At 43.3% G+C, this 57,671-nt stretch carries 52 protein-coding genes (1 of these 52 running past the window's edge); 28 read left to right on the plus strand and 24 right to left on the minus strand.

From position 1 onward, the window contains the following. Positions 1-464: the final stretch of a thiolase family protein gene (locus BK582_RS05920; RefSeq protein WP_078593421.1), read on the plus strand. Its footprint begins 694 nt before the window's first position; only the last 464 of its 1,158 coding nucleotides appear in the window; its start codon lies beyond the left edge, outside the window; its stop codon occupies positions 462-464. Between the two features lie 196 nt (positions 465-660). Here BK582_RS05920 and BK582_RS05925 read toward each other — a convergent pair whose 3' ends face one another. The 5 genes from BK582_RS05925 to BK582_RS05945 form a co-directional block, all read right to left on the minus strand. Continuing rightward, complete coding sequence (locus BK582_RS05925) at positions 661-1,548, minus strand: ABC transporter permease (RefSeq protein ID WP_139368314.1); 888 nt, start codon at positions 1,546-1,548, stop codon at positions 661-663. A gap of 54 nt (positions 1,549-1,602) precedes the next feature. Continuing rightward, on the minus strand, positions 1,603-2,604 hold the full coding sequence (locus BK582_RS05930; RefSeq protein WP_078593423.1) for an ABC transporter permease: 1,002 nt from the start codon (positions 2,602-2,604) through the stop codon (positions 1,603-1,605). Between the two features lie 185 nt (positions 2,605-2,789). Next, complete coding sequence (locus BK582_RS05935; RefSeq protein WP_088036717.1) at positions 2,790-4,520, minus strand: ABC transporter substrate-binding protein; 1,731 nt, start codon at positions 4,518-4,520, stop codon at positions 2,790-2,792. A 57-nt stretch (positions 4,521-4,577) separates the two neighbouring features. Continuing rightward, positions 4,578-5,561, minus strand: coding sequence for an ABC transporter ATP-binding protein (locus BK582_RS05940; protein WP_078593424.1), 984 nt, complete (start codon positions 5,559-5,561; stop codon positions 4,578-4,580). After that, a complete protein-coding gene (locus BK582_RS05945; protein ID WP_078593425.1) occupies positions 5,554-6,567 on the minus strand; it encodes an ABC transporter ATP-binding protein in 1,014 nt (337 codons plus the stop codon). Before BK582_RS05945 ends, BK582_RS05940 begins: the two co-directional genes overlap by 8 nt. A 520-nt stretch (positions 6,568-7,087) precedes the next feature. Here BK582_RS05945 and BK582_RS05950 point away from each other — a divergent pair. Then, complete coding sequence (locus BK582_RS05950) at positions 7,088-7,468, plus strand: RidA family protein (protein WP_078593426.1); 381 nt, start codon at positions 7,088-7,090, stop codon at positions 7,466-7,468. Positions 7,469-7,751: 283 nt separating this feature from the next. Here the strand turns inward: BK582_RS05950 and BK582_RS05955 are convergent, their stop codons facing one another. Further along, on the minus strand, positions 7,752-8,462 hold the full coding sequence (locus tag BK582_RS05955; RefSeq protein WP_078593427.1) for a 5-formyltetrahydrofolate cyclo-ligase: 711 nt from the start codon (positions 8,460-8,462) through the stop codon (positions 7,752-7,754). Positions 8,463-9,111: 649 nt separating this feature from the next. Between BK582_RS05955 and BK582_RS05960 the strand changes: the two genes are divergently transcribed. Then, positions 9,112-10,953 (plus strand): terpene cyclase/mutase family protein, encoded by a 1,842-nt coding sequence (locus tag BK582_RS05960; RefSeq protein WP_078593428.1) that lies wholly within the window; start codon positions 9,112-9,114, stop codon positions 10,951-10,953. A 76-nt stretch (positions 10,954-11,029) separates the two neighbouring features. Beyond that, on the plus strand, positions 11,030-11,311 hold the full coding sequence (locus BK582_RS05965; RefSeq protein WP_078593429.1) for a hypothetical protein: 282 nt from the start codon (positions 11,030-11,032) through the stop codon (positions 11,309-11,311). A 178-nt stretch (positions 11,312-11,489) separates the two neighbouring features. Here BK582_RS05965 and BK582_RS05970 read toward each other — a convergent pair whose 3' ends face one another. Together BK582_RS05970 and BK582_RS05975 are read right to left on the minus strand one after the other, a co-directional pair. Beyond that, entirely contained in the window at positions 11,490-12,851 is a 1,362-nt protein-coding gene (locus BK582_RS05970; RefSeq protein ID WP_078593430.1) for a YjiH family protein, read from the minus strand. Positions 12,852-13,128: 277 nt separating this feature from the next. Then, positions 13,129-14,508, minus strand: coding sequence for an alanine/glycine:cation symporter family protein (locus tag BK582_RS05975; protein ID WP_078593431.1), 1,380 nt, complete (start codon positions 14,506-14,508; stop codon positions 13,129-13,131). Positions 14,509-14,958: 450 nt separating this feature from the next. On the opposite strand from BK582_RS05975, the gene BK582_RS28020 reads away from it, so the two are divergent. Then, positions 14,959-15,093, plus strand: a complete 135-nt coding sequence (locus tag BK582_RS28020; RefSeq protein WP_276328195.1) for a hypothetical protein — start codon at positions 14,959-14,961, stop codon at positions 15,091-15,093. A 13-nt stretch (positions 15,094-15,106) separates the two neighbouring features. Here the strand turns inward: BK582_RS28020 and pdxK are convergent, their stop codons facing one another. Beyond that, on the minus strand, positions 15,107-15,916 hold the full coding sequence (pdxK, locus tag BK582_RS05980; RefSeq protein ID WP_078593432.1) for a pyridoxine/pyridoxal/pyridoxamine kinase: 810 nt from the start codon (positions 15,914-15,916) through the stop codon (positions 15,107-15,109). A gap of 194 nt (positions 15,917-16,110) precedes the next feature. Continuing rightward, positions 16,111-17,343: an aminopeptidase gene (locus tag BK582_RS05985; protein ID WP_078593433.1), complete on the minus strand. Its 1,233-nt coding sequence runs from the start codon at positions 17,341-17,343 to the stop codon at positions 16,111-16,113. A gap of 483 nt (positions 17,344-17,826) precedes the next feature. Between BK582_RS05985 and BK582_RS05990 the strand changes: the two genes are divergently transcribed. Both BK582_RS05990 and BK582_RS05995 read left to right on the plus strand, forming a co-directional pair. After that, positions 17,827-19,671, plus strand: a complete 1,845-nt coding sequence (locus BK582_RS05990) for an LTA synthase family protein (protein WP_078593434.1) — start codon at positions 17,827-17,829, stop codon at positions 19,669-19,671. A 249-nt stretch (positions 19,672-19,920) separates the two neighbouring features. Next, positions 19,921-20,448: a hypothetical protein gene (locus BK582_RS05995; RefSeq protein WP_078593435.1), complete on the plus strand. Its 528-nt coding sequence runs from the start codon at positions 19,921-19,923 to the stop codon at positions 20,446-20,448. A gap of 218 nt (positions 20,449-20,666) precedes the next feature. Here the strand turns inward: BK582_RS05995 and bshB2 are convergent, their stop codons facing one another. Together bshB2 and BK582_RS06010 are read right to left on the minus strand one after the other, a co-directional pair. Continuing rightward, the gene (gene bshB2 / locus BK582_RS06005; protein WP_078593437.1) at positions 20,667-21,347 is read right to left on the minus strand and encodes a bacillithiol biosynthesis deacetylase BshB2; all 681 of its coding nucleotides are present in this window, start codon (positions 21,345-21,347) and stop codon (positions 20,667-20,669) included. A 57-nt stretch (positions 21,348-21,404) separates the two neighbouring features. Next, on the minus strand, positions 21,405-21,755 hold the full coding sequence (locus BK582_RS06010; RefSeq protein WP_078593438.1) for a YojF family protein: 351 nt from the start codon (positions 21,753-21,755) through the stop codon (positions 21,405-21,407). Between the two features lie 240 nt (positions 21,756-21,995). Between BK582_RS06010 and BK582_RS06015 the strand changes: the two genes are divergently transcribed. The 7 genes from BK582_RS06015 to BK582_RS06045 all read left to right on the plus strand — a co-directional run bounded on the left by BK582_RS06015 (position 21,996) and on the right by BK582_RS06045 (position 29,995). Beyond that, entirely contained in the window at positions 21,996-23,993 is a 1,998-nt protein-coding gene (locus BK582_RS06015; RefSeq protein WP_078593439.1) for a methyl-accepting chemotaxis protein, read from the plus strand. A 375-nt stretch (positions 23,994-24,368) separates the two neighbouring features. After that, complete coding sequence (locus BK582_RS06020; protein WP_078593440.1) at positions 24,369-25,055, plus strand: uracil-DNA glycosylase; 687 nt, start codon at positions 24,369-24,371, stop codon at positions 25,053-25,055. A gap of 90 nt (positions 25,056-25,145) precedes the next feature. Then, a complete protein-coding gene (locus tag BK582_RS06025; RefSeq protein ID WP_078597818.1) occupies positions 25,146-25,925 on the plus strand; it encodes an aldo/keto reductase in 780 nt (259 codons plus the stop codon). A 221-nt stretch (positions 25,926-26,146) separates the two neighbouring features. Further along, the gene (locus BK582_RS06030) at positions 26,147-27,016 is read left to right on the plus strand and encodes an NAD(P)-dependent oxidoreductase (protein ID WP_078593441.1); all 870 of its coding nucleotides are present in this window, start codon (positions 26,147-26,149) and stop codon (positions 27,014-27,016) included. Positions 27,017-27,111: 95 nt separating this feature from the next. Further along, complete coding sequence (locus tag BK582_RS06035; RefSeq protein ID WP_078593442.1) at positions 27,112-27,789, plus strand: NAD(P)H-binding protein; 678 nt, start codon at positions 27,112-27,114, stop codon at positions 27,787-27,789. 32 nt (positions 27,790-27,821) lie between these two features. Then, positions 27,822-29,606: a M3 family oligoendopeptidase gene (locus BK582_RS06040; protein WP_078593443.1), complete on the plus strand. Its 1,785-nt coding sequence runs from the start codon at positions 27,822-27,824 to the stop codon at positions 29,604-29,606. A 44-nt stretch (positions 29,607-29,650) separates the two neighbouring features. Next, a complete protein-coding gene (locus tag BK582_RS06045) occupies positions 29,651-29,995 on the plus strand; it encodes a YwdI family protein (RefSeq protein ID WP_078593444.1) in 345 nt (114 codons plus the stop codon). A 31-nt stretch (positions 29,996-30,026) separates the two neighbouring features. Here the strand turns inward: BK582_RS06045 and BK582_RS06050 are convergent, their stop codons facing one another. Beyond that, complete coding sequence (locus BK582_RS06050) at positions 30,027-30,638, minus strand: GNAT family N-acetyltransferase (protein ID WP_338066845.1); 612 nt, start codon at positions 30,636-30,638, stop codon at positions 30,027-30,029. Positions 30,639-30,804: 166 nt separating this feature from the next. Here BK582_RS06050 and BK582_RS06055 point away from each other — a divergent pair, with 166 nt between their 5' ends. After that, positions 30,805-31,176 (plus strand): DUF423 domain-containing protein, encoded by a 372-nt coding sequence (locus BK582_RS06055; RefSeq protein ID WP_078593446.1) that lies wholly within the window; start codon positions 30,805-30,807, stop codon positions 31,174-31,176. Positions 31,177-31,217: 41 nt separating this feature from the next. Here BK582_RS06055 and gerQ read toward each other — a convergent pair whose 3' ends face one another. Both gerQ and BK582_RS06065 read right to left on the minus strand, forming a co-directional pair. Next, positions 31,218-31,682: a spore coat protein GerQ gene (gene gerQ, locus BK582_RS06060; protein ID WP_078593447.1), complete on the minus strand. Its 465-nt coding sequence runs from the start codon at positions 31,680-31,682 to the stop codon at positions 31,218-31,220. Positions 31,683-31,743: 61 nt separating this feature from the next. Continuing rightward, positions 31,744-32,175 carry a cell wall hydrolase gene (locus tag BK582_RS06065; protein ID WP_078593448.1) on the minus strand — a complete coding sequence of 144 codons (432 nt, stop codon included), beginning with the start codon at positions 32,173-32,175 and terminating at the stop codon, positions 31,744-31,746. A gap of 641 nt (positions 32,176-32,816) precedes the next feature. Here BK582_RS06065 and BK582_RS28025 point away from each other — a divergent pair. Next, a complete protein-coding gene (locus tag BK582_RS28025) occupies positions 32,817-33,353 on the plus strand; it encodes a CueP family metal-binding protein (protein ID WP_169910856.1) in 537 nt (178 codons plus the stop codon). Positions 33,354-33,845: 492 nt separating this feature from the next. Here BK582_RS28025 and hemQ read toward each other — a convergent pair whose 3' ends face one another. The 3 genes from hemQ to BK582_RS06085 all read right to left on the minus strand — a co-directional run bounded on the left by hemQ (position 33,846) and on the right by BK582_RS06085 (position 37,639). Continuing rightward, on the minus strand, positions 33,846-34,589 hold the full coding sequence (hemQ, locus tag BK582_RS06075; RefSeq protein WP_078593449.1) for a hydrogen peroxide-dependent heme synthase: 744 nt from the start codon (positions 34,587-34,589) through the stop codon (positions 33,846-33,848). Positions 34,590-34,941: 352 nt separating this feature from the next. Then, on the minus strand, positions 34,942-35,688 hold the full coding sequence (locus BK582_RS06080) for an enoyl-CoA hydratase/isomerase family protein (RefSeq protein ID WP_078593450.1): 747 nt from the start codon (positions 35,686-35,688) through the stop codon (positions 34,942-34,944). Positions 35,689-35,710: 22 nt separating this feature from the next. After that, entirely contained in the window at positions 35,711-37,639 is a 1,929-nt protein-coding gene (locus BK582_RS06085) for an oxidoreductase (RefSeq protein WP_078593451.1), read from the minus strand. A gap of 812 nt (positions 37,640-38,451) precedes the next feature. Here BK582_RS06085 and BK582_RS06090 point away from each other — a divergent pair. Both BK582_RS06090 and pta read left to right on the plus strand, forming a co-directional pair. After that, a complete protein-coding gene (locus BK582_RS06090; protein ID WP_078593452.1) occupies positions 38,452-39,015 on the plus strand; it encodes an MEDS domain-containing protein in 564 nt (187 codons plus the stop codon). Between the two features lie 237 nt (positions 39,016-39,252). Next, positions 39,253-40,221 (plus strand): phosphate acetyltransferase, encoded by a 969-nt coding sequence (gene pta, locus BK582_RS06095; protein WP_420841245.1) that lies wholly within the window; start codon positions 39,253-39,255, stop codon positions 40,219-40,221. 250 nt (positions 40,222-40,471) lie between these two features. Here pta and lipL read toward each other — a convergent pair whose 3' ends face one another. Next, positions 40,472-41,299 carry an octanoyl-[GcvH]:protein N-octanoyltransferase gene (gene lipL / locus BK582_RS06100; protein ID WP_078593454.1) on the minus strand — a complete coding sequence of 276 codons (828 nt, stop codon included), beginning with the start codon at positions 41,297-41,299 and terminating at the stop codon, positions 40,472-40,474. 239 nt (positions 41,300-41,538) lie between these two features. On the opposite strand from lipL, the gene BK582_RS06105 reads away from it, so the two are divergent. The 4 genes from BK582_RS06105 (at position 41,539) to BK582_RS06120 (ending at position 46,347) form a co-directional block, all read left to right on the plus strand. Beyond that, complete coding sequence (locus tag BK582_RS06105) at positions 41,539-41,760, plus strand: YuzB family protein (RefSeq protein WP_078593455.1); 222 nt, start codon at positions 41,539-41,541, stop codon at positions 41,758-41,760. Positions 41,761-42,040: 280 nt separating this feature from the next. Further along, entirely contained in the window at positions 42,041-44,146 is a 2,106-nt protein-coding gene (locus BK582_RS06110) for a catalase (RefSeq protein ID WP_078593456.1), read from the plus strand. Positions 44,147-44,527: 381 nt separating this feature from the next. Next, positions 44,528-45,832, plus strand: coding sequence for an HD domain-containing protein (locus tag BK582_RS06115; protein WP_078593457.1), 1,305 nt, complete (start codon positions 44,528-44,530; stop codon positions 45,830-45,832). A 2-nt stretch (positions 45,833-45,834) separates the two neighbouring features. Continuing rightward, a complete protein-coding gene (locus BK582_RS06120; RefSeq protein WP_078593458.1) occupies positions 45,835-46,347 on the plus strand; it encodes a YwgA family protein in 513 nt (170 codons plus the stop codon). Between the two features lie 44 nt (positions 46,348-46,391). On the opposite strand, the gene BK582_RS06125 is transcribed toward BK582_RS06120, so the two are convergent. Continuing rightward, positions 46,392-46,577, minus strand: coding sequence for a 2-hydroxymuconate tautomerase (locus BK582_RS06125; RefSeq protein WP_078593459.1), 186 nt, complete (start codon positions 46,575-46,577; stop codon positions 46,392-46,394). Between the two features lie 267 nt (positions 46,578-46,844). On the opposite strand from BK582_RS06125, the gene BK582_RS06130 reads away from it, so the two are divergent. Further along, positions 46,845-47,408: a YwhD family protein gene (locus tag BK582_RS06130; protein WP_078593460.1), complete on the plus strand. Its 564-nt coding sequence runs from the start codon at positions 46,845-46,847 to the stop codon at positions 47,406-47,408. A 464-nt stretch (positions 47,409-47,872) separates the two neighbouring features. On the opposite strand, the gene BK582_RS06135 is transcribed toward BK582_RS06130, so the two are convergent. Next, positions 47,873-49,957: a transglycosylase domain-containing protein gene (locus BK582_RS06135; RefSeq protein ID WP_078593461.1), complete on the minus strand. Its 2,085-nt coding sequence runs from the start codon at positions 49,955-49,957 to the stop codon at positions 47,873-47,875. 509 nt (positions 49,958-50,466) lie between these two features. On the opposite strand from BK582_RS06135, the gene speE reads away from it, so the two are divergent. The 3 genes from speE (at position 50,467) to BK582_RS06155 (ending at position 52,812) form a co-directional block, all read left to right on the plus strand. Beyond that, positions 50,467-51,294 carry a spermidine synthase gene (gene speE, locus BK582_RS06145; protein WP_078593463.1) on the plus strand — a complete coding sequence of 276 codons (828 nt, stop codon included), beginning with the start codon at positions 50,467-50,469 and terminating at the stop codon, positions 51,292-51,294. Positions 51,295-51,397: 103 nt separating this feature from the next. Next, positions 51,398-52,237 carry an agmatinase gene (gene speB, locus BK582_RS06150; protein WP_414458032.1) on the plus strand — a complete coding sequence of 280 codons (840 nt, stop codon included), beginning with the start codon at positions 51,398-51,400 and terminating at the stop codon, positions 52,235-52,237. A gap of 137 nt (positions 52,238-52,374) precedes the next feature. After that, positions 52,375-52,812 (plus strand): hypothetical protein, encoded by a 438-nt coding sequence (locus tag BK582_RS06155; protein ID WP_078593465.1) that lies wholly within the window; start codon positions 52,375-52,377, stop codon positions 52,810-52,812. 103 nt (positions 52,813-52,915) lie between these two features. Here the strand turns inward: BK582_RS06155 and BK582_RS06160 are convergent, their stop codons facing one another. Further along, positions 52,916-53,542 (minus strand): hypothetical protein, encoded by a 627-nt coding sequence (locus tag BK582_RS06160; protein WP_078593466.1) that lies wholly within the window; start codon positions 53,540-53,542, stop codon positions 52,916-52,918. A gap of 228 nt (positions 53,543-53,770) precedes the next feature. On the opposite strand from BK582_RS06160, the gene BK582_RS06165 reads away from it, so the two are divergent. Further along, positions 53,771-53,953, plus strand: coding sequence for a hypothetical protein (locus BK582_RS06165; protein WP_078593467.1), 183 nt, complete (start codon positions 53,771-53,773; stop codon positions 53,951-53,953). Between the two features lie 666 nt (positions 53,954-54,619). Next, positions 54,620-55,858: a group II intron reverse transcriptase/maturase gene (ltrA, locus tag BK582_RS06170; RefSeq protein WP_078597820.1), complete on the plus strand. Its 1,239-nt coding sequence runs from the start codon at positions 54,620-54,622 to the stop codon at positions 55,856-55,858. 136 nt (positions 55,859-55,994) lie between these two features. Here ltrA and BK582_RS06175 read toward each other — a convergent pair whose 3' ends face one another. Further along, positions 55,995-56,594 (minus strand): hypothetical protein, encoded by a 600-nt coding sequence (locus BK582_RS06175; RefSeq protein ID WP_078593468.1) that lies wholly within the window; start codon positions 56,592-56,594, stop codon positions 55,995-55,997. A gap of 86 nt (positions 56,595-56,680) precedes the next feature. Next, positions 56,681-57,409 carry a hypothetical protein gene (locus BK582_RS06180; protein WP_078593469.1) on the minus strand — a complete coding sequence of 243 codons (729 nt, stop codon included), beginning with the start codon at positions 57,407-57,409 and terminating at the stop codon, positions 56,681-56,683. Between the last annotated feature and the right edge of the window lie 262 nt (positions 57,410-57,671).

Genomic DNA, 57,671 nt, shown 5'->3' on the forward strand with positions numbered 1-57,671 from the left:
CTGCCGGTAACGCCTCGCAAATGAGCGATGGGGCTTCCGCTGTGTTAATAATGAGCAGGGAAAAAGCAGATGAACTGGGATTAAAACCAAGGTTCCGCATCGTGGCAAGAAGTGTCGTCGGTTCTGACCCTACTTTAATGTTAACAGGACCTGTTCCAGCGTCAGAGAAAGTGCTGAAAAAAGCAGGCCTTACAATTGATGATATGGATTTATATGAGGTGAATGAAGCTTTTGCTCCTGTACCTTTAGTCTGGCTGAAGGACATGAAAGCAGACCCGGAAAAGCTGAATATATACGGAGGAGCGATTGCTCTTGGGCATCCTCTTGGAGGAAGCGGAACAAGAGTGATGACAACGCTTATGAATGCTTTGGAACAAACCGGAGGCCGGTACGGACTGCAGGCAATCTGTGAAGGCTTTGGCATGGCTAATGCTACGATAATCGAGAGGATAAGTGAAGATTAAAAGCAGGAGGGCTGTGCAATATAATAGGGGAGTTGCCTGCACCCAACTGTCACTATGACACTTGTCATAGTGACAGTTTGTTTAGGTGAAAAAGTTTTCCCTTTACCAACTTCGTCCCATATCTTAAACTACAAAAAAACCGCATGTTCAGGGAGGAAATAATCCCCTTACATGCGGTATTTATAATGGCTAGAAATTAGCTTTTCATTTTTGGATCAAGAGCGTCCCGGAGACCGTCGCCAATCATATTAAAACCGAGAACTACAAGCATAATTGATAACCCAGGGAAGAGTACTGTCCATGGAGCACTCTGGATAAATTGTCTGGAATCGGAAAGCATTTTTCCCCATTCCGGTGTAGGTGCCTGGGCCCCAAGGCCAAGGAAACCGAGTGCTGCCGCTTCAAGAATTGCAGTACCGAAGCTTAAAGTCGCCTGAACAATTATAGGTGCTACACTGTTCGGAAGTACGTGGTGGACAAGTATCCTTCCGTTTTTCATACCCTGTGCCTTTGCAGCCATAATATATTCTTCCTGCCTGATGGAAATAACCTTCGATCGCACAAGCCTTCCGAATATAGGTATGTTTACAATGGCTATCGCAATAAGGGCGTTTTGCAGGGATGGGCCAAGGATAGCCACGATAGCGATCGCAAGAAGAATGCTGGGGAAAGCTAGCATAATATCAAAAATTCTTGAAATAATCATATCAACCCAGCGTCCGTAATAGCCTGCTATTATCCCGAGAATGGATCCGAAAATCAGAGCACCACTTACGGCGAAGAATCCAACCATAAGGGAAATTCTCGCTCCGTATACGATACGGGTAAATATATCCCGCCCCAGATCATCGGTACCGAGCCAGTGGGCTGCAGAAGGCCCCTGAAGGCGGTCGGCAGCAGAGATACTGTGATAAGTGTAGTTTGTTAATAACGGTGCAAAAATAGCAATTAAAATGAAGAAGGTAATAATGATAATACCTACGATTGCGAGTTTATTTTTCCTTAACTGCCAGTATGCCTCTTTCCAGGGGGAGATAGCTTCTCCATCTGCCTGATTCGGCTTCTGATTATCAGGGCCGGGCATATGCGGCTGTTTTTTTGGTTCTGTAGCTGTTTCCATAATCTGTTCCCCCCTTATCTAGTATTTAATTCGAGGATCGATGTAGCTGTATAAAAGGTCTACAATTAAGTTAATAAAAACGAACATAGTTGCGATAACTAAAATCCCCGATTGAATAACAGGATAATCACGGTTTCCGATTGCTTCGTAAATATATCTTCCTATACCAGGCCAGCTGAAGATGGTCTCTGTAAGAATAGCCCCCCCAAGCAATGTGCCTGTTTGCAGACCTACAACTGTAAGTACAGGAATAACCGCATTTTTGAAACCGTGGCGGTAGATTACAGAAAGAGTAGAAGATCCTTTTGCTTCAATAGTCCGGATATAATCAGAACGAAGCACCTCAAGCATGCTGGAGCGGGTCATCCTCGCTATAATAGCCATAGGGATGGTCCCCAGTGCTATCCCCGGAAGGACAAGATGCTTAAATGAAGTCCACCACTGATCCAGCTGTCCGTGAATGAGAGCATCCAATAAGTTGAAATGGGTTATAGATTCAATCGGATTCCGTGGATTTTCACGGCCGAACGCAGGAAGCCAGCCAAGCTCCTGGGCAAAAACCCATTGCTGCATAAGGCCAAGCCAGAAGATCGGCATAGAAACCCCGATAAGCGCAATAACCATAGCTGTATAATCAAACCATGAATTTTGCTTCCAGGCACTGATAATACCTGCGTTCACACCGACAATGACAGCAAAAACCATCGCGAAAATTGTGAGCTCAAAGGTAGCAGCAAGATACGGCCATATATCACCGGAAATGGCCGTATTTGTACGGATAGAAGTACCCAGGTCGCCTTGCAGGAGACCGAGCATATATTGGCCATACTGGATTAAGAAAGGCTCATTAAGGCCTAATTGCTCTTCAAGATTCGCTACGGCTGTTGCGGTTGCCTGATCGCCAAGAATAACTCGCGCAGGGTTTCCGGGAATCAGGTGGATGATTGAAAACGTTATAAGTGACATACCGATAAGAACCGGGATAAGCATTAGCAGTCTTCTAATTGTATAAGCTAACATGGAGTTCACCTCTAGCTTCCATTCGACATATGTAAAATGACAGCATTTTAATAGAAAAAGAGGGCAGGAGAGTGCAATGCGGTTAGTTCCAGCGCAAAATTGCTTCTCAAACTCTGCCCTCTATGCATATTAAGGCATGTTCAGCCTTTATATATTTTTGTTACTCCGGTTTCCCGGATGGTTAATTATTCAGAAAGTTCTACTTCAGTTAATGGCTCACTTGTTGACAGGTGAGGCACATAGTTTTGTACGCGGTCACTACCTGCAAGGACAGGGATAGAGTGAACAAGCGTGATCATAGGGGAGTCCTCATGTATTAATTCAAGAGCCTCCTGGTAGTACTGCTCACGGTCTGATTCCTCCACTGCATGTCTTGCCTGAGTAAGCAGGTCGTCTACTTCACTGTTAGAGTAGAAAGTCTGGTTACTCGTAGGTATGGAAGGAGTTGAAAGCAAGTTGCCAAGGAAGTAATCCGAGTCACCATTTGTACCGGACCAGCCAAGCATAAATACATCCTGTGCACCAGTTTCGATCTCATCAAGATAAGTAGCCCATTCCATCGTTACAATATTTGCAGTTAATCCCACAGCAGCGAAGTTTTCCTGAAGCACTTCAGCAGCACGGGAAGGGTCTGGCATATACGGTCGTGCTACCGGCATTGTCCAGAGGTCAAATTCAAATCCATCCTCAAAACCTGCCTCGGCAAGGAGCTCCTGGGCGCGCTCAGGGTTGTAATCATAAGGCTCAATGTCGTCATTATAGCCAAGGTAAGCAGGAGGGAGCGGGTTTTTCGCCGGCTCTGCCAGACCTGCATACAGAAGGCCGATTAAAGTTTCTTTATCTACTGCATGGTGCATTGCCTGACGTACTAGCGGATCATCAAATGGTTCCTGATCTGTGTTGAATCCAAGGTAACCAATGTTATTAGTTTCTCTTTCAAAGACCTGAAGTCCCGGCTCATTAGCAATAGCCTCGTAATCGTCAGGGTTTAAGCCATCCATAATGTCAATTTCACCTGAACGAAGGGCAGTAAGCCTTGCAGAGTTATCAGGAATTACCTGGAAGATAACTCTGTCTAACTTTGGATAGCCTTCATTCCAGTAATCTTCAAACTTATCAAGGATGATTCTGTCATCTCTGTCCCAGCTTACAAACTGGAACGGGCCTGTACCTACTGGGTTTTCCTGAATATCAGCTCCGTATTCTTCCAGAGCGGCAGGAGAAGTAATTGCAAAATAACTCATACCCATATTCTGGATGAATGCGCCAAATGGCTCTTTAAGAACAAACTCAATAGTATAGTCGTCGAGTACGTTGATTTCGTCAATTACGTGGTCTTCATCACCCTGGAAGCCACCGAACTGGTTGCCGTAAACAGCATAGTTGTATCCTTCATCAATAAAGGCAAATTCGTGGTCCGGATCTGACCAGCGGTTAAAGTTAGTCAGTACGGCATCTGCATTAAAGTCAGTGCCATCATGGAACTTTACGCCTTCACGAAGATAGAAAGTATAAGTAAGGCCGTCGTCACTGATATCCCAGTCGTGTGCAAGACCTGGTTCAACTTCAAAAGAATCCTGGTTGAATTTTAATAGTGACTCATAGATCTGTAATGTAACACGGGAAGTTTCTCCATCTGTTACACTTGCAAAGTCGAGGCTGGTTGAATCCCCGCCACGGGCAAAAATTAACGTCTGATCTTCTGCCGCTGCAGGTGCTTCATTACCGTCGTTGTTATTCCCTTCATCATTGCCATCGTTACCATCATTCACAGCAGCATCATTGTTGCCGTCATTTTCAGCGGCATTATTGTTATTATCCGCCTCTCCGCCCGTTTCATTATTGTCTCCGCATGCTGCTAGAAACAGGACAAGCGTTAAAGACATAATGATGAGCCACAGACTCTTCTTCCTCATTTTGTTTCCCCCTTTGGTTTTATAAAAAATTGGCCATACTATAAAACTTGTAATCTGTCACCGTGTCTCATCATCGTTGTACAGGTGGCAGGCTACAAAATGGTTATCCTTCACTTCGCGGAACTCCGGACGAACTTCTTTACAGATTGCCATACACTCCGGGCACCTCGTATGGAAGGCACAGCCAGACGGCGGGTTAGAAGGACTTGGTACGTCTCCTTCAAGTATTATTCTCTCATGTTTTACATCCGGGTCAGGGTTTGGGACAGATGAAAGGAGGGACCTGGTGTATGGATGCAGCGGATCCGCATATAAATCTTCATTATCCGCAAGTTCCACCATTCGCCCCAGATACATGACACCAACTCTGTCACTGATATGCTTTACGACACTAAGATCATGAGCGATGAACACATAGGTCAGCCCGAACTCTTCCTGAAGATCTTCCATTAAATTCAGGATTTGAGACTGTATAGACACATCCAGCGCGGAGACAGGCTCATCACAGACAATCAGCTTCGGATTAACAATCAGAGCCCTGGCAATACCGATTCTCTGCCGCTGACCTCCGCTGAACTGGTGCGGATAACGGGAAGCATGATCCCCGGGGAGTCCTACGATTTCAAGAATTTCTTTTACTTTTTTCTTTCTTTCTTCCTTTGTGCCAATTCCATGAATAAGAAGGGGCTCACTAAGTATCTTTTCTACTTTGTGCCGGGGATTTAAAGAAGCATAAGGATCCTGGAATATTATCTGCATATCCCGGCGTCTTTTCCTCATTCCCTCTTCATCAAGAGTGGTTATATCTTCTCCATCGAAAATTACCTGGCCTTCCGTAGGGTCAATAAGCCTGAGCAGTGTTTTGCCAGTAGTTGATTTTCCACAGCCAGATTCACCTACGATACCAAGCACTTCTCCTTCGTATACATCAAAGGAGACATCATCGACAGCCTTCACTTCACCAACTTTTCGTGAAAGAATTCCACCGTTTATGTCAAAATATTTTTTGAGTCCTTTTACTTGAAGCAGTGGTTTAGACATTTACGATCTTCCCTTCCTTTTCGTAGAGGAAGCAGCGGCAGCCGTGTCCTTCACCCAGGTTTAAGAGTTCCGGGTTTTCCTGTGTACAGCGGTCAAAGACTTCCGGGCAGCGCGCGGCAAAACGGCAGCCCTGTTTTATCGATCCAGGCTTTGGAACATTGCCTGGTATAGAATACAGCCTGCTGTCCCGGTTGCTCATTTTAGGCAGAGAACGAATCAGGCCTTGAGTATACGGGTGTTTTGGAGATTTAAGAATAGTCCTTACATCTCCTTCTTCCACGATTTTTCCCGCATACATAACGACTACCCGGTCGCATATTTCAGCTACGACACCAAGATCGTGGGTAATCATCATGATTGCTGTCCCTTTTTTCCGGTTAAGGTCTTTCATCAGCTCCAGAATCTGAGCTTGTATTGTCACGTCCAGAGCAGTAGTAGGTTCATCGGCAATGAGAACTTCAGGGTCGCATGACATAGCGATTGCAATCATAACCCGCTGCCTCATACCTCCTGACAGCTGGTGGGGATATTCATCAACGATTTCCTCAGCCCGCGGTATTCCAACGAGTTTCAGCATCTCTACCGCTTTCGCTCTTGCCTGTTTTTTCGTTACTTTTCTGTGGTTTCTTACAGCTTCTATAATCTGATGGCCTATTGTAAATAAAGGATCAAGTGAGGTCATAGGCTCCTGGAAAATCATTGCAATCTGATCCCCCCTGATAGCCCTTAATCTTTTTCTGCTTACTTTTACAAGATCCTCTGCCTTATCCCGGCCTTCCTGTCTCCTGAAAAGAATCTCTCCGCCGACAATCTTTCCAGGCGGATTGGGGACAAGGCCCATTACAGATAAAGAAGTAACACTTTTTCCACAGCCGGACTCTCCAACAATCCCGAGAACTTCTCCAGCGTTAATGGAAAAGCTAACGTCATCAACTGCAGGGATTTCTCCGCGGTCAGTAAAAAAGTGTGTCTGCAAATTGTTAATCTCCAGTACTGGCTTAGTCATGTGACCCTCCCGCTTCACTAGTTGGTGAAAACAAAATTAAATTTAGGTAATAATATGTATTGAATTTTTTTAAAATAGTAAATATTTAATATTTTCCTGTTATACAGAAAAATACTATACTTCCGTCAATAAAGCAATAGAATTTTTAAAATTTTGAGTCAATTCGAGAGTGGATAAGTTGAAAGACAATACTTTTTTGTCAGTTTTAAATTTTTGTTCCGGAGTGGAATCAGAGAGGAAGATTTCTGGAAAGGGGGCTTTTTATGAATAAAAATTAACAGAAGAGTATAATTAAATACTTTTTAAAAATAAATTTATAAATAAGATAAAATTTTCTTTTTATCCTTCTATTGCGACAACAATTAAGGGTATATTTTACAGTAATATACAGGTGAACAATCTTCCTGTGCTAAAGATAGAAAAATTCAACTCATATGTTAAAATTATAGAGAAGTTTGCAATTGTCAAAATTTGAATGGACATTTAGCTTGAAGCTGTAATTTAGGAAGGGGTAAAAAGCATGAAAAAAGAGGAAGTTAGTACAAACCAGGCGCCAGGGGCAATCGGGCCTTACTCACAGGCGGTAATTTCCGGAGATTTTGTATACTGTTCAGGACAGATTGGCTTAAACCCGGAGAGTGGTGAAATGGCTGAAGGGCTTGAAGCCCAGGCAGAACAGGTTTTTGCGAATGTGAGGGCAGTACTGCAGGCTGCGGGTTGCACAATGGATGATGTAATTAAAACTACTGTGTTTATGAAAGATATGAATGATTTTGCAAAAGTGAATGAACTCTATGGAAAACAATTCCAGGAGCCATACCCTGCCAGAAGTGCAGTAGAGGCTGCGCGTCTTCCAAAAGATGCTCTCGTAGAAGTTGAAGTAATTGCAAGAAAACAATAATGAATAATAAAACAGCGCCGGAATCCATTTTGGCGCTGTTTTTATATTCAGCTAATGCTTAGGAGCATTTCTCGTAAGGCAGTCGCACGATATGGAGGAGTGTATGCACGATATGATGGGGCGATTGCACAGCTTTGCCCCTGGTTCGCTCATTTCGCAAGTTCATTTCCACGATTTCCTCACTTATCTGCACATATTATAAAAATTATCACCTGCCTCTACACTACTGGTCAATATTAATTAAACTTCTATGCTGAATTGATTCTAAGCAGTTTAATGGAAATTACCTTCTCGTTAGTTCCCAGATTTCCTGTAAAACAGGCATATCTTCCTTCTCTTTATCGCTAACCTCTTCCCAGATGATTCCGGTTGGTTTTTTATAAGGCGAGCTTGTTTCAATCAGCTCTGCTTCTGTAGCAATCCAGTCGAGAGTTAAATCATAATCATCTTTTGGTATGTCGTCCTCCACAAGCTGTACCGAATGAACAGTCCCGATAACAGGAATATCACGGTTGCCAAGTTCACGAATAATGGCGTATTCTCTGTCAGCATACCCTTCACCTTTGCCGATTCGCCGCCCGTCCCGGTGAAGGGCTACCGAGCCGGCAAAAAATAAGTCGATTTCCGGCAGTTCTGACAGAGAGATAACACGGCCATATTTGTGAATATGTTTCAGGCTGGCAGCTTTTTTCTCTTCTCCTGGAGGGACGTCGGCAGGATCTACTCGTATGAACCCATCTTTTAATCTTGGTGTTGGTACGAGAAGGGTTTTTTCATCCTTTAGGACCTGAGCCCGTATTGGAAGCTGAGGGGAATCAGGGTTTACCTTAACCACTTTTGCCTGTTTAAATTCTACCATCTGAAAAATAAGTTCAGCTGCTTTTTCAGCTCCTTTAAAATTCGGAATTCTCCCTTTTAAAGGAAAAGGGAACCTTCCAACTTTTTCATCAGTCATTGTTGACCATACTCTTTCTCTGATTTCTTGTTTATTCATTGTTTGAACCACCTTTTAACAATACTTTTGTAGCATGCCGGGCTCCTTGGTTTAATTATAGTGAAAAACAGCCATATGTGGTTAATAAAGGGTTCCCTTATTGGGTGCTGTCTTAATTAATAGAGAGACAAGAACCAATTTGTTATCTTTATAAACCGGTCGATCCCGCATCCAGGGTTAAGAGGGTTTACATTTATCGGCTGGGTGTTCAGGTTTAGCAGCCGATTTAATAATTAGACGGAACTATTCCGCTTAATTCGTAAATATTATAAAAAAACGCTTAAATAGACGGAGAAATTCCGCTTATGAACTCGAAAAACGCTAAAACAGGAGATTTTGCTTTGCTTAACCGGAAAACCTCTCCTTATATCACCCCGAAACGAGCCCTAATCTGCATATAACAGGAAATTCTCCGTTTATTTTATTTTAGCGCTTTACTTTTTCCTATATCCATAACGATGTAAATAAGAATGTCAGTTCCCGCACGCATTTTAAAATAAACACCTTAAAATGGAACCCTTTAAGTGGTTAGCTGGGCGATTTAGTTTTATTAAGGAATTAATTACCTGAATTTGGGTGTATCACACTTGCTGGTCGTTTCCTCTCTTCATAGGTATAACTAACAGGTCCTGTGAAAGGGGAGAAGTAAATGTCATACTTAGAAAAAATATTTTTATTTCAAAAGCAATTGATAAATAAGTTTTTATCTGAGCAGCAGGAGGATGGCTCCTGGAGATTCCCTTGTGAAAATGGACCACATACAGATGTTTACACAATAATTATATTAAGAGTTTTGAACATGCCTGAAGAAAAGCTGATAATAAGGCTTGCAAAGAGGCTTTTATCATTACAGGAACGAGACGGGACATGGAAACTTCACAGTGACGAAGAAGACGGAAATTTATCGGCAACGGTTGAGGCGTATACGGGACTGCTTTTTTCAGGGGTTGTCTCAAAGAATGATGAAAGGATGAAAAGAGCTGAAGAATTCATAAAAAGGAAAGGGGGCTTGAAAAAGACCCATAATTCAACAAAGTTCATGCTGGCCTTAAATCAGCTGTATCCGTGGCCTGTAATATTTCCTATTCCACTTACATTATTAATTCTGCCTCGTCATTTTCCGATTAATTTTAATCAGCTTACAAGCTATGTGAAAATACACTTCGCTGCAATTTTAATAGCTGCATATAAACGCGTCACCGTTAAAACTGAATGGACTCCTGATTTATCTCATTTAATATTGGAGGAATCCGTTTTAAAACGGCTTAAAAACCAGGTGCGAGGTAAAATCCCATTACTTAAAAGACTGAAAGACTTTATTTTTTTAAAAAAATTTAAGGCGGAAGCATTAAAGAAAGCAGAGTCGTATATCCTTGAACGGATCGAAGAGGATGGAACGGCAGGGAGCTATACAAGTGCGACCTCGATCTCCATATTCAGCTTAATAGCTTTGGGGTACGGCACAGATTCTCCTCTTATCAAAAATGCCGCCGCAGGTATTATAAACAATTCTGTTGAAATTGCAGACAACCTCCATATTCAGAATGCTCCATCTGGAATCTGGGATACATCGCTCATTGCTTGCGCTTTAAATAAATCAGAGTGCAGGTGCCCGGAAGTAAAAAAGGCGGTCAGGAATGCATCCAGCTATTTAGTAAAGCGGCAGCAGAACACAGGGGCATGGGGATTTTCAGAAAGCAACTCCTGGCATCCCGATGTTGATGATACACAGGCTGCGCTTCGGACAGTACAAGTGGAAGCAGCAGTGGATCCTGAGCAGAGAAACGCCTTTAATAAGGGCTTTAACTGGCTTTTACGAATGCAGAACAAAGACGGCGGCTGGGGTTCATTTGAAAATAATAGGGGAAATTCTTTAGTTAAGCATCTTCCAATTGAAAATATTAAGGATACAGCGGTAGATCCTTCAAGCGCAGATTTAACAGGAAGAGTACTGGAATTTTTAGGAGACGTTATGAATATGAACCAAGGGCACCCGGTCATTGATTCAGCGGTTAAATGGCTGGCTGAAAACCAGGAAAGGGATGGCTCCTGGTACGGCAGATGGGGGACTTGTTATATATATGGAACATGGGCGGCCGTAACCGGGCTGAGAGCTGCAGGCCTTCCTGCTGATTTTCCTCCGCTGCTGAAGGCGGAAAGATGGCTTATTTCTATTCAAAAAGAAGATGGGGGATGGGGAGAATCCTGTTACAGCGATCAGAAGAAATATTTTCAGCCGCTTCCGTTCAGTACACCTGCCCAAACTGCCTGGGCACTTGACGCCCTCATTGCAATAAATGGGAAAACAACGGAGTCCATAGACAAAGGGATGAGGTTTCTTGCAGAAGAAAAGGGTATAACGGGATATCCAACAGGCGGGGGGCTGCCGGGAAGCTTCTATTTAAATTACCATAGTTATGATCTCGTCTGGCCGCTTATAGCTGTAAACCATTATATAAAAAAATACAAGACAGAAAATAACTCAAATTAAGTCACGGGGCATCTGGAGAGGTGCCGTTACATAATAGGTGCTTGTTCATAAACTGAAAAATAAGGAGGTGATTGGAATGGGACGTGTTGATCCACATTTAATGAAAATGTTTAAGTGTAAGATTGCCAATCCTGCGGTAGCGTGCAGGGTTTACAAGGTGCTTCGTTCATGCACTTACCATGATTTGAGACATCCTGCGGGGGCTTACAGTGTGGTTGACAGGCTGGCTCATTGCTGCGGGGTAGCAATAACGCCTGCACAAAGGGAGTATGGAGCAAGATGGTTAATGAATTGCGGGGTTGATCCGCAAAGCCCATGGCACCGCAGAGCAATGTGGGGGCTTTTAAACAGTTATTAATCTTTTAGTGATCATTTAATACAAAAAGAGGCTGTTCACCAGGGGAAGTGAACAGCCTCTTTGCTATTATTGAGCGCTGAAAAATTTGTACGAATGCTGGAAGACAACGGGGGCAATGCCAGCAGGACAAGAGCTTCTTGAAGCGAAAGTCCACAACAAAGTTTAACAGAGCCATAAATTAAAAAATCATATGAGCAATCAAAGTGATTACCGGCAGAGTGATTAATGTACGTAAAACAAAGATTACAATCAGCTCCCAGAATCGCAGTGGGATTTTAGATCCTAAGATCACACCACCGACTTCAGAAAGATAAATTAACTGTGTAACAGAAACACAGGCAATAATGAATCGGGTCATTTCGCTCTCGATGCCGCCTGCGAATATAGCAGGGAGGAACATGTCGGCAAAACCGACTACGAGAGTTTCAGAAGCCGCAGCTGCTTCAGGAACTCGCATTAGTTCGAGAAGAGGTACATACGGCGCGCCAAGCCAGGAGAATACAGGTGTAAACTCGGCGATGATAACAGCAATAGTACCGATCGCCATAACTACAGGAGCAACCCCTAATATCATATCGAGAACGTTTTTTGCACCGTCCCTGAAGAACGTTTTCACATCATGATTTTTATCTGCCCGCTCTTTCGCTTTTTTCAGACCCCAGCTTACAGGCGAGTGGCCCGATGGAATTGATTCATCAAGCTCCGTTGTTCCCCCGTCAGCATATTCCGTTTTCTTTAAGGAAAGAGGAGGAATTCTCGGCATAATCAAAGCAGCTATAAATCCGGCGAAAATTACAGTTGCATAGAACGGAACGAACATATGAGCCAGATCCACTTCCGCTATGATGACTAATGAAAAAGTAATTGAAACAACTGAGAATGTGGAAGCAATAACCGCAGCTTCCCGTTTTGAATAAAAACCTTCTTCATACTGCTTGTTAGTAAGAATAACCCCGATTGTTCCGTCTCCAAGCCATGAAGTTAAAGAGTCAATGGAAGAACGGCCAGGAAGTGTGAATAATGGGCGCATTACTTTAATTAACAAGGAGCCGACAAATTCAAGCAGCCCGAAGTTCAATAGTAATGGCAGGAATAACCCGGCAAAAATAAAGATTGTAAACAGCAGAGGCAGAAGATCCCTCAGCAGCAATCCTCCTGTATAATCATCCCAAACCCATTCAGGGCCGATTTGAAAGAGGACCATTACAGCAAGTATGGATGCAACAACTCTTACAACTGTCCAGAAAATATTAATATCAAATAAGTTCTTAGAAAATTCGCTTCTTGTCATAAAATCCGGCTTTGCAAATTTCTGAACAAAAACACCAAGTGTACTTATTATAATAACTATCGTCATTATCTCAGGCAGTACACCTGCTAATACGCCTTGCAGCCAGTCTGCGAGCACTGCTACAGGTATTGTGACGCCATCCTCCACAGGGACGGGAGTCATAAATAAAGCTACCCCGATTAGTGAAGGTATTATAAACTTCCATATCGCAGAGGAAGAAACTTCTTGCTCCTTAGGATTTGAACTCAACGTGATCACCTCAAAGATTTATAATAATTCAATATTATTGATTTTAATTCATAATATAAGATCTAGCAATAGTAAATTTAAATTATTATGCAACATTTATGATTGAAAATACAGGAAATAGAACGGTGATGCGCTCCCTTCAATATTATTAGGTTATAATTTATGTATGTAATATATACAACCTCCCTACTAAAACATTCTTCCCAAAAAAGAAGCCTGTTGAGTGAACAGGCTTCCATATATGAGAAACAAAGCACTTATTCTTGTACTTACCCGCTTATCCTGTTGGTAAATCAGATTTACCTTGTTTCTCTCTTGCTTTTTCTTCACGTGCAACCTTTAAGAAACGATTCGTTTCAGCCACTACTACACCAGACAGCCCGAGAAGGCCGATTAAGTTAGGAATAGCCATAAGTCCGTTCATTACATCCGCCACGCCCCATACAAGGTCGAGACTGGCTACTGCTCCGACAAAGATTGCCAGGACGAAAGCGATTCGGTAGAATTTAATGCTTTCCTCTTTAAACAGATAGCCGAAACATTTCTCCCCATAGTAGGACCATCCGAGTATGGTTGAGAATGCGAAAAGCACAAGACCGATGGATACAATGATAGCTCCGGCACCACCAAGGAAGAATTCAAAAGAAGCCGATGTTAAGTCCGCACCTCTGAGATCTCCTCCTGTATACATGCCTGCCATAACGATGGCGATACCAGTGATGGAACAAACTACGATAGTGTCAATGAAAACCTGTGTCATTGAAACTAAAGCCTGGCGGCCAGGGTAGTCAGTTTTTGCAGCCGCAGCAGCGATTGGCGCGGAACCGAGACCAGCTTCGTTAGAGAATACACCACGGGCAACCCCCCAGCGGATTACAGCCCCAATCGCACCACCGGCTACAGCCTCTCCGGTAAACGCATCAGTAAAAATTAAGCTGACAGCAGCTGGTACTGCATCAAAATTCATTATGATGATTATGAGACCTGCAATAACATAAAACAATGCCATAATTGGAACTAAGTAAGCAGTAACTTTACCTATGCTTTTAATTCCTCCGAGAATAACAAGAGCAGCTAATACTGCTAGGATAATTCCAGTAAGAAATGCAGGAACGCTGAACGTTTCCCCTAAAGCGGAAGATACAGAATTTGACTGTACCATGTTACCGATACCGAATGCTGCAAATGCACCAAAGAATGCAAAAATTACAGCCAGCCATTTCATTTTCAGCCCTTTTTCAATGTAATACATAGGACCGCCGGAAAACTCACCGTTTTTATTTTGCACCCGGTACTTAACAGCTAAGATAGCCTCTGCATATTTTGTAGCCATTCCGAATAATGCACTGATCCACATCCAGAATACTGCACCAGGCCCCCCGAGTACTACTGCGGTAGCTACACCGGCAATATTACCAGTACCAATCGTTGCCGCCAGGGCGGTAGACAATGCCTGGAAATGTGTAATATCCCCTTTTGATTTTTTGTCCTGCTTCGCTGGGCTGAATGCGAGTTTCATTGCGTAAGGAAGTGTCTTAAATTGTAAAAATCCAAGACGGAACGTCAGGAAAATACCAGTACCAACAATCAGTACAAGTAAAGGAACTCCCCAGACAAAATCGCTTATCTGCCCAATTATGTTTTCTAATGCCTCCACTTTTTCTACCTCCTTCTTATTTAAAAGATAGTTCTATTATATTTAATTTTCTAAATAATTAGTATAAATTTTTACTATTTTAAAAATATATTTTTATGTTAGTCCCTGAAAATATGTCAGGAACAGTGTTTGCAGCGAAGTGTTTTAATAAAATGAAACAAGGCCTGGGTGCAGGCCTTGTTAAGGAGTTTTCGGCAATAATACTGGTGATTATTCAGGCTCTGTGAAAGGCTGATGTTGATTTTGATTATATTGTTAATTTACGCGAAAGATGCGAGCGAGACGGTCTCTTCCACAGCTTCTGCGATTACTAGTCGCAAAAAGAGTCTTGCTGGCTTAGCTTCGCAGATTAACCGTCGAGACAAATCGATGATTTTTCGGTGAAGCATTTGCCCTTGCCTGGCGGGAGTAGCATTAGCCACGAGCATAACATCTTGAATACACTGCGAGTTGTCTCACGGATCCAGCCTCAAAGGGATACTGGAAGAGGAAGAGGAAGAGACAGTAATTCCGCATCCCGAGGAAGCTGAGGCAATGCCCGCAGGACAAGAGCTTCTTGAAGCGAAAATCCACAACAAAGTTTAACAGAGCTTTTATTTTAAAAGGTTTCTTCTCTGTTTGCGAAACGTTTTACAGGTCCTACAAACTCATTTAATGGGAAAGAGTTATTAATAGCATTAGTTATAAATCTCTTTGCGTCTTTTACTGCGTCTCTTACATCTTTACCGTTTGCAAGCCCGGCGCAAATAGCAGATGCGTACGTACATCCGGCACCATGAGTGTATTCAGTTTCTGCTTTTTCAGCTTCAAAGACTTCAAAATTTTCTCCGTCATAAAGTAAATCAATAGCTGTATTGCCGATATCACCGCCGCCTTTGATTAAAACATACTTAGGCCCCAGTTCTTTAATTCTTTTTGCAGCTGTTTCCATCTCGTCCATTGACTGAATAGAAGATAAACCGCTGAGCTGTGAAGCTTCGAATAAGTTAGGTGTTACGATTGTTGCCAATGGCACCAGTGTTTCCCTGTAGCTCACTGTGTGCTCTGGATATAATGGTTCATCCGCACCTTTACATACCATTACAGGATCTACAACCACAGTTTTCAGGTCATATTCTTTAATTTTTTCAGCAGCAAGTTCGATCATCTCACTTGAGCCAAGCATTCCGGTCTTTACTGCGTCAACACCTATTCCGCTCAGCACTGTTTTAAGCTGAGTTTCCACTGTTTCCAGAGGCTGAGGGAAAACATTATGGTGCCAGCCGTTATCCGGATCCATAGTTACAATAGTCGTAAGGGCTGTCATCCCGTATACTCCCAGTTCATGAAAAGTGGTTAAATCGGCTTGAATTCCAGCTCCGCCGCTTGTATCCGAGCCTGCAATCGTAAGTGCTTTTTTCATAGTCATATAAACTGCCTCCTTGATTTTCTGATGAAATGGTTTAAAATGCCGGTATTGCCACTTCAAATCTATTTGATATTATAAACGATTTGCCTGTTAAATTAAAAAAAAAGGCTGTTTTAGCGGGAAAACCCTGTTAAAACAGCCTGGGCTTATTTACTTTAAGGAGGTCAGTTCTTGGGATGGCTCTAATTCTGAGATTAAAACGCCCATTCTCCTTTGCGGAATACCGGCTCTGAGCTGCCATCTTCTTTGACCCCGTCGATATCCATCTCGCCGGAACCGATCATAAAGTCCACATGAGTAATACTTGTATTCAGACCATGCTGCTCCAGTTCGTCTTTGGACATATTCGCGCCGTCCTTCACACAAGTGGAGTAGGCGCTGCCAAGGGCGATATGATTGGACGCATTTTCGTCGTAAAGGGTGTTATAAAATAAGATTCCTGACTGGGAAATCGGTGAACTGTGGGGAACAAGGGCTACTTCCCCAAGGAACCGTGCTCCTTCATCAGTGTTAAGGAGGTGCTCAAGTGTTTCCTCCCCGGTTTCAGCAGAAAAATCCACTACTTTACCGTTTTCAAAAGTAAGCGTAAATCCGTCGATTGTATTGCCGCCGTAGTTTAATGGTTTGGTATTGGATACTTTTCCATTTACGCCATCTTTCTTTGGTGCAGTGAATACTTCCTCAGTAGGCATGTTTGCCACGAAGTGGACACCATCCTGGTTAGGGCCGCCGCCACCTACCCACACATGGCCATCCGGAAGTTCAATTTTCAGGTCAGTTCCAGGGCCTTTAAAATGGAGCTCTTTATAATTTTTTCCGTTAAGTGTTTTAGCTTTGTTCTGAAGGTTCTGATCGTGCTCTTTCCATGCCGCAACCGGATCTGCTGTGTTAACACGAACTGCTTCGAACATTGCTTCCCATAGTTTTTCCTCTTGTTCCTCTTCAGTGGCATCAGGGAAAACTTTCGCTGCCCAGGATGGGGAAGGGGTGGAAACCACTAACCAGCTCACCTTATCTGATTGTATGTAACTGCGGAATTTATCCATTGCCTGGCCTGCAGCTTTATTAGCGGCAGCGATCCGCTTTCCTTCCACTCCCTTGAGTAAATCAGGGTCAGTAGACTTGATCGTCATAAAGGCGGCGCCGTTTTCCGCCATTTCTTCAAAACCTTTCGCTTTCCACTCAGGATACTCAGTAAAAGCTTCAAATGGGGCCTTGTCGTATTTAAGGCGTGTAAGCTCATCGTCATTCCATTCCACATGAACGTTTTTAGCGCCTGCTTCATAGGCTTTGTCAGCTACTCTGCGTACAAAATCAGCAGAGGTAACTGGGGCATTTATTACAAGAGTTTGCCCTTCCTGGATATTAACACCGATTTTAACTGCCAGTTCGGCATACTTTTCGATTTTTTCCTGTAAATTACTCATCATTATCACCCTTTTCTGTTTCATTATCGCATTTATTGTACCAGCTTCCTGAACATTTAGGAAACTTCACGGAACGTTATTAACGTGGCTTATTCTGCTGGTTCCCCGCTTTACTTGTTCTGCCCTTCCATTATCCAGATATACGCTTTAAAAAATTTATGTAACGGTGAGTGCGGCTGCAATGCACAAAAATAGCAATCTGGCAGTCTTATTTTGCCTTCTTTGAAGTGGCCAGTAAATTAAAGAAGAATATTCCCTGGTTGAGAGGGTAAAGGAGTACTATACGAAACAGCTTGTCCGCAATATAGAAAACTTTGTAAATTTGAAACATTTATTGCTTTTAATACGTCTTTTTAAATACAATAAATAAATAGCACTTCCAGTTAAATGGAATTCGGGTACTGACTGTTATAAAATTACCAAATGAAACCAGGAGAGTTATAGAATAGAGTTTTTTAAAAAATACGAAAGGACGGCGGGACCATGAACGCTTTTATTAAAAACCACAAATTTATGCTGCTTGCCTTGTTGCTCATGTGGTTAAAAACCATTGTGGTTTCCGGCTTAACTTTTAATATCAATTACAGCGGGTTTATGCAGACGGCTATTTTTATATTCAATCCGTTTGTCTTCCTTGCTGTCGTTTTTTCCATAGGCTTGCTTTTCACGACTAAGGTTCAGAAAAGGTACTATATTATCGTAAGTGCGATCTTAACCGGCGTCCTGTACGCTAATTCAGTGTATTTCCGTGAATTCAGTGATATTATAACGCTGCCAATGCTCGTGATGAGCGCGAATATGGGTGATTTGAGCACAAGCATTATTCAGCTGATTTACTGGTATGATATATTCTTCTTCGCCGACCTGGTCGTTCTGGGTGCGCTGGTATGGAAAACTCCGGAAAGCTTAACTCTGGCCAGGGTTTATTTTCCTCATTCAAAAAAGGTGTTTGGAATGAGTGCTGTTGTGGTATTAATGATTATCAGTGTTTTTCAGCCGGGTAACACCAGCTCGGAAACACGGACACATTCATTTAACAGAGACCATCTTGTACAAAGCATGGGGCTCTACAACTTTTATCTTTATGATGCCTACGTCCATACTCAGACGAGCACACAGACAGTTTTTGCTGACAGAGAAGACTGGGCAGATATTGAAGCTCATCTGGAGGAGCATCAGTTGCCGGGGAATCCGGAATACTTCGGTGCTGCAGAAGATATGAATGTGATTGTAGTTTCCCTTGAATCAGTCGAAAGTTTTGTTATTGGAGAAACGATCGACGGAGAAGAAATTACTCCATTCTTAAACGAGCTTATTGAAGACAGCTTGTACTTTGAAAATTTTTATTACCAGACAGGACAGGGAAAGACATCAGACGCAGAATTTATGATAAATAACTCCCTCTATCCCCTTGGAAGAGGAGCGGTTTTCCATACAAATGCTGATAATGAATACGACGCTCTGCCTGAGATACTGGCTGACAATGGCTATTACACAGCTTCGTTTCACGCAAATGATGAAACATTCTATAACCGGAATATCATGTATGAAAATCTCGGCTATGAGCGTTATTTCTCTCTCGATGATTATGAGGTTGATGAAGAGAACTCCGTTGGCTGGGGCATGAAAGATATTGATTTTGTAGAACAGACAATGGAACATATTGAGACTGTTCCAAAGCCTTTTTATGCAACGTTGCTTACTTTAACTAATCATTTTCCTTATGAGCTGGACAAAGAGGACCATTTTATAAGTGAATACGATTCTGAGAGTGAGATATTAAATCGTTATTTCCCTACAGTCCGATATACCGACGAAGCTATGAAACTTCTTGTGGAGCAGCTAAAAGAGGATGGTCTCTACGAGAATACAATGATTGTTATGTATGGAGATCATTATGGGATCGCGGAAAGCCACTATGACGCCCTGGGTGAGTTTCTTGAAAAGGATATGACTCTTAAGGATGTAGTGGAATTAAACAGGGTTCCCCTGATCATTCATATCCCGGGTATGGAAGGAAAGACGTATGAGACAGTCTCCGGCCAGATTGATGTTAAGCCGACTTTATTGAATCTTCTTGGCATTCCTGTGGAAGATCAGCTGATGTTCGGAAGGGATCTGCTGGCTGAGGACAGAGACAACTTTGCTGTGCTGAGGAACGGAACAGTGGTAACGGATGAATATATATATGTAAGTGATAACTGCCTGGATGCAGAGAGCGGTACTTCTGTTCCGTTAGAGAAATGTATACCACTAATGCACCGGGGGGAACGTGATCTCTATTATTCCGATAAAATAATTTACGGTGATTTATTCAGGTTTCGGTAAGCGTGAATTCAGTGTTGTTTCTTGACGAAATTTGCAATCTCAATGTTATGGCTGTTGGTCGGTATTCAGATCAGCAGTCTTTTATTACTTAATAAAATAATAAAGAACTTTTAAAAAAAGCTTTCATAATTTCATGTTCTTTGTTATACTATTTAATTAAATAATAAGAACATGTCAGTAGATTCAGATTAGCCTGAATGTTCCAAATAATTCAGGTGAGCTAAATTAAATTACAGGAGGTGAAAAAATATGCTTCAGCGAACAAGACCTTATCATGAAAAATACCTCAGATATGTTTTAAGCTGGTTAATATTCGGTTTCTTCGGCCTGATCTTTTTATGGCAGTGGGGATGGATCTACGGGCTTTTGAGCCTGGCAGCAGCTTTTATTCTTTCTTTCGGGCTTGACCTTGTTTTTCGTTTCGTTGTCAGAAGAAAGGTTAAAGCGATGGTTGGCGAGGAACCAAAAGTAATCGTTGATGCCATCAGGATGCGGAAAGAAAGGAAAGGATTTCTTGTCGTAACGGACAGATTTGTTCTGTTTGTCCCATTGTTCAGGAAAATTAAAACAGTGATGGAAGCAGACCAGATTGTGAGAACCCAGACAGACCGGCTGCTGGTGGAAATTACGGCAAAGTTTCCGAACCGTTACAGAACTTTTTCATATACAGTGCTGTCCAAAAAGAAACTGATGCCAGTGTTAAAAGAGCTTACTGGTGAGTCTCTCCCATATAAATATGAGAAGCTTGAAAAATTGGCGCAATACAGTAAACAATAGCAGAAAGTATACTTTTTATTACGAAAATACTGTAGCTGCAGAAGTCAGCAAAGATTTACGGAAGAGTAACGCAGTACGGGGGAAAGGGAAGATAAAAAATGAGATTGTGTTATTCTCAACAGGCAATAAGCTAAAAGGCGGGAACCTGAAAAAACAGGAGCCCGCCTTTTTAGCTTTAAGTTAGTGAAAGGGCACTCGCTGGCCCTGGAAAAATTGAATTATTTTTCAGGTTTATCACTGTTAACCGGGAAGGTCCAGAAACGCTCCTTAAGCATGTATCCCTCCACTGTTTCATCTGCCTCCAGAAAACGCTCCTTCATAACCTCGATTACGCCGGAAGTTTGCGAAGCATGGGCTTCGATTACCTTAAATTTTCTCTCTGCAATATGTTTCACATCATTGATGACATCAGGTGGTCCGAGAATGTCTTCACATCCTTCTGAAAATGCAATCGCATGCACCACAGGCCTTGCTTCCACAGGCAGCCTCTGAACAGCCTGAATAACAGCAGCACCAGTGGCATTGTGGTCAGGATGGACAGCATATCCAGGGTAGAAAGTGATAATTAACGAAGGATCGGTTTCCTGGATGACTTCGAACAGCTGGCTGACCAGCGCATCCTGGTCGGCAAATTCCACCGTCTTATCCCGCATGCCAAATCTTCGCAAATCTTCAATCCCTAAATGCCTGCATGCCTCCTCCAGTTCTTTTTTACGTATTTCAGGAAGCGTCTCCCTGTTTGCAATAATAGGTTTTCCCATATTGCGCCCCATTTCACCTAAGGTAAGACAGACATAGGTGACAGGAGTCCCGGCATCTGTGTGGGAGATTATTGTTCCGGCAACTCCGAATGCTTCATCATCCGGATGGGGAAATACAACTAGTACGTGACGTTCCATAAAATCACTTCCTTTTAAATTCAGTGAGAAAGTTTTTAGTACTGCTCCTGACGATTTTTACTTAGGGAATGGGGTTTCACTTAACTGCAGAGCAATAGCCAGTTTTCCATCATGGTCATGGCCTGCAATTAACACTCTGTTATTCTCATCAATTTCCCAGTCAGTCAGCCCTTCCGCATAAAGCCAGCCAATATCCGTTTCAAGGCCTACCCGATAAGGGCCTTCTCCCTTAACTTTTCCGTGTATAAAAGAAAACTGGGCATTCCGTAAAAAGGCCCCCGCTGAAAAAAATGACTGATCTTTATGGGTAGCATAGGCACCGTTTGTTGTTTCCAAGTGGATATAAAGTTTCTTTCCTGCCAGGTTTGTTATGGTTTCCTGCAATTTTTGCGGATCTATCGGTCTCAAAGCAATTCCCTCCTGAAGACAACCTGAAAGTTTATTGTCCTTCTCATCTTACTAAAAATACATCTGTTTGTCTTTATCTCCGGTTTATGAAGGAACCAGACTGGGACTAAACTATTTATTTTAAATAAGGGTGGGAAATTTCTGAATTTTTGTTGAGAAATAGTAAAAATTCTTACATAATTAAGACATAAGTAACAGGACTATAGTACGCGAAGATAAAATTTGAAGGAGACCGGTTATATGAGAACGATAAGAGGAAAATTGACAGTCTTTGCCTGTGGGTTAGTAATTTTAACAATGCTGCTTGCTTCTGGGGTTATTTATATGCAGCTAAGTGATACGGTGGAACGCTCCGTTGAGGGAAGTGCTGAAGCATCTGTTAATGAGGTGAACCGCTATATTCACTCCTATTTCGATAAGTTTCAGAATACGGTTGAATTAATGGCTGAGGACGAGAGAACCGAAAGATACTTGCTGAATACTAACGAGGACCTTTCTGAAACGGAGTTTATGTGGAGCGATATTTCACAGGCTTACGAGTACTTTATGGAACTGGAAGAAGATGTTCAGCTGATGTATATGGGCACTTCATCAGGAGAGCTCGTTTCAGCCCCTGTGATAGATCTGCCTGAGGATTTTGATCCTCGGACAAGACCTTGGTATGAGAATGCAGCTGCAAATGAAGGGTCAGTTATCTGGACCGATCCGTATCTTGACATCAACACTGGAGAGTTGACAATTACCGGAGCAAAGGCAGTCTACGCCGGTGATAGCATTGCAGGCGTAATGGGTATGGATATTCTTCTGAACGACCTTACCGAAACTCTCAGCGGAATTGAGCTTGGTTATGGGGGAGAGCTTGTTCTTCTGAACAGCGAAGGATCGATCATTGCTCACCCTGATGCTGAAATGCTTGGGTCTGAAGCAGACGAGGGATATATTAACGATATCTTCCAGTCTGGTTTAACGGCCGGTTCTGTATCAGACAGGGAAACAGATCAAACCATTTATTACTCAGCTGTTGAAGGGCTTAACTGGCAACTCCTCACTGTATATAAAAATAGTGAGTTATATTCCCAGCTTACGGAAATCAGAAATATTTTTCTTATTGTTACTGCAGCCGCCATTTTATTGGCTGCGGCAGCTTCCTATGTTGCTGCTAACAGAATTTCCAGGCCTGTAAGAATACTAAATGGCCAGTTGAAGAAGATGGCAGCCGGAGATTTTACAGAACAGGCAGAGATAAAAGGGAAAGATGAAATAGCACAGCTGACTGCTTCTGTAAATGATACTAGTAATCAGTTAAAGGGGCTCATCGCTTCTATTCAGTCTTCTGTCAATGAAAGCAGGCGAATGTCAGAGGACTTGAGTGCGGTCTCGGAAGAAACGCTTGCTGCCAGCGATGGAATCGCCGGCGCTGTAAATGAAGTAGCCTCAGGAGCAGTGAGACAGACAGAGGAAATAGAAGAGACGAACAGACAAATGCGCGGGCTTTCTGAAACAGTAAGCGAGGCAGGGAGAAAAACAAATGAGTTAAATATTCTTTCTGGCGAAGTGAAGCAGGTAAGTGAGACAGGTATTGAAAAAATGTCTCTTCTCGACCAGCGTACGAAAGAAACCCACAATGTATTTAACCAGGTGAATAATGCTATAAGCCAGCTTACCAGTAAAGTAGATGAAATAAATGTAGTCATTAACACAATCTCTGAATTTGCTGACCAGACGAATCTCCTGGCACTGAACGCAAGCATTGAAGCAGCCCGTGCCGGAGAACATGGCCGTGGTTTTGCAGTAGTCGCCGCAGAAGTAAGAAAGCTTGCAGAGCAGTCTATGGAGGCAGCAGGCAAGATCAGAAAGACAATCTCCGATGTGCAGAATGAGACAGAAAGGGTAGCCGGTTCCATGCAGGGAGCGTACACGCTCAGCGGAGAGCAGGAAGAAGCGGTTAAAGACACACAAAATTCGTTTGTCTCCATTGTCGAACACATTCAGAAGATGAGTAATTCTATTGCCGATATTACCGGAGACCTGAAAAAAGTTAATGAGCAGAAGGAACAAATGATGGACTTTATGGAAAATATTTCTACAGTTGCAGAAGAGTCTGCAGCTGCTATAGAACAAGTGTCAGCATCCGCAACTGAACAGGTAACCGCACTTAATTTAGTAGGAAAATCGGCGGAAAGCCTGAATGAGCTTAGTTCAGAACTGGAAGAACGGGCAAACAGATTTAAGGTATAGGTGAATCAAGCCGAATCACCAGTACATCAGGGAAACCTATGTATTGCAGGAGAGTGATGCGTACCCTGAGCGAGGAGTTGACAGGGGTTGAGGTAACGAAAGAGAGTGATTCGTGGCCTGAGGATAGGGTATTACCCGCAGACTAAGTGGTTAAAGACATGATAAAGACAATTATTTCAACCTCAGAGAGAGTAAACAAAACTAAAGATAATTAAGACCCTATTCTCCGGAGTGGGTCTATTTTTATTTAAAAATATTCTGTATGTTATGATAATAGCAAGCGTAAGATAGAGGGATTGTATACCTCCTGAGAAGGGAAAACCTCTTAAATCTATATTTATTCTGAAGATTAAGCTGACAGGAGGGACAGAGTAAATGGCTAAGTTATCAAACGACTGGGAGGAATATTTGAGTGAGGAATTTGAAAAGCCTTATTATAAAGCACTCCGGGAATTTTTGAAAAAAGAGTATAATGAAAAAACCGTATATCCGGACATGCATAATATTTTTAACGCATTGCAAACAACGTCTTACAAAAATACTAAAGCGGTCATTCTCGGCCAGGATCCATATCACGGACCGGGCCAGGCGCATGGCTTAAGCTTTTCTGTGCAGCCAGGTGTTAAAATCCCCCCTTCACTAAAAAACATTTACAGGGAGCTCCACGAAGATCTTGGGCACCCAGTCCCTGAGCATGGATTTCTCCAGAAGTGGGCTGAAGAAGGGGTACTTCTTCTCAATACTGTATTAACAGTGGAGAAGGGACATGCCGCTTCACATAAAGGAAGAGGCTGGGAGAGGTTCACTAATAAGATTATTGAAAAACTTAATGAACGTAAGGAGCCGGTTGTCTTTATATTATGGGGGAAACACGCTCAGGAGAAGGAAGAGCTGATTACGAACAGCCACCATTATATCATCCGTTCGCCTCACCCGAGCCCCTTTTCCGCAAGAAGAGGCTTCTTCGGCAGCAGGCCATTTTCAAAAACGAATAAGTTTTTGAAAGAGACAGGTTCAAAAGAGATTGACTGGGAATTGCCGGTTAAAACAGACAGTCTTTAATTCAAATAAGCTTCAGTCAAAATTGCAGGAGGAATGTAACCAGTGAAACTGACTATAGATTCGAAAGTGAAATTAAATAATGGAGTTGAAATGCCCTGGCTTGGCCTTGGAGTATATAAAGCGGAAGATGGGGAAGAGGTCAAAACCGCTGTGAAAGAAGCTCTGAGAGCAGGCTACCGAAGCATTGATACCGCTGCATTTTATATGAATGAACAAGGCGTGGGAGAAGCAATTAGAGAATCCGGCATCCCGAGAGAAGAGATTTTCGTTACGACAAAAGTGTGGAATGATGACCACGGGTATGAGGAAACCTTACGTGCTTTTGAAAAAAGCCGTCAAAGCCTTGGGCTTGAGACAATAGACCTGTATCTAATCCACTGGCCGGTCACTGGAAAGTTTAAAGAAACATGGCGGGCTCTTGAGAAACTTTATAAGGACGGAAAGGTACGGGCCATTGGGGTAAGCAATTTTCTGATTCATCACTTGGAAGAACTTCTTGAAGATGCTGAAATAGTACCAGCTGTCAATCAGGTAGAGTATCACCCATTACTGGTACAGGAACAGCTTCATAAATACTGTACAGAAAAAGGAATACAGCTGGAAGCCTGGAGTCCTTTAACAAGAGGCAGAATGTTTGATCACCCTCTTCTTAAAGAATTAAGTGAAAAATACGGGAAAACACCTGCGCAGATTATTCTGAGGTGGGATTTGCAAAAAGGCGTCGTCACGATTCCTAAATCAATCACTCCTTCCCGTATTCAGTCAAATAAAGATATCTTTGACTTCACTTTATCCGATGAAGATGTAAAGAAGCTCGACGGATGCAACCAAAATCAGCGGTTCGGACCTCATCCGGATGAATTTGTGTAATTCACACTTATTTGGCAGATGGAAGCCTCGGGCAGCCGCCCCCTTCGGGAAAAGCAAGAGCTGAAGATCCATCGTGGCGATTTTCCCCGGTTAGCTGAAGCCTTGCCCGAGGAAAGCGGCTGCCCAGAGCGAAAATCCAACCTTACTACAATCTTAATTCCGAAGTATGATGGTCCAATTTAGATAATAAATAATATATACGGAAAACGGGAGGAGAAAATATGAAACATAAAGTAGGTTTTATAGGAACTGGCGTTATGGGCAAAAGCATGGCAGGCCATATTCTCGATGGAGGCTACGAAGTTTTTGTTTATAACCGCACAAAAACAAAGGCCGAAGAGCTTCTTGAAAATGGAGCAGTATGGTGCGGTACAGTGGCTGAGGTAGCGGAAAAAGCAGATATTATTATAACCATTATCGGTTATCCGAAAGATGTAGAGGAAGTTTACCTTGGTGACGGGGGGATCCTTAATCATGCCAGGGAGGGCGCATGTGTTGTTGATATGACTACTTCAACTCCTCTGCTGGCCAAAAAAATCAGTGAAGAAGCGGAAAAACGAGGTATTTACGCCCTTGATGCGCCTGTTTCAGGAGGAGATATTGGCGCAAGAGACGCCAAACTGTCTATTATGGCCGGAGGAGAACAGGAAGCATTTGACATAGTGAAACCGGTCTTTTCGTTAATTGGGAATAATATACAGCTTCAGGGCCCTGCCGGTGCCGGCCAGTATACGAAGATGACAAACCAGATTGCTATTGCCGGCGCGATGATGGGCGTATCTGAAGCTATGGCTTATGCAAAAAAGGCAGGGCTTGACCAGGAAAAGGTCCTTAAAAGTATAGAAACAGGGGCTGCCGGGAGCTTCTCGCTGAGTAAACTTGCTCCAAGAATGATCAACGGTGACTTTGAGCCCGGCTTTTATATTAAGCACTTCATAAAAGATATGAAAATAGCCATTGAATCTGCAGAAGAGATGGGGCTGGAAACTCCAGGCCTTAAGCTTGCTAAAGATCTCTATGAACAGCTGGCTGATCAAGGAGAAGATAACTCAGGAACCCAGGCGCTGTATAAATATTATATAGATGCTTAATAACAATGGTGGATTCACGCTGATGGCGGGAAAATTTTAAGTATTTACATGCCGTGATAAAGTGTTATTATCTCAGCGGAAGGGATGGCATCGAAATGAAAAAAGCGCTTGTGGCAGGAGCAACTGGTCTTGTAGGAAGAAGCCTCGTTTACGAACTTCTGGAGAGCGGAATATATAGTGAAATCCGGATTCTGGCCAGGAGAAAAACAGAGTTTTCCGATAAACGCGGGGTTCAGGAACATATTATAGACTTTGATGAACTGGCGAGACATGAAAGCATTCTTGAAGGAATTGACGATGTATTCGTTACGCTTGGCACTACTATGAAAAAGGCAGAGACAAAGGATAATTTTATACAGGTGGATTATACATATCCGGTTCAGCTGGCGGAACTGGCGAAACAATCAGGGGCAAAAAGGTTTTTGATTATTACTGCAGCGGGATCAGACCCAAAATCCCCGTTCTTTTACAGCCGGGTAAAAGGCCAGTTAGAGGAGAAGCTGCTCTCTCTGGGGCTGCCTTCACTGCATATTTTCAGGCCGTCCCTCTTAACGGGTGAGAGAGATGAATTCAGGTTAGGAGAAAAAGCAGCGGAAGCAGCCAGCCGGAAATTAAGCACACTGTTCAGAGGCCCGCTTGAAAAATACAAACCGGTGGAAGGAAGATTTGTTGCAGCAGCCATGAAGGCTATTGCCCAGGAGGAAAGCAGCGGTACTTATTTGTATGAATCAGATAAAATAAGCGATCTCGGTATGCACACGAAAAAAGCATAAAGAAAGATAAAAAAATTACAGGGGGCTATCATATGACACATAAATACGAAGATGTCTGGGACTTAGATGTTATTTTTCCAGGAGGAAGCAGTTCCGAAGAATTCAGGGATTTCCTAAGCAATCTGGAGGATGAATTAAAGGAATGCCAAAAGGAGCTGGATGCTTTACAGAATAATTCAGATTTGCAGATCTGGGCTGAAAAAGTAATGCAGGCTCAGGAAATGGGGAAAAAAGTACGGGAGGCAGGTGCGTTTGTGAGCTGCCTGTCAGCTCAGGATGTAAAAGATGAAGGTGCGAAGCTGCTTACAGGCCGTATAAAACAGCTTTCGTCCTCATATTCCTCGGTGATGACATCTATCGACGAACAGCTTCTGTCATTTAATGATGAGCAATGGGAGCAATTTACCAGCCAGAAGGAAATGAAAGAAATCGTTTATAATTTAAACGAAAGACGCTCCATGGCTGAAGAAAAGCTTTCCGGAGACAAAGAAAAACTTATCCAGGCTTTATCGGTGGACGGTTATCATGCGTGGGGAGATTTTTACAATACAATCGTCGGGCGGATGACAGTGGAGATAGAAGAAGATGGAGAGATAAAACAACTTTCCGCAGGCCAGGCGGCTAATAAAATGAACTCGAAAAGCAGCGAAATGCGCAAGCATGCTTTTAAACAATATGAAAAAGCATGGGCTCAGGAGGCGGAGCTTTTTGCCAACACATTAAACCATCTTGCCGGTTTCCGCCTGCAAACATATGAGGCCAGAGGCTGGGAGGATGTATTAAAAGAACCACTGGAAATAAACCGGATGGAAAAGGAAACACTGAATGTAATGTGGGAGACGATTACACGTAACAAACCTGATTTTGTAGATTACATGAACCGCAAGGCGGAGCTTTTAGGGGAAGAGCGGCTGGATATGGTGGATATCGGAGCGCCCCTTTCTGAAAATGTTGAGGAAGTAAGTTATGATGAAGCTGCGGATATGATTATTGAGCAGTTTAATTCTTTCAGCCCGAAAATGGCTGAGTTTACAAAAATGGCTTTTGAAGACCGGTGGATTGAAGCGGAAAGCCGGGCAGGCAAGAGGCCAGGGGGATTCTGTACAACATTTCCTCTGAAAGAGCAGTCCCGTATTTTTATGACATATGATGGCACAGCTTCAAACGTTGCCACTCTTGCTCATGAGCTTGGGCATGCTTATCATCAGTATGTAATGAATGATCTTCCTCCAATGTCACAGAGATATGCGATGAATGTGGCGGAAACAGCTTCCACCTTTGCGGAAATGATAGTTGCCGATGCAACAGTTAAAAGTGCACAGACTGATGAGGCGAAAATTCAGCTCCTTGATGATAAACTGAACAGGAGCATTGCATTTTTTATGAATATCCATGCCCGCTTTCTTTTTGAAACGAGATTTTATGAGGAACGGAAGAAAGGTCTGGTGAGTGTCCACAGACTGAATGAGTTAATGCTTGAGGCACAAAAAGAGGCGTATTGCGACTCTCTGGGATCTTATTCCCCTCACTTCTGGGCTTCGAAGCTCCATTTTCATATTACAGGAGTGCCGTTCTACAACTTCCCGTATACGTTCGGCTATCTGTTCAGTATGGGAATCTATGCCCAGGCGGCAAAAGAAGGAGCAGGGTTTGAAGAAAAATATATTGCTCTTCTCAGAGATACGGGGAGAATGAAGGTAGAGGATCTTGCGAAAAAACATTTAAATGTCGACCTTACTAAGCCTGACTTCTGGCAGGATGCAATCGACTTAATAAAAGAAGACCTAAAAACTTTCATGGAACTCACTGCAAAATAGTTGTAAAACGACAGTGACTGTTGTTTTGAAAGGAGGAAGCGTTTATGGAAATTCCAGCAAGGATTGTTGTGGAAAAAATGGAAGAAGAGCTGAAAAAGCTGAAAGTTTCTGTGGAAGAAGACAGTTCCTCAGCTTATCGGGAACAGGCGGCAGTAATTAGAACCTATTGTGACTTACTTCTGTCAGCGAACTCAAAGGGACAGACTGTGCCGGCAGTTCAGCACGCAACTGTGCGAGATGTGGAAAGCCAGCAGCGTCCATCCGGCCAGCATGCTGGTGCAGCGGAGAGTACAGGCAGCGGCAGTAAAGAGAGTGCGCCACAGGAGAAGAAGTATGCCATTTATGATGAGGGAGACGACCCGGAAAGCGACAGCCTGTTTGATTTTTAAAACAGCCCTGAAACAGCTGAAACCCAAACCTTTACAGGTTTGGGTTTTTCCATTCCACGATGACCGCATAATCTAGGGATTCTTCATCATCAAGATAGCCAGGAATGATCTGTATTGGCTCCAGTCCCTGTTTCAACATAAACGACAGAACGAGATCTTTTATTTCTCCTTCACTTACTTTTTCTACATACTTGTCAACGGACATTGTTTCCGCATATTCATGGTAATTTGGAATTCTGCAGCCAGCAATATACCGTTTTAAGCCCAATTTCATTACAAGGTCCTTTCGTGCTTCGTACAAAGCACCTGCGATTCCTGATCTCCGGAACTTCGGCCTTACACAAACATCAATTCCATACAGACTGTCCCCATAAGGATCATGGCTTCCTTTTACATAGCCGTTATCTGCAGCTTCTTCCCAGGTGTGTGCCTCTCCAGTAAAATTGACAATTAAAGAGGTGGCGGATCCAGCCGGTTCTCCATCCACTTCAGCCAGCATTGCTCCTTCAGGAAAGGTGGCGGCATGTGCCTCAATTTGCTCCCTGTTCCACCAGAGGTCTTCCGGAAATGGCGGAGGGAAAGCCTCTTTCTGAATCAGAAGCAGCTTATCAAAATCTACAAGCTTATATTCGCGTACAGTCACTTTCGGCAATAGAGATGGCTCCTCTCATAAGGGTTTAGGTTGATTATAGGTTATTCCGTTTTTTTAATGCAAACAGGATTACCTGTGTTCACTCTTTTTGGTATTTATATGATGATATGATATTCTTTTGAAAGAGAGGATTTCACGTAAAGGAGTTTATGAAAAGATGAAATTATTTTTAATAATCGGCAGTATTTGTGCTTTCCTGTTTGTTGCTATAGGTGCTTTTGGGGCTCATGCACTTAAACCGAGACTGGAAGCAGGCGGATATGTAGATACGTTTAACACAGGCGTACAGTATCATATGATACACTCGCTGGCGATAATCGCTGTAGCTCTTCTTATTAATCAGATGGGGTCATCCGGGCTGCTGACTGGTGCCGGATGGGCGTTCTTTATCGGAATCATAATCTTTTCCGGAAGTTTATATACCCTGAGTCTGACAGGGATATCTGTCCTTGGGGCGATTACACCCATTGGTGGAGTTGCTTTTCTGGCAGGCTGGGTCATGTTATTTATCGCCGCGCTTAATCTGTAAACAAAAATGAGGAGGGGACTGTCCCTCCTCATTTTTTAATATTATCTTGGGGAATAAGTAGCAATCTCCTCTGTAAATGGGTAATCATAGTCAAGTTCTTCGTCAAAGGTTGCATAGTCAAGGTTCACCATCAGAAGCAAATAGCGTTTACCTGACTGCGGGTCACTGATAATAATATGATCCCGTCCGGCTGCCTCAATCACCCCTTTAAATACTTTCGCATTCCACCGTTCATTATTTTCAAAGGTCATATAGAAGGTGCCCACTTTACCTCTGTTGAGTCGGAGAATGTTTTCAATATACGATTGTTCTAAAGGAAGCTGTCCCGGGGCGAATTGTCCTGGTTCAACTGGCTGCTGCTGCGCGAACCCGGGTACTGGAAACTGGCCGCCCATCCCGGGCTGCATTCCGGGCTGCATCTGCTGTCCCGGAAATTGCTGAGGACCTGCTCCCGGCATTCCGTGACCTCCAAATGGGGAGCCGGGGAAGCCTGATTGTGGATACATATGATCACTCCTTTTTTTGCTGTAGAAAGACTATGTTTTTGTTCTTGTGAAAAAAATAAAATTAATACACGTTATAAACAGACGGGCACTCACTTGCAAGCGGGGTATAAAAGCAGTGAAGTTTGTATCGGCCTGAGTTCCACTGGCCCCACCATTGTGCCGGACATGGCCCGTCAGGCCTGAAAAACCATAAAGCGAACTCTGCTGGATGGTGCCGTTCCCCTTCAATCAGTTTTCTGGCGAGCCTTTTATCCCTCTCTCTTGCCCGCTGATAAAAGTAGCCTTTCTGTGTAGCTTCAAACCCTCCTGGTGACTGAAAGACCATTTTTTCCACTGTCCTAATATCCTCGAAGTCCAGGCAATTGGCCCTGACGCGGTTAACCATTACGTTTCCCGCTTTAAGCATACCCAGTTCTCCTTCACCTTCTGCTTCTGCCCGCATTAACCGGCCAAGAAGAGCTATGTCCTCTTCACGTGCTTTAATAACAGCCAACAAAACACCCCCTTTAACATTCCTTACCTGTTGTAAAAAACAAAAGCTGATGGATTGTCTATAGGAGATCTGAACAGTGGATAGACTGGAAATCTTTCTATCATGCAATCACTATCCTATATCTATGTTTTACAGAACCAGGCTATGACTGCGAGGGGGAAAAATATTATGGAGTGGTAAGGCATCGAAGGAAGCGACGTTTAAAGGGAGAGGACGACATAGTTATAAATGTCGTGCACATCACCCTCAGAGTTGTGCGCATCGCTAGGGAAGTTGTGCGAACTGATATGGAAGTCGTGCGAATAAAGTAAACCGGTGCGCATGGCAATGGAAGTCGTGCGAATCACCCCCGAAGTCGTGCGATCGATACGGAAGATGTGTGAATAAAATAAACCATCACCTCCAAAGTCGTGCAAACGCAAATCCGGGCAATAGAAGGATAACGAGAGAGAGGCTTCTTTCTCAAAATTTCATAAAATCTTAAAATATAAATCAATGAGAGAATTGTAGAGCCTCCTGCCGTCTTGTATAATTAGTTAGAAGCCAGCGGAGCGGACAAGTTTGTTTTTAAAGATAACTATTACGGGCTTCGCAAGGCTGGGAAAACCACTTGTATCATTTTATTAAAGCGGGGGATCAGCATGAAAGTAAAAGTTTTGCTGCTTACCGGGATCATTGTAATTACCGCAGCGGCGTTTATCCTGTTTTCGGGTAATGATAATTCTGCAACAGACGAAACGGAAGCTCAGGAAGTTAAGGAATTAGTCGCAGAATACAGCGCAGGAAATATAAGCGATGCATCTGCCTCCATAACTTCCCATGAACTGATTGTGACGGATAACGATAAAAATCAGTTCACATATAATCTGCCTGAGGACGAATTTTTTGTTTCTATTGCTCCTTATGAAACTCAAACGCATCCATGAAGCATTCACAGCCTGACAGGTTGTCAGGGAGAAATGGTAAATGAGGAGTTCGAAGTATATATTGTGGAAGAGGATGGCAGCGTTATATTAGATGAAACATTGACTGCGCCAGCTAACGGATTTATCGATTTATGGCTGCCCCGGGATAAAACTTTGCAAATAACCATTACACATGGTGACAAATCAGCAGAGTCTGAGTTATCGACCTTTGAAGGGGATGACACTTGCATAACAACGATGCAGTTAATGTAAAAGGCTGATTGTCAGCATGGACAAAACGAATACAAATAAGAGGCTGACCCTGAAAGGCCGCTATTAAGCGACCTGGCGGGACAGCCTCTTTTTATTAGACGAATCAATTTCACAATTCAAGATTTACATTTTTAATACGACCATTATCTTAAAATGTTACCTTGTTGTTCGATTTACGCTTCAGACGGACGCGTTCTGCGGGCACGGCTTCAACTAATTTTTGACGGCTGAATGCCAGCAAAAATGATTTTCAGGTTCTCATGCTTTTCCCGCAAGAACGAGCATCTACTCTACTTCACCGCAAATGCGTCGAGTTGTCTCGACGGATATTCTACGGAGCTAAGCTTGCAAAACTCTTATTGCGACGAGTAACTGCAGGAGCAAAACTCTTTTTGCGACGAGTAACCGCAGGAGCAGAGGAAGAGACATTCACCGCCGTCTTACGCTACAATCGAAGAGTAGTGTTCGTCTTTTTTTATAAAAAACCTATATTCAAACGTGTAAGAAATCTTTTACTTTTTCTTTGTTAAGAAGGGTACCAACAAAGAATGAGCCAAACTCCCCGTATCGGGCGCTTACTTCATCAAAACGCATTTCATAGACAAGCTTTTTGAACTGGAGCACGTCATGTGCGAACAGAGTTACACCCCATTCCCAGTCGTCAAAACCAACGGAGCCGCTGATAATCTGTCTTACTTTACCAGCATACTGGCGGCCGATCATACCATGGCTGCGCATCATGGTACGGCGGTCTTCCATAGAAAGCATGTACCAGTTGTCATTACCTTCTCTGCGCTTATCCATCGGGTAAAAACATGCATACTGCCATTTAGGGAGGATCGGCTTCAGGCGGGCCTGAATTTCCGGATCTTCATTAGGATCCTTGTCAGCAGGGAGATAGTTACTTAATTCTACTACTGATACATAGGAATTAGCCGGTACAGTATATTCTGCAAACCGGGTCTTATTAAAAGCATTTTCAAGTTCATTCAGCTCGTCCATAGTAGGGCGGAGCAGCATAATCATAAAGTCCGCTTTCTGGCCAACAATCGTGTACAGAGCATGGCTTCCTTCACGCTTGTCTTCTGTATCCTGCCATTTATCAAGAATATCCAGGAATTCACCCATAATAAGTTCCCGTTCTTCCGCGCCAAGTTTCTTCCACTCAGCCCAATCCATTGTCCTGAAGTCATGCAGGACGTACCATCCTTCAAGTGTTTTAGCTGGTTCACTCATTTATACATTCACTCCATTCGTAAAAAATCAGTCACTGTATAAAAACATATATCCCTCATTTATTATACTAGTTACTATCTTAAAAACCAAACGCCGCGGTCCCTGGGAAAGAAACTGACACACTCTTTTCACAAATGAAGAACCTCCGGGCAAAATCGCCGGAAGTTCTGGACTGTATAGTTTTTCAGATGAAATATAAAGTGAACCTTCAATCAGTGGGGGTATTATTCACCCCACTGATTGTTAGTTGAACCAATCGGGATGTTAGTGTCCGTTATCTCCCACCTAAACAACACCGGTTCAACTCATGTTTTGAGGCGGGAGTTTTACGGACGATTTCATCGGGATAAAATTAACGGCTCAAAAACCTTTTTACTGCCTTCAGGTGGTCTTCAGATTTCCCTGCAGACCGCTGCCCCTCTACTTCCGCATCAAGAGTTGCTCGAAGGTCGCTTTGTGTCCCTGTCTTCATATTTCGTTTCATCCATGAATAGGCAGGGAAAGGAGCACGTTTCAACTTTTCAGCAACTTCGCCTGGATGCCCGATTTTAGTAATAAGCCCAGTTTTATAAGCTTCCTCTGCCGTAAAGGTTTCTCCGAGAGCAATTTCCATAGCTTTGCCCAGGCCTACAAGGCGGGGGAGAAAATAGGAAGCGCCAGCGTCCGGAGTAAGACCGATCTGGAGGAAACTTAAGCCGAACTTTGCCTCACTCTCAGCAAACCGGAAGTCACATGCGAGCGCCAGGCTTAACCCTGCTCCTACAGCAATACCGTTTATATAAGCAATGACTGGCTTTTCAATTTCATCGATTAAGAGAACAAGACTGTTGTAAGTTTTCTCCAGGTACTCGCCGTGGTCGAAATTTTCCATATCCTCAATAGGAAAGCTTTTCAGGTCGGCACCGCTGGAAAAGGCTCCTTCAGCCCCTGTCAGAATAATGACTTTAACCTCGTTGTCCTGCCGGGCCTCCTGGAACGCATCATAAAGTTCCTCGTGCATTGCTAAATTCAAAGCATTTTTAACATGGGGCCTGTTCATTTTTATCGTAGCAATATTTTCTTTCACTTCGTAAAGAACAGTTTCGTTTTTCAGGCTCATAGTATTCCTCCTCAAGTTGGGCTTAAATTCTTCTCGCCGTAACAGCACCTTCGTAAATGGCTTTTTTAGCATCGAGGCCGAGAGCATGCTTTGCTCCTCCAATTACGGTAACTTTTCTTCCTTTTTGTTCCAATTTTTCCGCCAGGGTGTTATTTACCAGCTGGCCAGCTGCAAGAACAATCGTATCTGCCTGGATTGACTGCTCCTTGCCTTCGATATGGAAACTGACAGATGATCCCTCAATTTTTTTATAACTCTCAATACCACCAATCATTTTCACCTGTTTCTGCCTCAGCTCCATAATGGTTGCCCAGCGTGTCGTCTTTCCGATGCCCCGGGCAAAAGATTTGCCTCGCTGCAGCAGGGTAATGGACTTAACGCCTTGTTTTTTCAAAAATAACGCGGCATCGCACGCGATACCACCGCCGCCAATGATTATCACATTATCACCTGTTTCTTTTTTCCCTTCAAAAACGTCACGATAGGAAATTACAGCAGGGGACTCTACGCCTTCTATCTCAGGTGTTCTTGGGACGATGCCTGTAGCCATAATAATTTCATCGGCTTCATTGATCAGAGCATCATTCTCTTCCAGACGTTTATTTAACTTAACATCCACACCGAGCAGCTCCAGCTGTACTCTGTAATAACGCAATGTTTCATAAAATTCTTTTTTTCCCGGCACTATCTTTGAATAGTTCAGCTGGCCGCCAATTTCAGCTTTTTCGTCTATTAGTGTCACATGATGCCCTCGTTCTGCAGCGACACGGCTTGCTTCAAGACCAGCAGGACCAGCACCGATCACGAGAACTTTCTTAGGAGCCGGGGCTTTTTCTAACTTCAGTTCAGTTTCTCTTCCAGCTTCTGGATTTACAAGGCAGGATGCAGGCTTCATATCAAAAATGTGGTCCAGGCATGCCTGGTTGCAGGCAATGCAAGTGTTAATTTCATCGAATCTCCCATCGATCGCTTTTTGAACAATTTGCGGATCAGCCAAAAACGGCCTTGCCATAGAGATAAGTTTTACATTGCCTTTTTTCAGTATTTCGTCAGCGTCCCGAGGGTCATTGATCCGGTTGCTGGCCACCACCGGGAGGCTTACAGACTGGGCGATCTTTTCCGCAACGGAAACGAAATTCATTCGCGGAACTTTCATAGAGATGGTAGGCACACGAGATTCGTGCCAGCCAATTCCCACGTTCAGCACATCCACTCCTGTTTTTTCAAGTTCCTGGGCCCAGCGAATTGTTTCCTCTTCGGTTGTGCTGCCTTCGATGAGATCAAGCCCTGACATTCTGAAAAAAACAGGATAATCTTCCCCGACAGCTTCCCGGACAGCTTCTGAAATTCTCAGGGAAAAGGCGATGCGTTTTTCAAAGCTGCCGCCCCAGTCATCTGTTCGCTCGTTTGTCACAGGAGAGACGAATTGATTAATTAAATAACCTTCAGAGCCCATAATTTCTACTGCGTCAAAACCAGCTTTTTTCGCACGGTGGGCACCTTGTGCAAAGTCATCGATCGTCTGAAGTACCTCCTCGTGGCTTAACGCTACAGGCACGTCCGGGTTAATCGGTGACTTGAGCGGGGAGGGGGCAACAGGGTCAATACCTGTCAGTGCTTTATAGGCGTACCTTCCTGCATGAAAAAGCTGCAGTGCGATCCGCCCGCCTTCCTGATGCACTCCATCCGTGAGTGGTTTCCAGCGTTCGATATCATCCTCCTGGTATATCGTCATAAAATCTGTGCCTCCGCTGCCTGCTTCATTAACAGCGGCACCACCTGTAACAATAATTCCTGTGTTGTACTTCGCGCGTAATTTATAAAACTCTGTCAGTTTTTCAACCCCATTATCAAGTCCTTCCAGCCCAACATGCATAGAGCCCATAATTACACGGTTTTTCATTTTCAGATTTCTGATTTGCAATGGCTGCAGCAATGCATCCAGTCTCATCTAATCCCCCCATAACTGTAATTGTAAAGTACTTCGTCTAAATACTCAGAAAATGACTGATTATTCATTCATTATATAGTTGGTTGGAGGTTTGTTGCAATACAAGTAATGAAAACTGCCGGAATAAACAGGAGGAAGTTACTCTGAAGACAGAATTCGTTGCTCCTTTGAATGTAGGCATTGTATAACAAAAGACGAACATTACTTTTTGATTGCAGCGTAAGACGGCGGTGACTGTCTCTTCCTCTGCTCCTGCGATTACTCGTCGTAAAAAGAGTTTTGCTCCTGCGGTTACTCGTCGCAAAAAGAGTTTTGCAAGCTTAGCTCAGTAGAATATCCGTCGAGACAACTCGACGCATTTGCGGTGAAGTAGATGCTCGTTGTTGCAGGAAAAGCATGAGAAGCTGAAAATCCATTTTTTGCGGCGTTCAGCCGATAAAAATTAGCTGAAGCCGTGCCCGCAGAACGCGTCCGTCTGAAGCGTAATTCGAATACCAATATACATCTTCAGTTAACGTTCGTATTATATATGAAAATCCTGAATTATGAATTTGATTCGTTTGGTGGGCATTATCAAATTTTGTATTTAAAATTCAGAATAATTGTGGAAAAGTGTAAAACCTTATTAACTTGTCTTTCAGAGGTAACTGTTAATGATATGATGAAGACAGCATCTACAAAATCTCTGTAAATAAAGCCTTTCTGTTTTTTTACTATGAATGGTGTACAAAGGTTGGAGTGAGAGTTTTTCCATCCAGAGGGCACTTCGCAACGGGAAAGTGTAAAGATATTTGTTAAAGGAGCTTTTTTAGATGAGAAAAAATAAAAGTCAAAGTATGGTGGGAAAAATGTGTAAGGACAGCTCAGAACGTATACTTTATACTTTTGCCAATGAAGATACTTACCTTGAAAAATTAGTGGATTTTATTTCAAAAGGTCTTGTGCAGGGGGAATATGTGCTTATCGTTGAAAGCAGGAGAAATATCCCTCTATTACGATGCAAGCTGGAGTCCATATTAAACGAAGAGGAACAATCGAGAGTACAATTTGTAAATAACTACGATTATTTTTTCCTGAATGGGAGCCTTCACCCATCAGCGATTTATAATTACTTCGCAAGCTTGATTGGATCCCTGAAGGGGGAAGAAAATAATTTCCGTACATGGATGCATGTAGAATGGGGACATGAGCAGGAGCTGATCAGCCAAATTGAAGAGTTTGAGGCAAATACAGATGAAATGACAGCCGGGACAGGCATCACTTCCGTTTACGCCTACAATTCAGAATGGCTCAGCAGGGATTTAAAAACAATGCTGCAGGAATGCCATACCCACCATGTAACGGACTGGAATTTTTTAAATCACACTCAAGCATAATAGAATAATATTAATAATAAGGAAAACCGCCTGGAGCACAATGTCAGTTTTTTGCTCCCCAGCAGGCGGTTTTTTAAAATTCACAATAATAAAAGCCGAAAGTTGCTTAGGCATTTCTGAAAATTTAAACTTTCAAAGGAAAGTTTGTGAATAATTTATTTTTTGACCGGGAAAGAGTATCCTTATGAATAGAGCATTTAACAGATGCCTATAAAAGGAGGAATTTTTGTGAGTGATATGTTTACGTCCATTGCCGAAAAAGTGAAGCAGGGATACCCGTCCATCGTTTTTCCTGAAGGCACGGATGAGCGTATACTGGAAGCGACAGTACGTTTAAAAAATGAAGGTGTGTTAAACCCGATTCTTGTAGGAAAAGAAGAAGAGATTTCATCTAAAGCTGATGAGCTTGGCCTGGATGTTTCCGGTCTTGATATTTATAATCCTGAAACCTATGAAGCTTTCGATGAGCTCGTTGCTTCGTTCATTGAGCGCCGCCGCGGTAAGGCAACGGAAGAAGAGGCTCGTAACATTCTTCAGACGCCAAATTATTTCGGCACTATGCTTGTGTATACAGGTAAGGCGGCAGGTCTTGTGAGTGGTGCTGCCCATTCCACCGGGGATACCGTTCGTCCTGCACTGCAGATCATTAAGACGAAGGAAGGCGTAAAGAAAACTTCCGGTGTATTCGTCATGGTGAAAGGTGACCAGCGTTACATCTTCGGCGACTGTGCAATTAATATCGCTCCTGACAGCAACGATCTTGCGGAAACTGCGGTGGAAGCTGCGAAAACTGCCCGTGTGTTCGATATAGATCCGAAAGTGGCAATGCTGAGCTTTTCAACTAAAGGATCAGCAGTAAGTCCTGAAACGGAAAAGGTAACAGAAGCAGTGAATATCGCAAAGGAAAAAGCGCCTGACTTAGTGCTTGACGGTGAATTCCAGTTTGATGCGGCATTCGTCCCATCTGTTGCCCAGAAGAAAGCTCCTGACTCTCCACTGAAAGGGGAAGCGAATGTCTTTGTTTTCCCAAGTCTGGAAGCAGGCAACATTGGTTATAAAATTGCCCAGAGGCTTGGGGAATTTGAAGCGATCGGACCGATCTTGCAGGGACTGAATAAACCTGTGAACGACCTCTCCCGCGGCTGTAACGCAGAAGACGTGTACAAGCTCGGTATAATTACAGCCATGCAAGGATTATCAGAATAATAAGTGTTGCTGTTATCGACCCGTACTGCTGGTGCAGTGCGGGTTTTGCTATTGGAAGAGGGGCGGGTAATGTGATTTTGGGTTTCCGGGAGTTGAGTTAGAGGAAGTTTGTTGGCATAACCCAACTGTCATAGTGGCAAGTGTCACTATGACATGTACCAGAAATCTCCAAATTAAAAAAGAAAACGCTGATATATCAGCGTTTTCGCAAAGTTGCCCTTACGCAACTGTCACTATGACACTACACTCACTAAATCTTCTCATTCCGCTTCTTCATTCTTCCCAGATTCTCTTCATATATTTTCCAGTCGTCGGCTGTGAACTCATAATTGGAGATACGGTCGCTTTGCGACTGAAGAACAGTGAGCAATTTATTGATGAGTCCCTGGACTGTCAGATCCCTGCCTGCCAGCTCGGACAAGGAGGCCATTTTTTCGGGGATAATTTTAGGATATTCATATTTAACTGGTGCCCCCTGGACTGCATGTTCATAAAAACCATGTATCAGAGAAGCCCTTTTCGAGCCGCTGCCTGTAACAGCAAGGTAAATCTGGACTGCCACTCCTCCGCGAAGCCGGCGCTGAGAAATACCTGCAAACTTTTTACCGTCAATGCTCAGGTCATATCTTCCGGGACAGTAGGACTCTTTAATTTCCCCGTCAACTATCTCCCTGCCTAGGTCCTTAAGTAAAAGCCTTGTAAGCTCAACCATGAGTTCATACCCACGGTCGATGGACATAGATTTACTGTCCTGGAAAATGAGTGAAATATTCAGCACCCCTTCATCCAGTACGACTGCCAGGCCGCCGGAATTCCGGACAATTACCTGATAGCCTTGATCCTGCAGGAAAGAGATGCCGTCTTCAATATGGGGGAGGCGGTAATCCTGTATGCCAAGCACGACTGTCTTATTATGAACCCATGTGCGGGCAATTCCCCAGTCAGGTTCAGTGGCAGCCCGTCTGCAAAGTGTGTCATCAAAAGCGAACGACTGGATTGGATTCATTCCAAGCCCAGTGACTGCCTGGTCAATAATAAACCAGTTTTTTCTATATATAGATAAGGGTTGGTCCTTCATAGCTGCTGCTCCTTATTTTTCACAGTAAACAAACAATATTTTTAAATGAAAGCTTCATGATTATATCATATCCGGCAGCAAAATTGGACAAGGTTACCGTTGCTTCCGGCATGCAAATCGGTGTAAAATATCCTTTGGTGTATGAAACTCTTCCTTTTTGGAAAAAAAATTTGTATGATAGCTTTCGGAAGAGGTAAAAAGCAGTAAATAACTGATTATGCAGAAGGATGTGGTGGAGGATGGCAAATGAGTTTCGCATTTGTGATGATTGCCAGGCCACAAATATAGATACGTTAGTTCCTAAATTAAAGAAGCTCGATCCGGAAGCGGAAGTGAAGGTCGGCTGCCAGTCGTACTGCGGGCCAGGAAGAAAAAAGGTATTTACTTTTGTAAATGACCGCCCTTTAGCAGCTTTGACAGAGGAACAGCTTCTTGAAAAAGTCCAGAAACGAATGAAATAAATGATGTGGCTTATAAATTTTTAAAAGAGCGGCTCTTAACAAATAGTTAAGATGCCGTTTTTCTTTTGCCCTGAAGTACTGTAAAAATGTGGTTTCATTTTTACAGCCTATAGGGTAGAGGGCTGTATAACTCATGTGTATACGGCTGATACATACAAGAGGCGGAAAAAAGGCCGCTTCATGCGGGAGATAAAACAAAATTTTTTCACAAATTCTGCCTCTGGGGTGCTGTCTGTTCGGCTTAGTATGCACAAATATCAGTCTGGGAGGAACATAACTTATGGCCGATAAGGAAAAGGACCAAAAGCTCAGCAAGGATGAGCAGCTGGAGTATTTCAGGAAAGATCATGATGGGAAGAAAATGACGACAAACCATGGAGTCCGTGTATCTGAAGACGAACATTCCCTGAAAGCGGGGGTGCGTGGCCCCACATTAATGGAAGACTTCCACTTCCGGGAAAAGATGACGCACTTTGACCATGAGAGGATTCCTGAGCGAGTCGTCCACGCCCGTGGTTATGGAGTTCATGGGCATTTCCAGGTGTATGAACCATTGACTGACCTGACGAAAGCAAAATTTCTCCAGGATCCGTCTGTTAAAACCCCTGTTTTCGTCAGGTTCTCTACAGTGGCAGGGCAAAGAGGATCCAGTGATACGGTTCGTGATACCCGAGGATTTGCAACCAAGTTTTACACAGAGGAAGGGAACTATGACCTCGTAGCTAATAATATGCCTGTGTTTTTCATCCAGGACGCAATGAAATTCCCTGATGTTGTACATGCGGTTAAACCGGAGCCGCATAACGAAATTCCTCAGGCTACGGCAGCCCATGACACGTTCTGGGACTTTGTAGTAAATAATACAGAGTCGGCACACATGATTATGTGGCTATTGTCCGACAGAGCAATCCCAAGGAGCTACCGGATGATGGAAGGCTTCGGTGTGCATACGTTCCGTCTTGTAAATGAAGAAGGAAAAGGCCGTTTTGTGAAATTCCACTGGAAGCCGGTGCTTGGCGTACACTCCCTTTTATGGGATGAAGCGCATATGCTCTGGGGCAGGGATGCGGACTACCACCGGAAAGACCTCTATGAAGCCATTGAAAGCGGACACTACCCGGAGTTTGAGCTTGGCATCCAGGTCATCGAAGAAGAGGATGAATTTAAATTTGATTTTGATGTACTTGATCCAACAAAAATATGGCCGGAGGAAGATGTGCCGGTAAGGCTTGTTGGAAAGATGACTTTAAACAAGAACCCGGACAACTTTTTTGCCGAGACCGAGCAGGTGGCGTTTCATCCAGGCCATGTAGTACCTGGAATTGACTTTACGAACGACCCGCTGCTTCAGGGAAGATTATTTTCCTATACAGATACACAGCTTACAAGACTCGGGGGACCGAACTTCCAGGAGATTCCGATCAACCGTCCGGTCTGCCCGTTCCATAACAATCAGCGGGACGGCTTTAACCGGATGTCCATAGATAAAGGCCAGGTCGCTTACCATAAAAACTCTCTTGCAGGCAACAGCCCGGAGACTGCTTCTGAAGAAGAAGGGGGCTATGTCCACTATGAAGAAAAAGTGGAGGGTAAAAAGGTGCGTGCCCGGAGCGAGAGTTTTAAAGACCATTACAGCCAGGCGACACTATTCTGGAACAGTATGTCAACAGTAGAGAAAAAGCACTTAGTGAGCGCTTTTCATTTTGAAATAGGAAAAGTAAAGAGCAAGGAAATACAGCAGGCCGTTGTTGATATGTTCAACAATGTCAGCGGAGACCTCGCTAAGCAGATTGCCGAAGGTGTTGCAGCAGAGCCTCCGGCGGAACCAGGGGGAACTGGAGTAACAAAGTCTTCCCCAGCACTCAGCCAGATGAATACATCAAAGCATGTGAAAACGAGAAAGGTGGCAATTTTAGCGGCCAATGGCTTTGACAGTAATGAGCTGAAACAGGTGAAAGAAGCGCTGGAGGAAAAAGAAGTTATCGCCCAGATAATTAATGATTCCCTCGGCATGATTAAGAGCGAAGACGGAGAGGAAATGGAAGTGGACACGACCTTCCTCACTACCGCTTCCGTAATATTCGACGCTGTATATATTGCCGGTGGAAAAGACAGTGTGGATAGCTTCAGGAATAAAAAAGATGCGATTGACTTCGTGAATGAAGCTTTTAAGCATTGCAAAACTATCGGCGCTGCAAATGACGCTCTGGAATTCCTGCTAGAAACTGATATTAAGGAAACAGCAAAGGAAGAAAAAGGCGGCAAAATTTCTAACGTCAATGGAGTAGTAACGGTGAATGAAGCAGAAAACCTGGAGGAATTTACAGAAGAGTATCTGCAGGCTTTAGCCGAGCACCGCCACTGGTCCAGGCAAATGGAAGGATAATGGTTAGGAATATTTTTGAAGAACCAGAGGGTGCGTGCGCCTCTGGTTTTTCTGTACCAGTCGGTCCTAAAAATGTCACATCATGACGAAAATAAGCAGACTGACTCTGTTTTTTCACCCGGAATTTAGTATAATTAACGTTAACTATAAACTCTCTTAGAGGACGACAGGGTTTCTAAATATTGCATTGATTGCAGCGAAAGGCGCGAGACGTCTTCGGGAAAAGCATTGGCTGAAGATCCCCTCGGAGGCAATTCATTGCATCCGAGGTAGCTGAAGCAATGCCCGAGGCAAGCGAGCGTCCTGTAGCGGAAATCACATTGAAAGAAAACTGACTGTTAAAACTGCAGCATAGATAAGCGAGTAAGAAAGGAGCCGAGTATGGCAGGGCGATACGGAGTTTTAGACGAAGAAAAGGTTTTTAAAGACCCTGTTCACCGGTACATCCATGTTCGGGATGAACTGATATGGGAATTGATAGGAACGAGGGAATTCCAGCGCCTCCGAAGAATAAGGCAGCTTGGCACTACATACCTGACCTTCCATGGCGCAGAACACACAAGATTGAACCATTCTTTAGGCGTATACGAAGTTATGCGGCGCATGGTGGAAAACATAGAGAAAAAACAGAAATGGGACCCGGAAGAAAGACTCGTATGTTTATCTGCCGCTCTGCTGCACGACATAGGACACGGACCTTTTTCCCACTCCTTTGAAAAAGTTTTTCATATGGACCACGAAGAATGGACAAGGGAGATTATCCTTGGTGATACGGAAATTAATCAGGTGCTCTCGAATATGGGGAAAAACTTCCCCCAGAAAGTAGCGGATGTTATATCTAAGACATATTCAAACAAACTCGTGGTGAGCCTCATCTCCAGCCAGATTGACGCAGACAGAATGGACTATTTACTCCGGGATGCCTTTTATACAGGCGTGAGCTACGGGCAGTTTGATATGGAGCGAATTCTGCGGGTAATGAGGCCTGCGGAGGACCAGGCAGTATTTAAGCACAGCGGCATGCATGCCGTGGAAGATTATATTATGAGCCGCTACCAAATGTATTGGCAGGTATACTTCCATCCCGTAACGAGAAGCGCTGAAGTGATCTTAAGCAAAATTCTTCACCGGGCGAAGGATCTTTATGAGCAGGGGTATGAATTCATAGACAAGCCGAAGCATTTCTACACGCTCTTTTCCGGGAAGATTACCCTGAAGGATTATCTTAAGCTCGATGAATCAGTGATCCTTTATTATTTTCAGGAATGGCAGGAAGAAAAAGATGAGATTTTGAGAGATTTATGCCAGCGGTTTATGGACCGGAGGCTGTTTAAATATGTTGAAGTGGATCCAAGTGCTCAGATGCGTGTGTGGCCGGAGCTTCTTCAGCTGTTTACAAAGATAGGGCTTGACCCTCATTACTATCTTGTCATTGACTCCTCTTCGGACTTGCCTTACGACTTTTACCGGCCTGGGGAAGAAGAGGAAAGGCTGCCAATCCATCTGCTGAAGCAGTCTGGTGAACTTCGTGAGCTGTCACGGGAATCAGAAATTGTAGAAGCCATCTCAGGAAAAAAACGAACAGACCATAAATTATATTTTCCACTGGATTTTTTAGAAGACGAACGAACTTTTGCTGAAGAGAAAAAGCGGATTTTGCTGCTTCTCAAGGCTCAGGAGGGATAAACGTGTTACAAGAGCATTGTAAGCTGCTTGCTGTTTTTAAACAAACCGGCGAAATCATCGGGAGAAAAAAGCTGCAAAAACTCATCTATATAGCCAAAAAGCTGGAGTTTCCTTTTTTCGAAAAATACCAGTTTCATATTTACGGCCCTTATTCTGAGGAGCTGAATCTCCGCATGGAGGAAATTTGTTCCCTGTCTTTTGTAGAAGAAGTGAAGGAGAAAAAATCAGGCTATTACCAGTACCGCTATAACCTGTCTTCTAAGGGTGAGGAATTCCTTTCTTTGTCGGATTATGAGCTGCCGGAAACAAAAGCGCTGTTAAACGAGCTGAACGAGCAAAGTTCCCGCTTTCTCGAACTTGTTTCCACTGTACTTTATTTCGAGTATCTAACAAGGGAAGAAGTAGAGGACAAGGTATTCACCTTAAAAGCAAAGCAGAATTATACATCAGAAGAAATAGGCAAAGCTTACGAGTTTATCTCGAGGCTGAGAGAGAAAACCAATATAGTAAGCTGAAAAAGGTGCCGCATATATTTCGCGGCACCTTTTTTGTACGCAGTTTATGAATCGCTTACTCGTTTTCCACCTGTCCCGAAGTGGGAAGGGGACATTTCCTCAATAATTACGGAGACCTTTTCAGGAGAAGCGTTTGTCGTTTCCACTACAGCATCAGTTACTTTTTCCACGAGCTGGCGTTTCTGGTCATCAGATCTTCCTTCAAGAAGTTTAACTGTCACAATTGGCATATAGATCGCTCCTTAGCATAATTTAAAGTTGAAAGTATATAGTTTTCTCAGGAGTGCCCTGATCAAACGGCTTATTCATTACTATACTCTTTTTCAATTATGATTTCGACGCTGACGCTTCCCCTCCCTGAAAATAATAATGTAAAATTTTACAAATTTTTCGTATTGTGGCACACTTGCCGTGGGAGGATGCACAAAGGTGCATCTGAATTTCCTTCTATGATAAACTAACATCAACATATTGTTTTCGAAAGCGAGGAATGAGCCATGGATTTATTTGAAAATTATAAGAATAAACATAGAGAGAAAGATCCTAACGAGAAAAAAACAGTGAAAAAAGGCCAGGGGTTTAATATCCTCAGTTCTGACTCTACAGACGGCCACGGAGGATACGGGACAGGTGTTTTAAACCTGAATAATGTATCTCCTGTTTTTATTGATGTGAACGAGGGAGAAGCGTTCATCGACATGGGAGCCCTCCATGCCCGAAGTGCGGTGGAGAAAGGGATTAAATTCCTTAAGGAAAAGGACAAAGTGCCTAACGGAAAGCCATACTGGCTCGTGTGGGTTACTACAGATATGAGAAACGGAAGCCCTGCCTATATAGGTGTAGCAGCCTGCGAGCTTACTGTGGACCGGGAAATCCGCCGTGGATATAAGAGCCTCCCGGAGCATGTAAATAATATGGACAAATCGCTAAAGGGACGTATTATTGTTTCTCATATGGATGATAAATCAAAAAAGATCCTTGCAGATTACCTGAAAGATTTTAATGAAGATATGTGGAAAAACTCAGATGAACAGTTAAGAAAGGACTTGGATGCAACTTAAAGTTAAATGAGTATGTCGGTAGCTCAAAGTGTTTAAATAATACCTGTTTTACAAGAATAGGTGAAGAGAGCGGAACGAATGAGACTCCTTCGGGAAAAGCAACATGTTTTCATGCGATGAGTAACCGCAGGAGCAGGTGAAGACCCCGCAGGGTGCAGTTTCCCGAGGAGGCTGAGGCGTTCCCCGAGGAAAGCGAATTCGTGTAGTTTTCTTCAACACACTTTTTAAAGTAGCAACCATAATTCTGAGCAAAAGGGTACTCAATTAAAATTATATTAGTATAAAATGTGAACAAAATGTGAACAGCCTTTTACATCTTGCAAAAATGACAGTAAGCCAGTAAACTAAAGTACGGCACACAAAAGCTTCACTAAGACAAAAAAGCAGGCGAAGGGACTTTGTCCTTCGCCTGTTTTTTTGTGTTATATCGGGAAAGCATATAATTTTTTTCAAAGCTGCAGGTCTTAGTTAAACCATTTAATGATCCGTTCCATCCACTTGTCTTTTTCCCCATCTTCTTCATCTGGAGTGTCCTTATCAGGTTCGGCAAGGTCCGTGTTATGTTCAAGGTGCTCTGTACAATAGACTTCTGGTTCTGTTCCTGCAAAGAAGTATGTTTTTCTTCTTACAGGACACGCTTCAGTTGCCAGCTTGCCGTTAAAAGGATTTATTTCCGCTTCCACAAGTGTGTCGGGGACAGGGAATGCAAGCTTCATTTCTTCTTGTAAAGCATCCTGCATAAACTTAGCCCAGATTTTTTTAGCATAGCCGGCGTCTCTGTCGCTGAGGCTTTCATTTTGGTCGTAGCCTACCCAAACTCCTGAAAGAAGCTGAGGTGTATAGCCGATCATCCAGCTGTCAGTAGATGTTGAACCGCTCTTCCCGGCAGTGGGGCGGTCAAGGAAATGGGAGACGCTTCCCCCGGTAACTCCCGCAAAACTTGCTCCGAGGGATGGTTCAAACATTCCCTGCATCATATTTGTCATAATCGCAGTAAGGGCAGGGTCCAGTGCCAGGTCTTTTTCTTCCTCTGCTTCAAAAATTACGTTCCCGTCTCTGTCCAGAACCTTAGTGACGAACTGAGGCTCGACAAGATAGCCGCCGTTAGCAAAGGGGCTGTAGCTGCCGGTCATTTCCAGTATTCCTACATCACTGGCTCCCAATGCGAGAGCCGGGACAGGATTTAACGGGCTTTCAATGCCAAAGCGGCTGGCTGTTTCCGCTAATACATCAAACCCAAGGAGAAAATGAGTTTTCATGGCGTAAATGTTGTCCGAGACAGCCAGTGCCTGCAGCATGGTAATATAATCATCCGCATACCTCCCGTTAAAGTTGCCCGGAGTGTATTCTTTGCGGCTGTTGTCGTATAAAAAAGTTGTTTCTTCGCTCTTTAGCATGGAATTAGGCCTCATTCCATGTTCAAGGGCAGCGTAATATAAAAACGGTTTTATAGTGGAACCAGGATGGCGTTTTGCCTGCAAAGCCCGATTAAAGGAACTGTCCTGATAATTTTTACCCCCAATAAGCGACTTCACTTCACCTGTCCTTGGGTCCATTGCTATAAATGCTGCCTGAAGCTCTCCGCTGTCCTTAAGCTCATTCTCCAGCCATTTTTCTGCTTTTTTCTGCATTCCCACGTCCAATGTTGTATGAATTTCGAGTCCGCCTGATGTGAGCAGGGCGTTGTCGAGCCCCAGTTTATCTTCCAGCCAGCTGATGACCGAATCCTGGAAGTACGGAGCAATCCTGTTTGCCTGCAAATCCGTGTCAGAAGCATATTTAAGCCGTTCCTTAGACGCCTGTTCTTTTTGTTCTTCTGTAATATAACCTGCTTCTTTCATGGAAGACAGGACGATTTCCTGGCGAAACTCCGCTTGTTGTTCATTAATTAACGGGGAATATAAATTAGGCCCTTTAGGGATACCGGCCAGCATTGCAGCTTCTGCCAGTGATAAGTCTTCCGCGTTTTTTTCGAAATAAATATTGGAGGCAGCTTCAATGCCATAAGCGCCATTTCCATAATAGATCGTATTTAAATAACCCTCTAAAATATCCTTTTTTGGATAGTGAAGCTCAAGTCGCAGGGCGTAAAAAGCTTCGTTCCATTTACGCGCCCATGTTTTTTCGTGGGTTAAGTAAAGGTTTCGTGCATACTGCTGGGTAATTGTGCTTGCACCCTGGGCTTTCGTGCCGGACTTCAGATTTGCCAGCACCGCCCCGCCGATCCTGAAAAGGTCGAAACCATAATGATTATAAAAGCGTTTATCTTCCACTGCTATCGTCGCCTCAAGAATGTTCCTGCCCATATGGTCAAGGGGAATCCAGTGGCGGTTCTCTCCCTGATGAATTTCACCGATCACAGCTCCGTCACCTGAAAACATGACAGTTGTTTCCGGCACCGAGAGAGCGGGAGGCTCCAGCTGGTAGGCATAAGCAACTATTGCAGCAAGGCTTCCTAATGTAAGCGTCATTAAAATCACAGCGCTCCGGATAACCTTTTGAATAGCCCGTTTTCTCTTTTTGTACGCTCTCCTGGTAAGTACTTCCACTTGTAACCACCTCTCCATGCGGGAGGGTGCTGGACCCTCAGCCGGCAAACATTATTACCACAGTTTTCCACAAAGAGAAAGGCAATATACTTATCCGGAAGAAAACAGTTCCTATTTTTTCCTCAATGCATTATAATTTTTCTGTTATAGGTGTGGGTTCAAAAAGGAGGATGAAAAGGACCGAGAAGTTCGAGGCGGTGCAGCTTTGAGTAGTGGAACGTATGCTTATAATACGTGAGCAACGGAAAAGCAAGACAAGGAAGAAATTCGATGTGTCATTTTCACCGGACATTTATGAACCTCCTCTATACGGGAAAAGATCAAAACAGAGGTTACAAAGGATAAAAAGGCACTGTTCCGCTGAAGCTAAAGAACGATGCTGATTTAGTGATAGGAAGCCTGTAGGGGCTGTACCGAAAAGGCCTGTATTTAAAACAGATGCAGAGTTAATAGAAAACATGGTTTTTCCGCCTGCATCCCCGTGAATGTATAAAGAAGAGGTGATTATTATGGAATTCTGGTTTACTGAAAAACAAACAAAAGATTTCGGTATTACGATGCGAGTGAAGAAGATCCACCATAGTGAAAAAACGGAGTTTCAGCAGCTTGATATGGTGGAAACGGACGAGTTTGGCAACATGCTGCTTTTAGACGGCATGGTAATGACGACAGAAAAAGATGAGTTTGTCTATCATGAAATGGTTGCTCACGTTCCCCTGTTTACCCACCCGAACCCGGAGAACGTTCTCGTTGTCGGCGGAGGAGACGGTGGTGTAATCCGTGAAATCCTGAAACATCCGGAAGTGAAAAAAGCGACCCTAGTCGATATAGACGGAAAAGTCATTGAGTACTCAAAGAAATACCTTCCATCTATTGCAGGGAAGCTGGACGACCCTCGTGTGGAAGTAAAAGTGGATGATGGCTTCATGCATATTGCTCAGAGCGAAAACGAGTATGATGTCATTATGGTGGATTCCACCGAGCCGGTTGGACCTGCTGTAAATCTGTTTACAAAAGGATTTTACGAAGGGATTGCGAAGGCACTAAAAGAAGATGGACTGTTCGTTGCCCAGACCGACAATCCTTGGTTCCAGCAGGATCTGATCAGAAACGCCTACAAGGATGTAAAGGAGACGTTCCCGGTGACTCGTCTTTATACAGCGAGTATTCCTACGTATCCGAGCGGTCTCTGGACCTTTACTATGGGTTCGAAAAAACATGACCCTCTGGAAGTGACTGAAGATCGTTTCCATGAGATTGACACGAAATACTTTACTCCTGAAATTCACCGTGCCGCATTCGTGCTTCCTAAATTCGTGAAAGATCTTACGGAATAAAAGAGAAGGCTGCGGTTTGAACTGTGGCAGTATTTAATGATGAAAGATCAGGGAGGTAAAGACTGTGTATTTTGATCAGGGATATTCAGGGAAAGTTTTTATAATGGGCAACCGCTCTTATGAGGAGAGCGACATTGTCATATACGGGATGCCAATGGATTATACGGTAAGTTTCCGGCCAGGCTCACGTTTTGGGCCTAACAGAATCAGGGAAGCCTCCATTGGCCTGGAGGAATTCAGTCCATACAGGAACCGCCACCTGGAGGAAGTGAAATACCACGATGCAGGGGATATGCTGCTTCCGTTCGGGAATGCGGCAAAAAGCCTGGATATGATTGAGGAATATGTGGACAAGCTTCTTGGAGACGGGAAATTTCCTTTAGGAATCGGCGGAGAGCATTTAGTTTCCTGGCCGATTTTCCGTTCTTTTTCTAAAAAATATGATGACTTGGCAATTATTCATATTGACGCCCACGCGGATCTGAGGGAAGAATATGAAGGAGAGCCACTTTCCCATTCAACACCGATCCGGAAGGCCTGCGGGCTAATCGGACCAGAAAATGTCTACTCTTTCGGCATCCGTTCAGGAATGCGGGAGGAATTTCAGTACGCCAAGGAATCAGGAATGTATATGGCGAAATTTGAGGTGGCAAAACCACTGAAGGAAGTGCTACCTTCTCTTGCAGGAAGGCCTGTATACGTCACAATTGATATTGATGTGCTCGATCCTGCTTACGCTCCTGGCACAGGAACAGCAGAAGCGGGAGGCATCTCGTCGAAGGAGCTTCTTGAAGCGATAGGTTTAATTGCTGATTCAGCGGTTAACGTGGTGGGCTGCGACTTAGTGGAAGTATCCCCTCCATATGACCCGACAGAACAAACATCTATCGCCGCCAGCAAATTCATCCGGGAAATGTTACTCGGGTGGCCCGGGAAAAAGTAACCTTTAATGTCCGATCTCTGGTGCGTAAACACGTAAAGTAAAAGAAGCGGATCACACAACCGTAAACGAGACACTTTATGCGTGGAATACCGCGGTGGAACTCATAAAAGAAAACGAATGGGGTTGTTCCGCAGGATTTGAACCAGCTGCTTACGATGTTCAAACAAAATCCTTCCGTAGAGCTGGTTCAGCGGGAAGGCCGCCAGCTTAGAATTAACGCCGAAGCCAGGGAGAAAGCTCGCCAAGAAGCAGAAGCCCGCCGTATCGAGCATGAACGGCAGGCGCTCGAAGAACGCTCTCGTCTGATGGCGGAACAGGAACGCCAGCGAAAAGCGGAATACGCCAACTTCGGCGGGCAGTATAAAACGATTTTCAAAGAATCGTTCCCGCGTTTTATTGAGTACCTGTTTAACAACCCGGCATATCACGATGTTCATTCCAGTGCGCAGACCAAAGCATCCGTCATTTATGACATCATGCGCCAGGTAGAGCGTCCGGACTCCGTGGTCACAAGGGAAACAGCGAAAGATCCGCAGAAGGTGCTGGATCTTGTCCGATATATTCTGGATGCGTAATCTTAGATACAATATCACCGTGCGAATCTGCACGGTGTTTTTTTTCATCAAAAAGGCCTACGTTTTTATTAAAAACGAAGACCTCTTATATTTTAATTTTTATTTAACAAAAGTCTGAAACAGCCTCACTCACTGGATACCCTATAAGCATTGTACATAAAACACCGCAACCAATTGATGTCCATGGTCCCGTAAAGGCTAGTCCTAAGCACCATAGGCCGCATTGGAATGCTGACGTAGCTCCTGCTAATGTTTGTATTGCCCATTCACATGTAGAAGCCGTTTGGAATTCCCCACTTTGGTTTGCCATTACCTCTAAATATTCTTCGTGGGTATAAGTATCGGAAGTTAAGTTATCTGTAACATTTTGTTCGTTAACAGTTAAATCAGCAACTGTTTCACCATTATCTTTAATTTTTAAATCTACTGTTCTGTCACTCTCGTTAGGATTTATGAAATGCTGCCTATCTCCTAAAACTTCTTGGTTATTTAAATCAACATAGAAAGTAACGGACGTTAACCCTTCTGACGACCCCTCTACAGCAAAACTTACAATACCAAGATTATACGGCCCTGTTGCGTCTAAATCTTCAGGAGCATCAATTACGGCAGCACCTCTATTAATCTTCCCATCTAAGTTTTGCACAACTGATCTAAAATCACTGGAACTAAACAAAACTTGCCTTGTTTCATTTATTTTTTCGGTATGCCCAGTGGATTCCACTTCCAAATTACATAACTCGCAATCCTGTGTTAGACTATTACTTGCAAACGATGTAGCGACAAAACCAAAAGAAATAATTTAAACTAGTAAAGCAGCCGTTAATCTTTTAAACATGAAACCCCTCCTGAAATTTTTTGGTAATTTTTTCAATTAGTATTTTAGCTTGATAGAACCGAAAAATAAACAGCAATTAACAAATTTACCTTTTATATGTAAGGAAGGCTGGTTTTAAACATGAAGAAACATGTAGATACTCCTTGGTTTATAGCCCTTTTAGTAGGTGTTGCCGTCTTTTTATTTATTTTCTTAACTACGAGGGATTTTAATAGAGCTATCCCTATGGCTATTGGTGCTTTTATTGTGTATTTTTTAGTTTATCCATTGTTGCGTAAACTTAAAGAAAATCCAAATGATTAAACTACACATTCAAAAACCATACTCTAAACAAAAACACTACCCCTTTTATAAAGGAGAGGTGTCTCGTACGATATATTTTAGACGTGGTAAAAAAAGGGCCTGGGGATAATCCCCGGACCCTTTATTTTGTGTGCCCGGCATGTGCATACGCTTTAGGGTTCAAGTCCCGAACAGTGAAGGCCGTTGTAACTGCTAGCTAAAGGCAAGGGTGTCCGGGGCGACTCGGAATCTGAAGGAAGCCGGAGGCAAATCTCCGACCCGAGGAACACGAATCTCATACCAGGCTGTCTGGTCTGGATGAGGCTGCAAAACAAGTCAAAGTCCTAACGACCGAAGGATCCGGCAGTAAATGAGGCGGGTATATGGAGAGGAAGTTTATGCACTTACCCGGGTAGGTCTGACAGGAACGCCGTACAAATGCGGTAACTGATTCCGGGAGGAATCACTGAACTGTCAGAAGTCAGCCGAAGCCATAGTACCACAGATTTCTAGATTTTGTGGGAAGGGCTGAATCATGAAAAGAGTGCTCATCCACCTGCGTACGTATCATTCGATAACACAGAATATACCAGCTTGCCTAGGAAGCAGAGGTGAATCCCTCCAGGGCTTAGGAAGCGTGGAGAATGATACCACACAATGGAAAGGAAGAGCCACGTGGAGGTTAATGTGATGTTGGAAGAGATATTACACCGAGACAATTTGAATAAAGCATATCTCAAGGTAGTCCAAAATAAAGGGAGCCAGGGCGTTGACGGCATTACCACTGCGGAACTGAAATCCCAGATCTCCGAAGAATGGTCTGCCATCCGCCAGGGGCTCTTGTCGAGAACCTACCAACCGTCACCGATCCGCCGAGTCGAAATCCCGAAACCGGACGGGGGTAAACGGAAGTTAGGGATCCCGACTGTCATGGACCGTCTGGTCCAGCAATCCATTAATCTCTACCTTCAACGAATCTATGATCCGACATTTTCTGAAAACAGTTACGGTTTCCGCCCGAAACGACGAGCCCATGATGCCGTGTTGAAAGCAAAACAGTATATCAATGAAGGGTACACATGGGTGGTCGATATTGATCTGGAGAAAGTCTTCGACAAAGTGAACCACGACCGTCTGATGCGAACGTTAAGTTACCGTATCAGCGACAGAAGGGTGTTGAGCATCATCCGGAAATACCTTCAGGCAGGAATCATGGAAAACGGATTAGTTAGGCAAAACGACATGGGGACTCCCCAAGGGAGTCCATTAAGCCCGCTTCTCTCAAATATTGTCCTGGATGAATTGGACAAAGAACTGGAGAAACGGAGTATTCGCTTTGTCCGCTATGCGGACGACTGCCAGATTTACACGGGGTCAAAGAAAGCCGCAGAGCGTATCCGAAAGAACATGATCACCTTCATTGAAGATAAACTGAAGCTAAAGGTAAATCGGGAAAAGAGCGCGGTAGACCGTCCGTGGAAACGAAAGTTCCTGGGTTTCAGTTTCACAGCTTCTTCTAAAGGAAAAGCGAAAATAAGAATACACAGGGAATCAATCCAACGGGCAAAAGGTCGAATCCGTGAGATTACTTCCCGAAAGAAAAGTATTCCTATGGAATACAGAATTGGCAAGCTGAACCGGTTTATCGTCGGCTGGAGAAATTATTTCCGACTGGCGGAAACACCCTCGGTATTAAAGGAATTAATGAAGTGGATAAGAAGAAGACTTCGAATGGTACGATGGAAAGAATGGAAGAAACCGAAAACAAAAGTCAGAAACCTAATCGCCTTGGGAGTATCGAAGCAGAAGGCTTATGAATGGGGAAACACAAGAAAAGGCTACTGGCGAGTCGCCTGTAGCCCAATTCTTCACCATACGCTTAATGACGCCTACTGGCGCAGGATGGGTTTGAAATCGTTGATATAACGTCTGATTTTCATGAAACCGCCGTATACGGATCCGTACGTACGGTGGTGTGAGAGGTCGGGGGTTAATCACCCCCTCCTACTCGATTTGGCTTTTAATTCAAGTGCTTTTTCACGGCGCTCCGTGGAACTCCTTTTTATGAATTTTTAAATCCATCAACATATTTTTCTAGTATTGGGTTAAACCTATTATCGTAGGTGTTGGTTATGTCTATGTATTCAGATATTACATTTTTGAAATCCTCTGGACTAAGTTCAGGGTTCAATTCACTGGGTTCTTCTGGTGTCGTTAGTTGTTCATATGCCTCTTTCATGAGTTCTACTAAATCAATTAAAAATTGCCTTTCATAAGTAGTGAGTTCTAAATCTAAATAAAATGGTGGGGTTTGAGGGTCAGAATAACCACTTTTCATTAATGAAGAGGTTACATAAAAATAACTAAATACACTACCATTAACCTCTTTTATAAAGATGGGTGACCTTCTTAGAAGGTAATCCATTCTATCAAATCTGGAAGTTAGATCCATCATATTAATTGCAAATCTTTCACCTGTAGAATCAACCTCTATTAAAGCCTCTGTTTGTTGGATTAATAAATATAATTCATAAACTAATTCATTACTGTACACCTCAAACGCACGTTTATCTTCCTGATACCTTTGAAAATACTGATAGTTGAAAATTAAACTAATCAATAGAAAAAAACCTAAAACGATTATCACACTTTTATTTTTCACAATTTACCACCGTATTTTATTAATAATCAGCTAAGTATATTATAACTTAGGTGATTATTATAGTTTATAAACAAAGAGTTTTATTTTTATTGGGCGTACAAGTTAGTCATTACATCTGCTCTAAAAGAACTACCTGGAAGAGGGAGAACATAATTATGGACGTGTGCCGTAGCCTCTATTTGTGCGTTAGAATTCTCTGCTCTTAAAACATTATTCCCTGTACTAGCAGAGACAGCACGGATAACACCAAGCTCACCATAGTATTGTTCTTGAAGATCAAAGGTCCCAGGGTGCCAATCCACATTACCAACTTCAAGAACGTCATTAGGTGTTAATGCATCCCAGACAGTATCAGCAATATCTGATATTCTTTTTGTTGCCGGAATTACACCAATCGCAGTACTTATCATACCGTCAGGACTTTCCTCTACTCCATCCCAAGTCATAGTTGAGCTAATCCACACGTTCCTACCGAACAATTCTGATACTTCTATTTCAAAGTTTTGAAAACGCATCCCGGCATTGTTGTAATATAAACTAAGTTCTTTAGTTAAGTGATTATACTCTAATAGCGCTCCATGCATAACCTTGTAGCCAGCAATCATGTTCCATAAGCCGTTATCATCAGGAAACATATTATCTCGATGACCCACAGGGATTAACACAGATAATTGCGTAATGGTAAAATCTCCTTGTTCACTACTGTAGGCATAATAATCATATCGTGTACCACTCGTAGCGCTCCAGCGTTTCCAACCTTCTCCTTTAAAAAGATCCTCCACGTATATTCCATTATAAAAATTTTTTTCCTCCAAGTTAATACTACTCGTTGGAGACTCTTTCAGGTCGCGGAACAGTTGATCTAATGATCATAATTTATAGGAAGCTCTTCCCAATTATCATCTTCGGAATCTTTAGTGCTGCTTATGGAAAATTCAGGGTTCTTGACGACCATATTACCATCAAGCATACAACATGACAACCGCTAGTCTGAGCATCACCACCATTTTGTGAGAAAATATTAAAATTAAGATTACTAAACTTGCAATCTTAGACTATATTAAAAGGGAAAAAAGA

This window comes from Evansella clarkii, from assembly GCF_002019695.1.
GTDB classification, from domain to species: Bacteria; Bacillota; Bacilli; order Bacillales; family Salisediminibacteriaceae; genus Evansella; species Evansella clarkii.

Coding starts and splice junctions, on each gene's coding strand:
- pdxK (WP_078593432.1), bottom strand. CDS start 15,916: ATGACTATGAAAAAAGCACTTACGATTGCAGGCTCGGATACAAGCGGC.
- BK582_RS06020 (WP_078593440.1), top strand. CDS start 24,369: ATGGCTAAGTTATCAAACGACTGGGAGGAATATTTGAGTGAGGAATTT.
- bshB2 (WP_078593437.1), bottom strand. CDS start 21,347: ATGGAACGTCACGTACTAGTTGTATTTCCCCATCCGGATGATGAAGCA.
- BK582_RS05950 (WP_078593426.1), top strand. CDS start 7,088: ATGAAAAAAGAGGAAGTTAGTACAAACCAGGCGCCAGGGGCAATCGGG.
- BK582_RS05925 (WP_139368314.1), bottom strand. CDS start 1,548: ATGCCCGGCCCTGATAATCAGAAGCCGAATCAGGCAGATGGAGAAGCT.
- pta (WP_420841245.1), top strand. CDS start 39,253: ATGTTTACGTCCATTGCCGAAAAAGTGAAGCAGGGATACCCGTCCATC.
- BK582_RS06105 (WP_078593455.1), top strand. CDS start 41,539: ATGGCAAATGAGTTTCGCATTTGTGATGATTGCCAGGCCACAAATATA.
- BK582_RS06110 (WP_078593456.1), top strand. CDS start 42,041: ATGGCCGATAAGGAAAAGGACCAAAAGCTCAGCAAGGATGAGCAGCTG.
- BK582_RS05955 (WP_078593427.1), bottom strand. CDS start 8,462: ATGAATAAACAAGAAATCAGAGAAAGAGTATGGTCAACAATGACTGAT.
- BK582_RS06115 (WP_078593457.1), top strand. CDS start 44,528: ATGGCAGGGCGATACGGAGTTTTAGACGAAGAAAAGGTTTTTAAAGAC.
- BK582_RS06165 (WP_078593467.1), top strand. CDS start 53,771: ATGAAGAAACATGTAGATACTCCTTGGTTTATAGCCCTTTTAGTAGGT.
- BK582_RS06035 (WP_078593442.1), top strand. CDS start 27,112: ATGAAAAAAGCGCTTGTGGCAGGAGCAACTGGTCTTGTAGGAAGAAGC.
- BK582_RS05930 (WP_078593423.1), bottom strand. CDS start 2,604: ATGTTAGCTTATACAATTAGAAGACTGCTAATGCTTATCCCGGTTCTT.
- hemQ (WP_078593449.1), bottom strand. CDS start 34,589: ATGAGTGAACCAGCTAAAACACTTGAAGGATGGTACGTCCTGCATGAC.
- speE (WP_078593463.1), top strand. CDS start 50,467: ATGGAATTCTGGTTTACTGAAAAACAAACAAAAGATTTCGGTATTACG.
- gerQ (WP_078593447.1), bottom strand. CDS start 31,682: ATGTATCCACAATCAGGCTTCCCCGGCTCCCCATTTGGAGGTCACGGA.
- BK582_RS06015 (WP_078593439.1), top strand. CDS start 21,996: ATGAGAACGATAAGAGGAAAATTGACAGTCTTTGCCTGTGGGTTAGTA.
- BK582_RS05965 (WP_078593429.1), top strand. CDS start 11,030: ATGGGACGTGTTGATCCACATTTAATGAAAATGTTTAAGTGTAAGATT.
- BK582_RS06090 (WP_078593452.1), top strand. CDS start 38,452: ATGAGAAAAAATAAAAGTCAAAGTATGGTGGGAAAAATGTGTAAGGAC.
- BK582_RS06045 (WP_078593444.1), top strand. CDS start 29,651: ATGGAAATTCCAGCAAGGATTGTTGTGGAAAAAATGGAAGAAGAGCTG.
- lipL (WP_078593454.1), bottom strand. CDS start 41,299: ATGAAGGACCAACCCTTATCTATATATAGAAAAAACTGGTTTATTATT.
- BK582_RS06025 (WP_078597818.1), top strand. CDS start 25,146: ATGCCCTGGCTTGGCCTTGGAGTATATAAAGCGGAAGATGGGGAAGAG.
- BK582_RS05960 (WP_078593428.1), top strand. CDS start 9,112: ATGTCATACTTAGAAAAAATATTTTTATTTCAAAAGCAATTGATAAAT.
- BK582_RS06130 (WP_078593460.1), top strand. CDS start 46,845: ATGGATTTATTTGAAAATTATAAGAATAAACATAGAGAGAAAGATCCT.
- BK582_RS05945 (WP_078593425.1), bottom strand. CDS start 6,567: ATGACTAAGCCAGTACTGGAGATTAACAATTTGCAGACACACTTTTTT.
- BK582_RS06080 (WP_078593450.1), bottom strand. CDS start 35,688: ATGAGCCTGAAAAACGAAACTGTTCTTTACGAAGTGAAAGAAAATATT.
- BK582_RS05940 (WP_078593424.1), bottom strand. CDS start 5,561: ATGTCTAAACCACTGCTTCAAGTAAAAGGACTCAAAAAATATTTTGAC.
- BK582_RS06030 (WP_078593441.1), top strand. CDS start 26,147: ATGAAACATAAAGTAGGTTTTATAGGAACTGGCGTTATGGGCAAAAGC.
- BK582_RS05995 (WP_078593435.1), top strand. CDS start 19,921: ATGCTTCAGCGAACAAGACCTTATCATGAAAAATACCTCAGATATGTT.
- BK582_RS05985 (WP_078593433.1), bottom strand. CDS start 17,343: ATGAGTAATTTACAGGAAAAAATCGAAAAGTATGCCGAACTGGCAGTT.
- speB (WP_414458032.1), top strand. CDS start 51,398: ATGGGCAACCGCTCTTATGAGGAGAGCGACATTGTCATATACGGGATG.
- BK582_RS05990 (WP_078593434.1), top strand. CDS start 17,827: ATGAACGCTTTTATTAAAAACCACAAATTTATGCTGCTTGCCTTGTTG.
- BK582_RS06055 (WP_078593446.1), top strand. CDS start 30,805: ATGAAATTATTTTTAATAATCGGCAGTATTTGTGCTTTCCTGTTTGTT.
- BK582_RS06125 (WP_078593459.1), bottom strand. CDS start 46,577: ATGCCAATTGTGACAGTTAAACTTCTTGAAGGAAGATCTGATGACCAG.
- BK582_RS05935 (WP_088036717.1), bottom strand. CDS start 4,520: ATGAGGAAGAAGAGTCTGTGGCTCATCATTATGTCTTTAACGCTTGTC.
- BK582_RS06085 (WP_078593451.1), bottom strand. CDS start 37,639: ATGAGACTGGATGCATTGCTGCAGCCATTGCAAATCAGAAATCTGAAA.
- BK582_RS06040 (WP_078593443.1), top strand. CDS start 27,822: ATGACACATAAATACGAAGATGTCTGGGACTTAGATGTTATTTTTCCA.